Source organism: Burkholderia sp. LK4 (assembly GCF_001043615.1).
Classification (GTDB): domain Bacteria; phylum Pseudomonadota; class Gammaproteobacteria; order Burkholderiales; family Burkholderiaceae; genus Burkholderia; species Burkholderia cepacia.
Genome location: NZ_LDUL01000030.1, coordinates 1 through 57671 on the forward strand (window position 1 = coordinate 1; position 57671 = coordinate 57671).

Sequence of the window (57671 nt, forward strand, 5' to 3'; positions counted from 1 at the left end):
CAACCAGCAGAAGGTCGTGCTCGCCCGCTGGCACGCGGAACCCGCGCGGCTGCTGTTGCTCGACGAACCGTTCCAGGGCATCGACGCCGGTGCGCGCGCCGATATCGTCGACATGTTGCGGCGCCATGCGCACGAACGCGCGACGCTCGTGTTCGTCAGCGATCTCGAGGAAGCGGTCGAAGTCGCCGATCGAGTCGTCCGGTTCGATCGCGCGACGCTCGATCATTCATCCTCCCACCCGTCGGACTGATCCATAACGATGCTGAAATCCGCCACACCTGCCGTTGCACCCGATGCGCCGTCCACCAGGCCGGCGCTGTCCGCGTCGGCCCGCCTGTGCGCCGGCCTCGAACGCACCGGCATCCTGCTCGTGCTCGCCGCGCTGGTGGTCGTCTTTACCGTCAACGAGCCCGCGTTCCTGAACGTGGACAACCTGTTCAGCATCCTGCAGGCGGTGTCGATCGTCGCGCTGCTCGGGATCGGTGTGACGATCACGCTCGCGGCGGGCGGCTTCGACTTGTCGGTGGGCAGCATCGCCGCATCCGCGCAGATGGCGGCGAGCTACGTGCTGGTGGTCTGGCACGGCAGCGCGCTCGCGGCGGTGGCGGCCTGCGTGGCGCTCGGTGTGGCAGCCGGGCTGTTCAACGGTGTGCTGATCACGCGCTTGCGCGTGCCGGATCAGCTTGCGACGCTCGGCACGCTGTTCCTGCTCGCGGGCCTGCAGTTGATTCCGACCGGCGGGCGTTCGCTCGCGACCGGTTCGGTGCTGCCCGACGGCACGGAAGCGAGCGGCATGTTTCCCGACGCGTTTCTCGCGCTCGGGCGCCTGCGCGTGTTCGACGTGGTGCCGTTGCCGGTTCTGATACTGGCGGCGGTGACGGTGCTGGCTTGCGTCGCGATGGAAGCGACACGCTGGGGCCGCGTGATCTATGCGATCGGCGGCAACGAGACGGCCGCGCGGCTGGCCGGTGCGCCGGCGGCGCGCTACCGGGTCGCGGCGTATGTCGTATCGGGCGCAATCGCGGCATTGGGGGGCGTGCTGATCTCTGCCCGCGTCGGGCGCGGCGACGTCAGCGCCGGGCACTCGCTGCTGCTCGACGCGGTGGCCGCCGCGCTGGTCGGGTACGCGGTGTGGGGCGCGAAACGGCCGAACGTGTTCGGCACCGTGGTCGGGGCCGTGTTCGTCGGGGTGCTGCTCAACGGCCTGACGATGCTGAATGCGCCGTATTACCTGCAGGATTTCGTGAAAGGGGCGCTGCTGGTGCTCGCGCTGGCGTTCACGTTCGGCATCGGCCGGCGCGCGGACGCCCGCGCCTGAGCGCGGCGTAGGGGCGGGGGCACGGCGTGCGGCGGCTCACGCGGCGCGCACACGCCGCCCCATGAAACTCAGCGCGAGCACCGCGAGGATCAGCGCGCCGGTGGCGACCTGCTGCCAGTAGAAGTTCCAGCCGATCAGCAACAGCCCGTTGGCGACGAGGCTGATCAGCAGCACGCCGAGCAGGGTGCCGGCGACGCCGGGGCGGCGTGTCGGCGACAGCGTCGTGCCGATGAAGGTCGCGCCGATCGCGTTCAGCAGGAAGCCGTTGCCTGCCTGCGGCACATAGGCCTTGACCGTCGACGACAGCAGCAGGCCGACCACGCCGTAGACGAGCGCGCTCGCGACGAACGTCGCCACGACGGTCGCCGCGACCGGCAGCCCCGAATGGCGGGCGACGCCCGGCTGCGCGCCGAGCGCGGCGCTGTAACGCCCGAACGCCGAATGCGCGAGCACGACATGCACGGCCGCACCGAGCACGACGACGCACCACAGCGGCACCGGCACGCCCGCGAGCGTACCGTGCGCGAGCGCGCCGAACAACGGCGGCAGCGCCACGTTCAGCAGGTAGACGGGCTGGCCGCCGCCGGTGGCGAGCTGCTGGACGGTCTGGCCGATGAACAGCGTGCCGAGCGTCGCGAGAAACGGTGCGATCCCGAGGCCGGCGACCAGCGCGCCGTTGAACGTGCCGACCAGCACCGCCGCACCGAGGCCGCCGAGCAGGGCCGGCAGCACGCCTACCTGGTGCGCGACCAGTTGCACGAACACGAGGCTCGCGACGTCGATCGCGGTGCCCAGCGACAGGTCGACCGCGCCGATCGACAGCGCGAGCGTCATCCCGAGCGCGGCGATCGCAAGCAGCGCGAAGTTGTTCACCAGCACGTCGGCGAGGTTGGCGGGCCGCGTGAACCCCGGTGCGAACACGGCGAAGAAGGCGATCACCGCGAGCAGTGCCGCCACGAGCGAGAACCGCTTCAGGCGGCCGATCCGTTCAGTCATGGGCATGGTGTTCCGTATGGCGGCGCCGAATCAGCGCGGTCGTCGCGACGACGAACAGGATCAGCGCGCCTTCGACGCCGTTGACCCAGTAGCTCGACACGTTGTCGAGCTGGAAGCCGTTGCCGACGATGCCGACGAACAGCGCGGCGAGCAGCGTGCCCGGTATCGTCGGCACGAGCCGCCGCGAGAACACGACGCCGAGCAGCGCGACCGCGACGACGGCCAGCAGGTTCTCGCCGGCGCCGGGCGAGCTGCCGCTCAGCAAGGCACTCGACGCCAGCGCGGCCAGCGCGGCGGAGACGCCGCTCAGCACGTAGCTGGCCGCGACATACGCGTTCACGCGCAGCCCGGCCGCGCGGGCGGCATCGCGATGCGCACCGGTCGCGGCGAGCCGCAGGCCGAAGCGGGTTCGGTGCAGCAGCACGCCAGACAGCAACGCGACGATCAGCAACGCGGGCGCGAGATGCGGTATGCCGAACGGGCCGCTGTCGATCAGAAAGGCGAGCACCGGGCTCGCCGCTGCGACCGACGTGTTCTGCGTCAGCACCAGTTCGAAGCCGGCGCACAGATTCATCGTCGTCAGCGTGGCCAGCAGCGGGACGATACGCAGCGCGATCACCGCGAACGCATTGAGCGCGCCGACCGCCGCGCCGGTGGCCAGCATCAGCGCAAGCGCCGCGCCGTCCGGCGCCCCGTCGCGCAGCGCGACGGCCTGAACGGCTGCGCAGAGACCCATGTTCGCCGCGACCGACAGGTCGAGACCGCCGCGGATCGGATCGGGGCCGCCGCCGATCAGTACGGCCGTCAACCCGAACCCGAGGATGCCGACCACGGCCGACTGCTGCAGCACGTTCGCGAGGTTTGCGACGGTCAGAAAGAGCGGCGAACTCGCGGCAAACACCGCACACACGACGGCGAACGCCAGTGCCGCGCCCCAGCGCAGCCAGAATTGCGCGCCGAACGTGCCCGGCAGCCGCGCGAACGCCGCTCCGGGCGGCGCGCGATCGAGGATACGGTTCATGCGGCCACCTCCTGTCGCGGCGTGTGGCCGCGTGCGCCGGTCGCCCACGCGAGCAGATCGTGGCGTGTGGCGTCGCGGGTCGCGACGTCGCGCACGATCCGGCCGCGTGCCATCACGAGCACACGATCGGTGACGTCCAGCAGCTCGAGCAGGTCGCTCGAGAACAACAGGATCGCCGCGCCGTCGCGTGCGAGGCGATCGAGCAGCCGGTAGATTTCCGCTTTGGCGCCGATATCGACGCCCACCGTCGGCTCGTCGAACAGATACACCGGCGACGTGCGATCTGCGCCACGGCTCAGCCATTTCGCGAGCGCGACTTTCTGCTGGTTGCCGCCGGACAGCTGGCGCACCGGCGCGTCCGGGCCGGGCGCCCGCACGTCGAGCGCGGCGATCAGCCGTTGCACCGCGTCGTCCTCGCGGCGCCGCGCGATCAGACCGAATCGGGTGAAGCGCGCAAGGCTCGCGAGCGTGATGTTCTCGCGCACGGACAGGCTCGGTGCGATGCCGTGCGAGCGGCGGTCTTCCGGTACGAACGCGATGCCGCGACGCACCGCGTCGCGCGGGCTCCGCAGCCGTGTCACGCGGCCGTCGAGCGTGACCGTGCCGCGCACGCCGCGTTCGAGACCGAACAGGCTGCGCACGACCTGTTTTCCGCCGGAACCGAGCAGCCCCGTGACACCGACGATTTCGCCGCGCCGGACCTCGAACGACACGTCGTCGAACCGGCCGGGCGCCGCGAGGCCGGCGACCCGCAGCGCGGACGGGCCGGGCACGCGCACCGGCGCTTGCGATCGTGCGGCGATCCCGGTGCCGATCATCGCCGCGACGAGCGCCTCGGTCGGCGTGGTCCGTGCGTCGACGTGCGCGACGTCGGTGCCGTCGCGCAGCACGGTGACGCGATCGCAGATCGCCGCGATCTCGTTCAGGTAGTGCGACACGTAGAGGATCGTCAGCCCGCGGCGCCGCAGCCGGTCGAGTGTCTGCAGCAGGCGGTCGACCTCGCTGCTGACGAGCGCGGCGGTCGGTTCGTCGAGCACGAGGATGCGCGGGTCGCGCATCAGCGCGCGCGTGATCTGCACGATCTGCCGCTCGGCGACGCTCAACTCGGCAATCAGGCGGTTCGGCGGCAGGTCGAGGCCGAAATGCGCGTGCAGCGCGTCGCTGGCATCGCGTCGCATCCGGCGTGCCGCCAGCAGCCCGAGCGGCCCCGCGCCATAGGCCGGTTCGTTGCCGAACTGCAGCGCCTCGGCGACCGTGAACGTCGCCGGCAGCAGACGCTCCTGGTGAATGAATGCAATGCCTTCCGGCGGCGCGCGATGTGCGAGCGCCTGTGTCGCACCGTCGATCGCGATCGTACCGGCATCGGCCGTGTCGATGCCGGCGAGAATCCGGATCAGCGTCGACTTGCCGGCGCCGTTCTGGCCGATCAGCCCGTGCACGGTGCCGCGCGCGACGTCGAGCGACGCGCCGCGCAGCGCCGGCACGCCGTCGAAATGTTTGACGATCCCGCGCAGCGCCAGCGCGGGCGGGCGCGTGTCGGCGCTCATTTCGGGGCGGCCTGCCCGAGCGTCTGCTGGGCCGAGCCGGCGTTGTCCTTCGTGACGAGCAGCGACGGGACGTACGTATAGGGCGGCAGCGTGCGCTCGCCGGCCAGGTAGCGCGCGACGTTGTCGACCGCGGTCTTGCCGATCAGCGCGGGTTGTTGCGCGACCACGGCCGCCGCGCTCGATTTCGGGTCTTTCACGAGCGCGACGACATCGGGGCTGCCGTCCACCGCGTAGGTCCTGATCTCGCTGCGGCGCGCGGCGTCGACGGCCTGCGTCGCGCCGACTTGCGGCACGTCCCACGCGGCCCAGATCGCGGCGATCTGCCCCTTCGGGTATTTCGCGAGCAACTGGCTGACCTGCGCGTACGCGCTCTGCACGGTGTTCGGAATCACGTCGCGCAACTCGGGCTGCAGGATCTTCACCTTCGGGTAGTACTTGAGCACCGCCTTCAACTGGTCATAGCGGATCGCGCACACCGGCACGCCGTAGAAGCCGTTGAACACGAGAATGTTGCCTTCGCCGTGGATGTCGTTGACGAGCTTCAGCGCGAGTTGTTCGCCGATGAAGAAGTTGTCCGAGGTCGTGACGTTGAGGCTCGACGGCGAGGCCGTGTCGATCGTGAACAGCGGAATGCCGGCCTGCCGGATCTTTTGCAGCCACGGTTCGAGCACGCTCGCCGTGCCGAGTTGCTCGATGATCGCATCGGGCTTCTGCGCGATCAGCGTCTGGATCTGCGCGATCTGGCGGTTGTCGTTGCGGCCGGCGTCGAGTGCGATCGGCGTCCCGCCGAGCCGCTTCACTTCGTCGATCGCACCCTGGTATGCCTTCAGGTCCCAGTAATGATCGGTGCCGATCGCCGTGATGCCGATGCGCTTGCCTTTCAGCGACGGCACGGCGGCGTTACCTGTCGCCGCATCGCCTTGCGCGCGGGCAGGGGAGAGCGCGGCGACGGCGGCGAGCGTCAGCAGGGCGGCGGCAAAGGTACGACGGGTGCGGGCGGGACGGGTCATGGCGTCGATGGGCGCTGAAAAAAGAGGAGGCTGAACTTTGCGACTCTAATGACAACGCGCCCGCACGCTAACCATCGATTCCTGCTACGCATATCACGCGCGCGCTCGAATGCTTGTTCCGGCTGCGGCGCGGTCGGCTTGAACGATTTGCCATCCGAAGGAATATCGATTGTCGAATCGCTCGGTTTGAACCGGTTCGCCGCGCTGATAGATTTTCCGGATACCGACACCAGCCAAGGAAGATCCGCATGCGATTCCCGTTTCGCCGTCCGTCCCGCCCCGTCCGGATGATCCGCGCGCTCGCGCTCCTGTCCGTTGCCGCGTTGACCGTGCCCGTATCGCATGCCGGCCCGCTCAAAGGCGCACCCGCGCCGTTCGACAAGGGCGGCGTGAAGGTCGCGCTCGTCAACTACCTGTCGACCGGCGATTTCTTCCAGGCATACGAGGCCGGCGCGCAGAAGCAGGCGAAGGCGCTCGGTATCGACCTGCGCATCTACGAGGGTCGCCAGGACGCAACCGAGCAGCGCGAGCAGATCCAGCAGGCGATCAGCGTCGGCGTGTCGGCGATCATCGTCAACCACGGGCTCCCCGAATCGCTGAAGGACGTCGTGCAGCGCGCGCTGGACAAGGGCATCAAGGTCGTCGCGTTCGATGTCGACCTCGGTAACCCGAAGGTGCCGCAGATCGAGCAGAGCGATCGCGACCTCGCGAACCTGCTGCTCGACCAGGCGGTGAAGGACAACGGCGATGCGTTCTCGGCCGGCTACGTGTATGTCGCCGGGTTCGCGCCGCTCGACCGGCGCGACGCCGCGTGGCGGGACTTCAAGCGCGTGCATCCGAAGGTGCGCGAGCAGGCGCGCTGGGGCACCGTCGACAATCCGATCGCGCAATCGGTCGCGAACCAGGCCGCGGCCGCCTATCGCGCGCATCCCGACATCCGCGTGGTGTTCGCGCCTTACGACGAATTCGCGCGCGGGGCGAAGCTCGCGGCCGACGAGGCGAAGCTGGCGTCGAAGTTGCGCATCTATAGCGCCGACATTTCGACCGCCGATATCGAGGCGATCCGCGCGCCCGGCAGCGCATGGGTCGCGACGGCCGCCACGAATCCCGCAGTCGTCGGCGCGGTGTCGGTGCGGGCCGCCGCGCTGCTCGTCGCGGGGCAGGATCCGGGCCGGCGGATCGTCGTGAAGCCGACGCTGATCACGCGCGATGATCTCGTGAAGAACGACATCCGCACGATCGCGGAGCTCGGCGCGAAGTTTCCCGCGTTCCGCGCAAGCGAAGCGGCGACGGCCTCGTGGATTCCGGCGACGGATTAACGCGCGGTCGCTTTTGCCTACGGTACGTGACCGTACGTAGCACTGGCGGGCTTCGATGCTCGGGCGCCTTTACGGGCAGACGCGGACCCGCCGTTGCTTTTGCATGGCTGATGCAGGAGATGCTGACGATCTCCGAGAACGAAGCCGGCCGCCCGGACTGCAGATACGCGGGCGAATGAACGCGATCGACGGGGAGGCCGATCACACGCGTCGTCGTGGACGATCATGCAGACGTCAACGATCTGACGGATATCCCGCATCCGATGCGAGCCGAACAGCACGGCAAGTCCAGTGTCGGCGATCAGCCTGCTAATGGCTGCGTCTATCAAAACCTGACTCGCGTGACCGACCCAATGGCTTGAACGACCGGCTAAACCCGACACGAAGCGGACGTTCGCCGAATCGGTGCCACGCTTAACGTGGTTTGCTTGTGCCAATGAACTGCATCTCACTCAACAACGCGGCGCCAATGCTTGAAGTTTGCACTTCCTTGAAGCCCACCGCCTTGATCCCAGAGCGCTCCTCAGCCTGCAGCACAATGACCGCGGTCTTCTTGCCCGTAGTGCTATCAACGTGAAACGCGTACTGCGGAATTTGGATGTTCAGTGGCATACCCACTGATCTTTCGGGGCCCCCAATCAAAAAGGCGGCGCATCCCTTGCTCACGTCTTCCACGCTTGCCGGCCGCTGGCTTACGAAGCACGTATTGGGCAACTCCGGCCAATTGACATCCTCGGCTAGCGAGGAAGCGCTGGTTAGCCCGCAGGCGAGTGCGATCAATGGGACACGCAACCCGTGCAAGGAGGGCACTGGGAAAGCGACGACAAGAGGAGCAAAAACGCGCATGGCATGGACCGGATGTTGACCTGAGCGAGAGCATAGCGCAATGAACTCAAGCCCTCGTTCATCAGCTCGTTGTGGCAAAAACATCGGATGGCTGATCCTGGCCGATCAGGGAAATAGGCACCCCCATCGTCTTCTTCCAACGAAACGAGCCGGTTCCAATCGCATCCATTGGGCTACAGTGAACCTTTCCCGCCACCGTCAACCCTGGCGCCTATCCAATACCGCCGACGAGGCCAACCCATGCAACTTCAAACCGGCAACCTGTTCACCGCCGATGGCCGGCGCGATGAGGACGAAAAAATCGACCTCCTCGTCACGGGCCAGTGTCTGAACGTCGAGCGAATCGTATCGATGGGTCACACGAGCCCGGATGGTTTTTGGTATGACGACGCACGCGCCGAATGGGTCGTGCTGCTGTCGGGGGCAGCGGTGCTCGAATTCGAGGAAGGCCCGACGCGCCATGAAATGCATCCCGGCGACTACGTGCTGATCGAGCCGCATTGCCGCCATCGCGTTGCGTGGACGCACGAAGAAACGCAAACCGTCTGGCTTGCGATCTATTACGAACGTTGAATCAGGAAATAGTGCGAGGGCGGGGCCGAATGCGATCCGGCGCGCAGCATGCCGCCGCGCGCCGAATGAGACAAAGCCTCATCAACCCGGCACGGTTGTTGAATACCGCCGGTATCGATGCCCAAATAGCAGGACGGCGCGCAAAACCGCGCGCCGGTACGCGTCGAGAATCCTATTCCTGGATCAGGAATCGATTGCGATTCTTCGCGTCCTTGATCCATGCGGGCGCGCGACCGCGGCCCGACCAGGTTGCCCCGGTCTTCGGGTCGCGATACTTTGCCTGCACGGGGGCGGCCGCTTGCTTGGCCGGACGGCCGCGACGGTTACCGAAAATGTCCTTCTCGGTAATGCCGAATTCCGCAACCTTGGTGCGGATGTCGTCGACGATCGCCTGGAATTCCGCGGCACGTGCAGCTTCGGCTTTCTCGGCCAAAGCTTCCATCTGGGCTTTCAGTTCCTTGTACGTTGCCATGTATCGCTCTTCAGGTTTGAGTACTCACATGATAGCGGTTTCAACGGAAAATTTTGAGGAAAATTCGCTGACTACGTGTTTTGTCGTCAATATGGCGATGCAGGACTGCTTCGAACACCTGAGAAGTGTGTCGTATTGACGAACACGTAGAGGATTACCCGGGCATCTTTAACGGCACCAGCATGTCAAGTTGACCGATCGCACGGGTTTTCTTCTTCAAGACAGGCAACCGGGATTTAACGACTCTTTACATTTTTATGAAGTATCGGGGAATTCACTGATGAACAGAGACGAGAAGCTGATTCAGATTGCCGCCGAATTCGGCTTCAATCCGGACGAGGAAATCAGGATTGGCGGAAAGTACACCCCCATTCTGGTCGACGGAAATTCGGCCTATATTGCCGGCCAGATTCCACGGATCGGCGAAGTGGTGCATTTCGTTGGCGTAGTGGGGGAATCCGTTTCGCTCGATGAAGGTCGCCGGGCTGCCGGCGTATCGGCACTGCGTGCGCTCTCGCTGATCAGAAAGCGCTGCGGCACGCTTGACGTAATAGCGACGGTGCCGCGCATGACCGTGTATGTGCGAAGTGCACCCGGCTTCACGATGCAAAGCGAAGTTGCCGACGGCGCATCCGATGTTTTGTATGCAGTGCTTGGCGACGCCGGTGTTCATACGCGTACGTCGGTCGGCGTGCTGCAATTGCCCAAAGGCGCATCGGTGGAAGCGGATTTCATTTTCGGGTTGAAGCAGGGCAATGCCGGTATCTGATTCCGACGGGCTGTATCGCTCAGGTAGGTCGTTTCGCGAAACATCCGAATATTCGCGCGTGACATGCGAGTCACTACCGACAAGCGCTTTCAATACCTAAAAAACACCCGCCGATGGACTTCGACAGGTTGACCGATCAAAAGGATTCGACGAAGCGTCAGGCGGCGTTCGATACCGGCGATGTGAATGCGCGCGGCGAGCCGGGCAAGTGGGCCGCGCCGTCGCGCACGCCGCGTCGAAACAATCTCGCACGCTGGCGCGTCACGCAGGCGCAAACGTTTTCGACGTGCACGGCGCACGACGGACGCCACACGCCACGCGTTCCCGTCCGCGATCGTCGTGAACACGAACCGCGGGCCGCGCTCATGCGCGCTGCAAGTCCTCGCCCCTTGCCTGCCCGGCGGCAGTGCGCCGGTTGCACGCCATTCAAGTAGCCAGCCGATCGCGAATTCATCCCCGGCCGGCCGCTGCATGCGCGCCTCCCGAAGCCCCACGATTTCAGGAAATCCCCCGCCAATATCTGCCGGCATCCCCACTTTGGGAGATGCCATTGCCCGACAGCAAGCCTACGATTGACCACAGGGCATCGGGGGCGGATGGCATCAGAACAAGCGGGCAGGCCCGCCATTCCGGGTCGAAATCAACACATGCCCACGCAGTTTATTGACACAGCTTCTGCGTACGATGGCGTTCGACGTGTGCGGTGAGTCGCTTTCATCGCAACACGATGGCGCGTTGATGACGGAAGGCCTGCTGTCGTATTTCGGGGAATTTCAATCAATATGCTGGCACGAGACTATGTGGAACGAGAGCTCTCTCACATCCAGAGAATGGTGGCTCTCCTGGACAGCGAACAGAACGCTGACGATGTGTCGATGTCGGGCGCGGGGCGCGTGCGGCATCCGAGCTACTGGCGCGGGCGAATCGAGGAACTGCTGTCGGCGCCCGATGTGCCGCGCCACATCAGAAAGCTCAGCGAAGCGGTGCTCGCGAAGATCGACGAGATGGAAATGCGCTTCGCGGCGATGAAGTAAGTGCATCGTCGGATACGGCGCCGGCACGTTTCCCGTCGCGTCGTCGACCGGATGGCCGGTCGCTTATCCGGCCGCCATCACGTCAAGCAGGGCCGCACGGAATGCGGCCATCTCCGCAGCGGTGCCGATGGACACGCGCAGATACGCGGGCGGGCCCGATTCGCGAATCAGGACGCCGTGGCGCAGCAGGCCGCTCCAGATCCGGTGCCGGTCGGCAAACTCGCCGAACATCACGAAGTTCGCATCGGAATCGGCCACCGTGAGGCCCAGGCCGCGCAGCCAGCCGACGGTCGAATCGCGCTCGGCCTTGATCGTCTCGACTTGCGACAGCATCTCGTCGCGCGCGACCAGCGCCGCGCAGGCCGCCGCCTGGGTGAAGGCGGACAGGTGGTAGGGCAAGCGAACCAGCTTCAGCGCCTGCACGACCGCGGGCGCGCACGCGCAATACCCGACGCGGCCGCCCGCGAACTTGAATGCCTTGCTCAACGTGCGGGTCACGATGAGCCGCGGATGATCCGGTAGCAGCGTCACCGCGCTGGGTACGCCGTGACGTCGGAACTCCGCATAGGCTTCGTCGACGACGACCACGCCCGGCGCGACGTCGAGGATGGCGCGAATATCGCCGACCGGCAGCGCGGTTCCGGTCGGGTTGTTCGGCGACGTCAGCAGCACCACGTCCGGCTGGTGCGCGCGGATACTGTCGAGCGCCTGATCCACGTCCAGCGCGAAATCCCCGGTGCGCGGCAACGTATGGAGGCGCGTGAAAGTCGTGCGGCAGTATTCGTCATACATGGGATACGCGGGCGTAAAGGCCAGCGCCGATCGCCCCGGGCCGCCGAATGCCTGCAGGATCTGCTGGATCACCTCATTCGAGCCGTTGGCGGCCCAGATGCCCGCTGCGTCGACCGTCACGCCGGTGTCGTGCGTCAGATACGCCGTCAGATGCGATCGCAGCCCGGCAAAGTCGCGATCGGGATAGCGGTTCGCCGCGCGCGCGGCGTCGGCCACCGCGGTCGCGATGCGCTCGACGAGCGCGGGCGACGGCGGGTAGGGATTCTCGTTGACGTTCAGGCAGACCGGCACGTCGAGCTGCGGTGCCCCGTACGCGTGCTGCAACCTGAGGTCCTCGCGCAGCGGCAGATCCGACAAGGCGACTTCTTTCCAGGTCTGTTGCATTGAAAACACTCCGTACGGTATCGATTGATCGGCGCAGCAGGTTTTTAAGGCGGCAAAAAACAAAAAAGGCGCCGCAGGCGCCTTGGTTGTCGTCTTGATCGGGCATTCACCCGATGCAATTGCTAGATGCGAAACGAACCACGGCGCAACAGGGGGCGTCCGTGGTGATGGTGCAGCGAGAGCGTGGTGTTTCGAATCGACATGCGTCGCATCATGGCATACCGCGGTCCGGAAGAAAAGCGCGCCACCCCGTGTGCGCCGGATTCGATTGAGCCGCGACACCGGCAAAACGCCCATTACGTCTGACGATAAACGGTAACAAACGTCGTATTTCGACCAAATGCGAACGAGTGATTCAAACGCTGGCGCCGATTGACTAAGATGCGCAGAAGACGTTCGACAAAAACGCACGGCGCGGGGTGGCCAGATGCAAATGAACGGGTTGATTCCATCGGCATGGATCGATGACGTCTATGCCGCGGCACTGGGCGATCAGCGCTGGGAAACGGTGCTGGACGGGCTGAGATCGTGGGTCGGCGTGCGCATGGTCACGCTGCTGTCGTTCGACGATGCGGCGCGGGTGCCGGCGATCGAGAAGGCGGCGGGTGACGACGCGTCATGGGTCGCCGCGTGTTATCACACGTACAACACCGAGTTCTATCGGTATGACCCGGTCGTGCCGGTCGCCGGCAACTGGCCGGCGGGCCGCTGGTTCGAGGACGTCAGGCACCTGTCCGCGCACCAGCGCGCGCACAGCGAGTTCTATCAGGAGTTCCTTCACCCTTACGGGATCGGCAGCATCTCGGGCCTGTACATCCATCGCGGCGAGGGTTCGGGCGCATTCCTCAGCGTCCAGGGCGGCCTCGAATCGCAGGGGCTGTCCGACGATCAGCGCCGCGCGATCGAAAACATGGGCATGCACATCAGCCGCGCGCTGCAGATCCAGGCGCGGATCGGCGAGCTCGAGGCGCGCGTGGCCGCGGCCGAATCGGCGCTCGATGCGATCCCGGTGCCGGTGTTCCTGCTCGGCGCGCAGCGCGAATTGCGCTATACGAATCGCGCGGCCGATCAGCTGATCGCGGCGGAGCCGGCGTTGCGGGTGGTGAACGGGCGTTTCGCGCCGGAAGGCTGCGTCGACGACGTGCAATGGCGGCACGCGTACGCGCGCGGCGGGCTGTTGTTGCGGCGCGCGACGGGCGAACCGTTGCCGCTGGCGTTGATGCCGGTGCCCGAGCAGTCGCGCCTGATGCGCGAGCGGCCGGGCGTCGCGACGCTGATGACGGCCGCCGACCTGCGTTCGCCGTCGGCCCGCGCGCAGCGGCTGCGCGTGTTCTACGGGCTGTCGTCGGCCGAGGCCGATCTCGCCGTGCTGCTGTGCTGCGACGGGCTGTCGCCGCAGGAGTGCGCGGGGCTGCGCGGCGTGTCGATCGGCACGATCCGCACGCAGATCAAGTCGATCTACGCGAAGACGGCCGTGGCGCGCGCGGCGCAACTGACGTCGCTGGTCATGCAGACATGACGGCAACGGCAGGCGAGCGCGCCTGTCGCTGCACGCTTTCCCCGTCGTTCTTTCCTTCCTGAATCGCGCCGCCGGCGGCGCGTGCGCATGACATTGCGCCGACGTACATGCGTTGAGATCAGTCATCCTACGACAATGAAAAGCGAAGCGGGCGATCGATTTCCACTGCCGGCCTAAGCAATCAGCCGGCCGCTCGCCGCAAATGCGAACCCGCTTCCGGAAAACGTTTCGCATAGTGCCACCTAAACAGAGAATACGATTCCCCGAAATTCGCTGCAAACCCATCGTGGCTGCGGTTCTACGGGTATGCACCAAGTGAGTTAAACGATTAACCGACGTACATTCGCGTCAACACGTCATACGACGTATGACTCTGCGGCCGGTGAGCATGGCGTCGAAGCGTGCGCATGCCGGCCGCTCGCCGCGCGACAACGAGTACAACCATCAAGGAGACTGACGATGAAGCACCGATTCACCCGCTCCCGTACCGCCCTGGCCGTTGCGCTGCTGGCCGGCTTCGCGATGTCCGCCCAGGCGCGCGTGTTCCGCTCGGCGGACGTGCATGGCGACAACTTCCCGACCAACATGGCCGTGAAGTTCATGGGCGACGAACTGTCGAAGCAGACGGGCGGCAAGGATTCGATCAAGGTGTTCGGCAACAGCGCGCTCGGCTCGGAGAAGGACACGGTCGACCAGGTGCGGATCGGCGCGATCGACATGGCGCGCGTAAACGGTGCGTCGTTCAACGAGATCGTGCCGGAATCGCTGATCCCGTCGTTCCCGTTCCTGTTCCGCGACGTCGATCATTTCCGCAAGGCGATGTACGGCCCGGCCGGCCAGAAGATCCTGGACGCGTTCACCGCGAAGGGGATGATCGCGCTGACGTTCTACGAGAGCGGCGCGCGCTCGATCTACGCGAAGCGCCCGGTGCGCTCGCCGGCCGACATGAAGGGGCTGAAGGTGCGCGTGCAACCGTCCGACCTGATGGTCGACGAGATCAAGGCGATGGGCGGCACGCCGACGCCGATGCCGTTCGCCGAGGTGTACACGGGGCTGAAGACGGGCCTCGTCGACGCGGCTGAAAACAACATGCCGTCGTACGAGGAAACCAAGCACTACGAAGTGGCGCCCGACTACTCGGAGACGCAGCACGCGATGACGCCGGAAGTGCTGGTGTTCTCGAAGAAGGTCTGGGACACGCTGTCGCCGCAGGAGCAGGCGGCGATCAGGAAGGCCGCGGCCGATTCGGTGCCGTACTACCAGAAGCTGTGGACCGCGCGCGAGGCGTCGGCGCAGCAGGCGGTGACGAAAGGCGGCGCGAAGGTCCTGCCGGCCGCGCAGATCGATCGCGCGGCGTTCGTGAAGGCGATGCAGCCGCTGTGGACGAAGTACGAGAAAACGCCGCAGATGAAGCAGATCGTCGACGAGATCGAGGCCACCAAGTGACGCGTCGCACTTCCCTGAACGGCGCCGGGGCCGCCGGCGGGGCGGCCGCCGCCCCGGACGGCACGGGGCCGGCGCGGCCGCATGCCGCGCCGCTCCTGCGCTGCGTGAACGACGTGCTGTTCCGCGTGCTGGCGGTGATCGCGTCGGCGTGCCTCGCGGTGCTGACGGTGCTGGTGTTCTACGCGGTCGTGATGCGCTACGTGTTCGAGAACGCGCCGGATTTCGTGGAGCCGATCGCGCTGCTGCTCGTGATCGTGATCGCGATGTTCGGCGCGGCGATGAAGGTGCGCGACGGTGGTCACATCGGCCTCGATTCGCTCGTGCGCCGGCTGCCGCCCAGGTCGCGCACGGTGGTGATCGCGATCCAGCACGTGAGCCTGATCGCGTTCGCGATCATGATCATGGCCGGCTGCGGCAGCATGGCCGCCGAGACGATGGGCGACCGCATTCCGATCATCGGGCTGCCCGAAGGCGTGCGCTACCTGATCGCGATGCCGGCCGCGATCGCCATCATCCTCTTCTCGCTCGAGCACCTGCTCGCGCTTCGTCGTTCTTCGCCGGGGCAATAACGCCATGGAACTCGCGATCCTGTCCGTCAGTTTTCTGATTTTCCTCGTGCTCGGCGTGCCCGTGTCGTTCGCGCTCGGCATCGCCTGCGTGCTGACCTATATGGTCGAAGGCCTGCCGATCGCGACCGCGATGCAGGCGATGATCTCGGGGATGAATGCGTTCTCGTTCCTCGCGGTGCCGTTCTTCATCTTCTCCGGCGAACTGATGCTGCACGGCGGCATCGCGGACCGGATCCTGCGCTTCGCGCAGGCGACCGTCGGCCACTTTCGCGGCGGCCTCGGGATGGCGAACGTCGTCGCCTGCACGCTGTTCGGCGGCGTGTCGGGCTCGCCGACCGCCGATACGTCGGCGATGGGCGGCGTGGTGATTCCGCTGATGAAGCGCGAAGGCTACAGCGCCGCGTACGCGGTCAACGTGACGACGCACGCGTCGCTCGCCGGCGCGCTGATGCCGACGTCGACCAACATGATCATCTACGCGTTCGCCGCGCAGGGCATCACCGGGATGCTGCACGGCCAGCCGGTGAGCGGCGTGTCGATCGGCGACCTGCTGTTTTCCGGGCTGCTGCCGGTGTTGTGGGTGATGGGCTTCGTGCTCGCCGCCGCGTACTGGCAGGCGGTGCGCCACGGCTACCCGCGCCGCGAAGACGGTTCGTCCGCGCTGCCCGCGTTTCCCGGCTGGTATGCGGTGCTGCGCAGCTTCGTCGGCGCGGTGCCCGGGCTGATGGTGATCGCGATCATCCTCGTATGCGTCGCGAAGGGGATCGCGACCGCGACCGAAGCCGCCGCGATCGCCGTCGTGTACTCGCTCGTGCTGACCGCGGTCGTGTACCGCACGCTGACGGCCGAGAAGCTGCGCCGCGCGCTGTCGCATGCGGCGCGCACGACGGGGGTCGTGCTGCTGCTGATCGCGGTGTCGAACATGCTGCGCTTCCAGATGTCGTACCTGGAGATTCCGGATGCGATCGAGGGGCTGCTGAAGCAGTCGACCGCCGCGCCGTGGCTGATGCTGCTGTACATCAACATCATCCAGGTGTTCCTCGGCACGTTCGTCGACATGGCCGCGCACATCCTGATCACGACGCCGCTGTTCCTGCCGATCGCGATGGCGTGCGGTGTCGGGCCGGTGCAGTTCGGGATCATGCTGCTGCTGAACTGCTCGCTCGGCCTCGTGCATCCGCCGATCGGTTCGGTGCAGTTCGTCGGCTGCGCGATCGGCAACGTGTCGATCGGGGAGACGACGAAGATGGCGTGGCCGTATTACCTCGCGATCTTCAGTGCGATCAACATCGTCACTTACATGCCGTTCTTCTCGACCTGGCTGCCCAGCGTGATCAGCGGGCACGCGGTGTTCTGACCGTATGCGTTGCCTGACGCGGCGCCGGACGACCGAGGTTGTCCGGCGCCGCGTACGTTTGCGTGGCGCCATTTTCGCGTATCGGTTATGCCACGATACGGAGCGGCTCATCTGCGGCGAATTTGGGAGTCAGCCCGTGTCGAAACGAGTATCGACTGATTTGCTGTAAGTGCACGTCGACGGAGCGCGGCAGCTTGCCAAATTGACCCTGGGAATTTCGGACATCGATTGATGCATCGCCGTGCTTTATGCCATGTTGTGTGCGGTGATTGATTCCTGATGAAGCATTATCCGTCAATAAAATATCGATTGACGGAAACAGTCCTTAACCATTTTTCGGGTTGGGCGTCTCTAACGCGACTGGCGACGAACTTTGCGTCGTCGGTATGAGCGCCTTGACGGCAGCGGCTTCAATGCCTGCCGGACGAGATTGGGCAATGCCTTGGATAGTCAAATCTCAGAAAAAATCAGGTGACTTGATATTGCCCCGGCTGCATATTCGTCGACGTTTTGATAAAGAAACGGACGGGATGCCGCTTATAAGCATTCATGTATCAGCAGCCCAAGCCATAACAATTGTTGACCATCTTTTGATTTTGGCTGTGCGAGCATCTGTCGAAAATTCCGAGAGAGACCAACCATGCGCCGCAAGATGCGCGATGTCGTGTTTCGGCACGTTCAACGGGGAACGGCCAAACAGAAAATTATCTTCGGTCAAGCTTCGCTGAAAAGCGAGGAGCATGCGCTTTGGGTCAAGGCAACCGCATGGGTCATGTCGGTCGTGATGTACCTCAGCCCCGCGGTACTCCTGATCGATCAAACTGCGCATGCCGCGCCGATCATCGATCCGCGTGCGCCGATCCCGTTTCAGCCGACGGTGACCGCGACTGGCTCGGGCGTTCCTGCTATCAATATCCCCGCGCCGAACTCGAATGGGGTGAGTCTCGGACAGTATCAGTCGTTCAACGTAGGACCCGAAGGCCTCGTGCTGAACAACAGCACGATTCCGGGTACGCCTCTGCTGGGCGGTTCGCTTGGCGCGAACCCGAATCTGAACGGCAGACCTGCGTCGTTGATCATCAACCAGGTCACGTCGAACAATATTGCGGTACTGAACGGGCCGCTCGAGACCTTCGGTGCTGCGGCGCCGGTCGTGATCGCGGCTCCCGGCGGGATATCGACAAACGGGTTGTCGCTGACGAATATTCCCAATCTCACGCTGACCACGGGCACGCCGCAATTCATCACGGGCGTCGGTGGCACACCAACCGATTTCGCGCATGCAGGTGCGGTCGCATACGATGTTCGATCCGGCAATATTTCGATCAACGGACCGGCAGGCGTTAACGGACCGGGAGCAGGGATCGAAGGGACGGTCGGGAATATCGACCTGATCGGACAAACGGTGACGCTGGCGGCACCGATCCGCGCGGATCAGCGCATCAACGTCGTGACGGGCAACCAGCTCGTTACTCCGACCACGACGGGCAATACCGGTACCGCGTACGGTACTGCTGCTAACGGTTTGCCGAGCAACGTCACGGCCATTCAGACACCGAACGGCCTGGCGATCGACGCGAACCAGTTCGGATCGGTCACGGCAGGGCAAGTGTATATCGTCCAAACCGCGGCTGGCCTTGGCGCCAACATGCAAGGCCCGTTGACCGCGACGGCGGGGAACGTCGTCGTGAATTCGAACGGCGATGTCACGGTCGGTCAAACGTTTGCCAGCCAGAGCGTGAGCCTGACGAGCGCGGGCAACACGACGATCAGCGGTACGGGACTCGCGAACCAGAATTACACGGTCAACGCCAACGGCGACATCAACGCGACCGGCTCTGTTTCAGCCGGGCAAAACGTGTCGATGAATGCCGGCGGCAATTTAAACGCTGCGTCAGTCGCTGCAAACGGTTCGGCGAACCTGATCGCCGGACAGTCGATGTCGATCGGCTCGCTGTCCGCGCACGACGTCGCATTACAGGCGACGAATGGCGATCTGACTGTCGGAGGGTTGAGCGCGCCCGGCGCGATCTCGGCCAAGGCCGGACGCGATCTGACGGTGAACGGTGCCGTTCAAGGCGGTAGCAAGGTTGCGCTGACGGGCGGACGCAATGCGAGCGTGAACGGTGCCGTGTCGGGCGTCGACAAGACGTCGATTGCTGCGACCACGGGCACCGCGCAAATCGCGGGCAGCGCGATCAGCAACGCGGCACTCTCGGTGACGGCTGGACAGGACGCGCTCGTAGGCGGCAATGTCTCAGCGCAGGGCCCGTTGACCGTCACCGCTAGCGCCGGCGACGCGACAATCTCCGGCACCGCGGTGACGCCAGGCACGCTGACGGTTCAGTCCGGCGGCACCACGACGCTTGGTGGGCAAACGCAGGCCGCGACCGCAAACGTGTCTGGCGGCAATGTGGCCGTCAACGGCGCGCTGACTACGACCAACGACGCGACGCTTGCGGCGACGAACGGAAACCTGACCGGGACTGGCGCGATCGGCACGACGACGGGTAACGTTGCGCTCTCTGCGAGCCAGAGCATCGCGTATGGCGGTGCGGTGCAAAGCGGTGGCGCGGTCACAGCGACGGCAGGGCAGGATGCGACGCTGTCGAACGTATCGGCGCCGGGCGCGATCGCGATCACGGCCGGTCGCGATGCGAAGGAAACCGGCAGTTTGACTGGTGGCAGCACGGTTTCGATGACGGCCGGCCGCGGCGCCAGCGTGAGCGGTACGGTCGCATCGGTTGGCGATACGACGATCACGGCGCAAGTCGGCTCAGCGACAGTAAGCGGTAGCGCTCGGTCCAATGGTGCATTGACCGTCAGTGCCGGCCAGAACGTCACGATTGGGGGCACCGCGCAGGCACAGGGCCCGGTATCGATTACCGCGCGGGCTGGTTCGCTGACGGGGCAAGGCAACGTCACGTCGTCGCAAGGTGCTGTCAATCTGGCCGCCGGGCAAGCGATTGCGCTGAACGGCGCCGTGCAGAGTGGCAGCACGATCAGTGCGGTGGCGGGTACCGACGCGAGCTTCGGCGGCACCGTTGCGGCGCCGGGCGCCGTTACGATCCTGGCAGGGCAAGATACGACGCTGGCCGGGAGCGTAACGAGCGGCGGGAACTTGAGCGTCACGTCAGGCGGAAGCACCAGCCTCAAGGCGGCGGCCGCATCCGTTGGCGACATGACGCTCGCCGCGAACGGCGGCAGTTTGAGCACGTCAGGGAACGTAGTCTCGACGGGCGCGCTGAATGCGAGCGGCCAGCAGGGCGTGAATCTGGGCGGTACGGTCTATAGCGGCGGCAACGCGCAGATTGGATCGACTGCAGGCAGCGTCGCGGTAGCCGGTACGGTATCGACCCCTGGCACGTTGAACATCAACGCGGGACAGGATGCCTCGGTTGCCGGGACCGTGCAAAGCGGCCAGAACACGACGATTGCGGCCGCGCGTGATGCCAACCTGAACGGTGGCCTCGAGGTCGGCAATTCCGGCAATGCGAATGTGACAGCTGGGCGCGACATCAACGGCACCGGCGCGATCGGCGTCGCGAACGACACGACACTGAAGGCCGGAAACAATATCGGCATCAGCGGTACGGTCCAGACCGGCAACAATCTGACGGCGACGGCGGGTAACAACCTGTCGGTCGGCGCGACGACGGCTGTGGGTACCAGCACGCTGACGGCAACGAACGGCGCCGCGGCGTTGACCGGCGATGCGCTGTCGGGCGGGACGACGACGATCACGGCAGGCACTGATGTCAATACCCAAGGCAGCGTCAAGAGCCTCGGTGATCTGTCGGTCAATGCGAAGTCGGGCAACCTGACGGCGGCCGGCACTGTCTCGACTGCGGGTAATGCCGCGCTGAACGCGGGCCAGAACCTGACGCTTGCCGGCCAGACGACGGTCTCCAAGAGCGCGACGCTCGCAGCGACGAACATCACGACGCAGGGTGTATCGGCTGGCGGGAATCTGACGGCCACCGCGAGCCACGCGCTCGATACGTCAGCAGGGCAACTCAATGCGCAGTTCGACGCGAATGCGCCGGCGCTGTCCGTGGGCGGCAACGCGACGCTTTCGGGTGCGAACGTGACTACCGCGAACGCGGTAGTCGGCGGCGCGACGCAGATCACCGGTACGCAAAGCCTGACGATGGGTGGCACGGCCGCGTTCAAGGGCGACGCGACGTTGGCAGGCGGTACGGTCAATAACGTCGGTACGCAAATGGCGGCCGGCAATCTGAATGTGTCGGGTACGACCGTCACGAATTCGGGTGCACTGTCCTCACTGCAGACCGCGACAATCAATGCCGCGGACCTCGTGAACAGCGGCTCCGTCTATGGGCCCACCACGAACGTCACGGCGAGCGGTAGCGTCACCAACTCGGGTAGCCTTCTGGCGACGAGCGCGCTGAACGTCACGACGGCGAATCTGAGCAACCAAAAGGGTGTGTTGTACGCCGGTGATGTTGCGAATCCGACTGCTGCAACGGGCAATACGACCGTGACGGTGACAGGGGGCAACGGTTCGTTCAACAATTCAGGCGGCACGATTTATGGGCAGAACAACGCGACGCTCAATCTGCCGAATCAGACGTTGGACCCGTCTGCCTCGACCTTCGGTACGGTCGACAGCCGCAATGGCGTCAATCTGTCGGCGCAATCGGTCAATAATTCGGGAGCATGGACGCTGCCGAGTTCGAACGTCACGGTGTCCACCGCGCAGGGCTTCAACAACACCGGCACGATCAATCAAGGCATCGGTGCACTGACGTTGAATGGCGCTGTCGGAAATACTGGCACGATCAATGGCAACGACCTGACGATCAATGGCTCGCTCGCCAATCAGACCGGTGGCACGGTTGCGGCGCTCGATGCGCTGACGCTCAACGGCTCGGGTACGAATAGCGGTACCGTTCACGCAGACAATACGCTGACGATTGCGGGGACGAGCTACGACAATTCGAACGGGGTGACCAGTGCAGGCAATAGCAAGGGCCTGGCCGGTAGTGGCAATGCAACGATCAACCTGAGTGGCGATCTCGGGAACGCTGGCGGCACGCTGACGGCGACGAACGATCTGAAGATCACGGCAAACAACGTCAACAACTCCGCTGCGGCAACGGTCACAACCACCACGACCACCAAGACCGTCGACAATCCAGGGTTGCTGATGGCCACGCCGATCGGCTCGGAACTGGTCTATGCGATTTTTAACGTGGGCAAGGATGGCGGAACGCTGACGCTTGGGCAGGCAAACCTGCCGGCGACGCTCGGCGGGCTCTTGTCGGTCGGTGGCGAGCAGCCGACCAATTCAACGGTATGGTCGATTTCCAGCGCCAGGCCGATCTATCAAGGATGGGGCGATCCGTCGTCACCGGTTGCGTCCTCGGGCACGATCCAGTTTGCACTGGTGCCCACGAGTAACGCGCCCAAAGGGGCCATGTGGGTAGTCGTGCCGCCGTCGACGCCAGTATCAGGTGCAACGACGGTTCAAACCCTCGCCCTGCCGACCGTTACCGAGACCACCACCACAACTGGTGCGTCCGTTACGTCGTCTGTCATCGCGGCCGGCCACGACCTTAGTCTGACCGCGAATGCGCTCAATAACCAGAGCGGTATCGTGAGCGCGGGCCATGATGCCAGCGTGAACGTGCAGCAGCTCCAGAACGGCGGCTCGAGCTTCACGTCGTCAGTCACCGACACGGTCGATGGTGCGTCGCTGAATGCGTTCCTGACGTCGCTGCAGGCGTTGCAGAAATCCGGACCGATCGGCGTGGCCGGCACGGCGAACCCAAGTGGCACCTATCAGTGCGAGGGAGGGTATTGCCTGGTCGGTACGCCAACGCCGCCGGCAACCTATACGATCAGCGCGCCGGGGACGGTGCCGCTGGAGACGACTACCAGGACCGCCACGACACAAGGCGCGGTCGGGCAGATTCTGGCCGGTAACAACCTGGATCTGTCGGGCGGCAATCTGACCAATACCGGCACGCTCGCAGCTGGCAATAACGTCACGATTCAGGCGGCAAGCTTCACGAATCAAGGATCGAATGTCGGGTCGAAGGCCGTGACGGCCGGGTGTGCGTCGGGGGTGTCGAATGCCGGCTGCTCGAATCTGAGAACCACCAACCCGAACTCGGAGGCGTACAGCTACCAGCAGACCAACAGCAACGTGACGGCCGGTCACGACATCGTCATTGCCGCCAACCAGGTCAGCAACACCTACGGCAATCTGGTTGCGAAGAACGATGTCGTCATCGGCGGTGCTGGCGCGACTGCGGCGAACACGACGCAGGCTGCCAGTGTGACGAACACGTCGGCCGCAATCGAGGCAGGTCATAACGTGCAAATCAACGCGGCCAGTGTGACGAACACGATTGCCGCGCCGGTGGCGGTCCATCAGAACTATGGTTCGGCGTCGCCCTATAGCGGGTGTGGCCAGAACTGCGAAGCGTATGTCGAGGTGCAGTCGGCTACGCCGTCCACGATTACGGCGAACAACGACCTGTCGATCGCAGCGGGGATGTTCAGCAACACCGGCAGTCTCGTCACGGCACTGAATACCGCGACGATCAACGCGACCCAAAGTGCATCGAGCGACAACCAGTACCTGCACGCGTACTGGACCGGTAATCCGGTTGGTACCCGAACGTGGGGCTGCCTGGGCATGGCGTCGACTTGCCAGAATCTGTATGGCGGGGCGTTCAATGCTGGCGATGCGCAAGCAGTATCGGGCCTGCCGTCGAACGTCGGATTGCCCGATTTCGGGCCGGGCACGATTCAGGCAGGTAATCTGAGCGTCCATTCGCCGACGCTGAACAATACCGGCAACGTGATCGGCCAAACGGTCACCCTGACGGGCTCGACGCTCGTCAACGGGATTACGAACCCGAACGTCTTTACGCCGCCGCCGGTCGTCTCGGGACAGGTAATTTCGCTGGCTCCGCCAACGCTGCCCGGTTCGATCGCGGATTCGGTGAACAAGGCCGGGTTGGTCACGGATCAGAACGGCCGGCCGACGTCGGTCACCGGGATGACCGGTTTGCCGGCCAATACGCCGATCGGAGCGCAGACGGTCGGTCAACCGGTGGCACCGGTGGTCACGGTCACGACTCGCCCGGTGGGTGCGTCGCCTGGCTCGGCGTTGGCACCCATCGCGGGTACGCCGCAAAGTGTCACCGTCAAGACGATTGCGGGTGCGACGACCACGGTCAGCTACCTGACCAGCAATCCTGCCGCTCAGGTGGTCGATTCGCTGTCGTCGGCCTCACTGATCGCGAACTTGCCCGCGAACTTGCAGCCGGACAGCGTGCCGTTCTATTACGACCCGTACACGGAAAACCAGCTGGTCGAGCAGGCGGCATTGCAGGCAATCGGCAAGAGCAGCTTCTACAGCACGACGAGTGCGACCGACAGCACGAGCCAGGTGTCGATCAACAATCAGGACAAGGCAGCGTTGTATGGCGCGGCGCTTGCGTATGCGGAGAAAAACAATGTCGCGCTCGGCACAAAGCTGAGCGATGCCCAGCTTGCGCAGATCAACGCGCCGATGCTTTGGTATGTCGAACAATCCGTGCCGGAGCCGGGATGCAGCACGACCGGCGGCGCAGCCTGTCCGACGGTGCAGGCGCTGGTGCCTGAGGTGCTGCTGCCGAAGAATTTTGCCGTTTTGAACGCTGACGGTGAAATCACGGGCACTAATGTCGCGCTCAATTTCGCGAACAGCATCCTGAATACCGGCACGGTTACGGCGCAGAACCTGACGGTCACGACGGGTTCGCTGACCAACGAACAGCGCTCGACGGATATCGGGACGATTTATCAGAAGGGTCCGGAAGGCGTGACGTTGCAGACCACGGGCACCGTGGTGCAACAAGGCGGTTTCATGTCGGCCGCCAATTACGACCTGCACGTGCAAAGCCTGAACCAGATCGGCGGAGCACTCCAGAAAGTCGGCGCTGACGGCGCGGTCGACACGGCTGGCACGCAGGCGATGCTGGCGAATCTGAAGAGTCAACTCGGCGGTAACTTCACGCAACAGACCGTCACCGACCATCTCGATACCCAGGTTCTCGACAGCGACTCGTGGTTCGACCAGGTCTTCATGACTGGGGTGATCGTCGGGCTCTCGATCATGGGGGGGATGGCGGCGTCAGCGGCTGCTGGTGCCGCAGCAGGGGCGACAGCAGGTTCGGGTACTGCGTTTGCAGCTGCAGGGACAGGCGTCGGCGCCTTGGGAGCCGGCACGGCTAACGTGGCACTGTCGGCGGCATTCTCCGGGATGATGAATAGCACGATGAGTCAGCTGAACTCGGGCGGCTCATTCAGTGTAGGGAAGATGCTTGAGACGGGAGGTGTAGCTGGACTGACGGCCGGTCTGACGAATGGCATTACCTTCAGTGACGGTGCTGCGGGCTGGTCGTGGGGCTACTCGCAAAACAGCCTGGCAGCGTTGGCCGGCGTACAGTCGGTAGGCAATACGCTGGTGCCGCAGGCTGGTGTAGCAAGCGGTTCATTGCCGACGGCGTTCACGGCGCTTGCTGCTGAGACGGTGCTTCAAGCAACCGTGCAGACTGGCATTCAGGGCGGAAGCTTCCTTACGAATTTGCGTAACAGCGCGATATCGAACGCAGGAGCGGTTGCTGCGTTCGGTATCGGCAATGCGAAAGGTGGATTGCTGAATGATCTGGGGCCGGTGGCGGGCGAGGCAGCATATCTGGCACTTCATGCAGCGTTGGGATGTGCTTCTGGGGCTGCCACAGGGCAAGGGTGTGGTGGCGGTGCGATTGGCGGAGCAGTCAGTGCAGCATTTTCTCCCGACGTCCTGAAGGGGATTGATCCGACGGGGGCGCCGCTCGATCCGGGGCAGCAAGCGGTACTCGCGGCAATCGCGACATGGGCCGGTGGCGGGTTTGCCGGGTTGGCCGGTCAGAACGTAAGCGCCGCAATGACCGCTGCGCAGAACGAGGTGACGAACAACACCGATGGGCATCCGGCCGATGCCGCAAAGGGGGGGGTACTCACAAGTCTTGGCGAAATGGCCCTCACCGTGCTTATGCCATGGCGGAGCCAGACGGGGCAGACCTACATGCAACCGGTCACGTCGACCGCGAAGGGTGTGGGGGACCTTGTTCAGGCAAACTACGGGAATAAATCGCAACCACCGACTGATGCGAATCGGCAAGTCGATTCCAGCGGTGGGCCGGACAACACGCCGACCGCGCCGGCGACAGTAACGCCCGCGCTGGCCGCGTTGTGCGCGGTTACAGGCGGCCTTGGCTGCATGACGTCGCTTCTGCTTGGGGTTACTGCGTCAACTCCGACGGTGCCCAGCAATGTCAGTTTGTCGAGTGGCAACGGTGACAGTGGTTCATCGGCGACGCAAGGTAATGGAGGCGCCGCTGGTAGTAATCGCCAAGGATTGGACTGGTCAATCGTCAGTAAATCAGGCGAAACTAGACCCGATCACGTGGCTGCTCAGCACGGTGATTTGAATCTCCAAAAGCAGGCGCAAGGGGTGTTCTATGGCGACCCAGTATCTACCGTCAACGATGCGTGGAGTATCGCTCAGAAGACCGGAGTCCAACCAGTAGCTAGCGGCGGTGCTGACGTATATGTTGTGCCTCGTCCGAATTCCGGTTATGCGGGCGGGTACTCTGGCCAGAGGCAGAATTTAAACTCGGTGACAATCATCACCGTTCATGGAACAAACCAAGTCATAACCGCGTATCCCGGTAACGGCTTACCCTTACCCAAAGCACCTTGACTATGACATATCTACACTACGCAGTGGTCAAAGAATCGTGTCCGGTTTGCGGCCAAGGACGTGTTTTGGTGGCAGTCGAGAAGGACGGTCACTCACTCTTCGTGGTATGCGAGGATTGTGAGTCAGAATGGAGTACTCCTATCGAATCATGTGATGCATCGCTAGCGACGCGTGATCAGCACACGTTCCTGCGGTACTTAGAGCCTGCCGATCTGATTGGCCATCAATGGCATTCGCAGTTACTGAATGCTTAGCTCCTCGGGACGGAATTGGCATGACGACTCGCTCTAGTCGACTGGAAAGGACGTTGGCCGGCAAGCTCGAGCGGCGTTGTAGCCGTGTGGTTCCCGGGTCTGTCGCTGTGGAGGGAACCGAGTTCGTCTATTTTTCTGATGACGGGAAGCATCCATTCAGAAAGCAGTTTAAGAATTTGACCGAATTCACGAACCCGCCGCATGCGCAACGCGGAGGAGTGAATGAACGAGGGTGCAGGATCAAAGTGCCAGATGGCCAACAATTCCATGCCATTGGCTACCATGGTGATGTTGAGGGGTGGCGCTTGGACATAGAAGCAGGCGCGCGAGCGCTAAATATCCTTCTCGCTCGGATCGAGGGCAACCAATTCATCGTATCCGATGGTCGAACGTTTGAATTGATTCAATGCGAAATTGAATTCACGTGATTCGGGTGAGGGAGGTGTGACTCCGGCCCTCTTCGTAGTATCGATGAACTGCATTGCGAGTACATTTTTACAATAGAAATTCTGCGCGGACTTAGAAGTAAAGCAAATGAAAAACCTACCGGGGTCGAAGCGGATGATGTATCGAAAGCCGCTCAAACATAGCTTAGTCCTGACGTGGCTCGGCGTGTCCTGCTCAGCTTTCGCGACACGCATCGTTGCCGATGGTGGCACTGCGACGTCCATTTCGACAGGTACGGCGGGGCGACAGACCGTCAACATCGCGCCTGCCATCGGTGGTGTTTCGAACAACAGTTGCTCGTCCTTCAATGTCACAAAGACTGGCGCGGACCTCAACAACATCGGCATCAACGCACGCACGATTGTCAACCAGGTCACGAGCACAAACCCGTCGCTGATCCAGGGCAACATCAACGTGCTCGGCTCGCGCGCGAACGCCATCTTGGAGAATCCGAACGGCGTGACAGTTGATGGCGGAAGCCTCACGAATATCGGCCACGTCGTGCTGTCGACGGGCCAGGTTAGCTTCACAGATGTGACGCTAGCGCCAGGCACGGTGCAGCGCAAAGTCGTGCTGAACACCGACCGCGGCCCGATCACGATCGGGAGTGGGGTATTGTTTGTAATGAAAGAGAATCAACTGAATTTTTTTAATTATGATGTGAATGATATCGGCGTGCATATTGAATGAGGGCAGGTGTGGAAAATATTGTTGCCATATTAAAAATATCTATCGATGCTCAGAATCCGAAGGTCGCGGGCGTTCGCACCGGGTATTCTCCGCACCATAAGTTCGTCAATATTGATTGGCTTGCAAGTGGAAGGCATGTCTACGGCGACAGAGATCTCCATTACCCTGGAGAAACTCTAAAGGCGAAGATAAAGTTCGCCAGTTGGGAGTGTATGCGTGACAACATTAGAGTCGGCGATCAGTTTGATATTTTGGAAAACGATCGACTAATCGGTCATGGAGTTGTCGACACGATATTGTGAGTTCATTCGCTCGCCACATTTGCGACAACATCTTGCGGATCTACAGGGACTGTGGGTAAATCGCGATCAGTGGCCGCACTTCTATTTTAGGTTGATTAAAATAAGCTACGCATTGGCAGCTATCATGGCTTGCGGCTGCGGGTAATTTGTTGTCACTGATAACGCAATGCCACGTGGAGTGTTGTTTCGTGTAAAGCGGAATGCCCATTCCAAAATGGATATTAACTATGACGTACATGCACTACGCAGTTGTCAACGAATCCTGTCCAGTTTGCGGTCAGGGGCGTATTCTGGTGGCAGTCGGCAAGGATTGTCACTTATTATTTGTTGTTTGCGAAGATTGCGAGTCAGCATGGAATGCCCCCCAGCCAATCATTCGATGCGTCACTGGCAACACGTAATGAACACGCATTTTTGAGGTATTTGGAGCCTGCTGAACTAATTGACCATCAGTGGTATTTTGAATTGTTAAATATTTGGCAAATATTGTTATTTTCATGGTGTTAAGAAATAAATACTTCGCTGCCGATATATTTTGTTCGACTTGTCTGGGAATGCAATGAAGCTAGATGTCGAGGGTAAGCCAACTATTGAGAATGCCAAAGGGTTTCAGGTGATTCGAGCCCTCAAGTCACTCAAAAGCTACGGTCCGTCGTCGTATGCTTCCTTGACTGACGATGCTGGAAATTATGTCCAAATTGTGGGCGGTGGGGCATCGTGCATGATTGAGCACTATAAAGTTGACAGCGCCAAGCGAACTCGTGCCTTTCATGACAATCCGAGCCCGATTCGCCCGGATGGAACCATTCTTTCATTTCGAGCTGGAAATATTCCGATGCGATCGGATGAGTGGTTTATGGTTAATCAGGCGATCGAGATATTTGCGGCATTTATTAATGGGATGGAATTTCCAGTTTTCGCTCATTGGCGAGACTCGCCTGGCTTCTAAGTGTTGTGCGCCGATATATGCGTAAAATTGAGGGAATTGTGCGGCGGTATTTATTGTGATCTTCGTGTATATATTCGAACATTTGGGATCTTCAATTATGAAGAGGTTGTGGCTGCGACATCTTGTCGATTTTCGAGGCGGAGATTGCATGGCTACTCGCTCGAACCGACAGGGATCGGTTCGTTGTATCCAATGTTCGAGCGTTTGAGTTGACTCAATGCGAAGTTGAATTCACTTGATTTGGGGTAGATAGGGAAATTGCTGCGGTCGCGGCCCTCTTCGTAGTGCAGATGACTGCTTTCTGGATGCTTCCTTACAGCTAGAACTCTGCACGTATTTGGAAGTGAAAAAATGAAAAACTTTCCGGGGTCGAGACGGATGATCTATCGAAAACCGCTCCAACATGGCTTAGTCCTGACGTGGCTTAGCGTTTCCTGCTCGGCTTTCGCGACAGGCATCGTTGCGGATGGTGGCACCGCAACGTCTATTTCGACAGGTGCGGCCGGGCGACAAACCGTCAACATCGCGCCTGCCATCGGCGGTGTTTCGAACAACAGTTACTCGTCCTTCAACGTCTCGAGAGCCGGCGCAGACCTCAACAACGTCGGCATCAACGCGCGCACGATCGTCAATCAGGTCACGAGCACAAACCCGTCGCTGATCCAGGGCAACATCAACGTCCTCGGCCCACGCGCCAACGTGATCCTGGCGAATCCGAACGGAGTGACGGTCGACGGCGGAAGCTTTACGAATACCGGCCACGTCGTGCTGTCGACCGGTCAGGTGAGTTTCACCGACGTGACGCTTGCGCCCGGCACGATGCAGCGCAACGTCGTGCTGAACACGGACCGCGGAACGATCACGATCGGTGCAGGCGGCCTGACGGGCGACCTGATCGGCCTCGATCTTGTCGCCAAGCAACTGGCTGTGAACGGGCCGGTGACGAACACCTACGACAACAAGACCGGTGTGCCGAGTTTCATTCGCGGCACTGTCGGCAGCAGTACCACGAGCTGGAACGGGGGCATGTCGCCAACCGATAACGGTCACGACTGGCTGATCGGTACCACTTCCCCCGGAGCGGCAAGCAACGCGCTCGCGGTCGACATCACGGCCGCCGGCGGTCTGACGGCCGGACGTGTTGAACTGGTCATCACCGACCAGGGCGCGGGCGTCCGAAGTCTTGGGAAGCTCTACGCGAACGCGGGCGATGCCGTGGTCACTTCGACTGGTGACGTCACGATCGCCGACAACCAGTTCTTCGGCGCACATGACGCATCGATCTCGACGACCGGCGCGGTTACGCTACAGGGAGCGCAACTGAATGCCGGAAACAACGCGACGGTTCATGCCGGCTCGATCTCGCTTTCGGACGATGTGGTCGGCCCGTCGACGCTCAGTGCAACCAACGCTGTCAATCTGACGAGCGGCGGCGACATTACGAATGTCGGCAGCGTGATTCAGGCGGGTACGACGACAAATGGCACACCTTCCGGCGGCGACCTGACGCTGAACGCGGCCGGCGATATTCGCAACGGATCGAGCGCGAGCAATCAAGGCATCATTTTCTCGGCCAATGGCAAGACATCGCTGACTGCGGGCGGCAACATCATCAACGATAACGCACGCATCGCATCGAACGGCGGCATGAGCCTGACGGCGGCCGGCGACGTGCAGAACGTCATCGACCACTCGGGCGGTACGAATGGCGGCCAGCCAGCGGCGTACACGGATCGAGGCGGCAGCTTCCCGTTCTTCACACATTCGACGACCGGGGTCAACGTCGACTACGGGATCGTCAATCGTCCTGACCAGATTGCCTACCTCGCGACAACCAGTGGACCGTTGACGATCACCGGACGGAACGTGACGAATTCGGGCGGTGTTATTCAAGCGACTGCCGGTGATATCACCATTGCGGCACAGAACGCGTTCACGAATGCGGCGGTGTTCTCGGGGAAGGCGAACTATTCGCGCAGCTGCTGGATCTTCTGTCACGCCAACGCATCGAGCAACGTCACGCCTTACGGTGGCACGATCCAGGCCAGCAGCGATTCGCAGTCCGGCGTGAGTGGCAACATCTCGATCAAGAGCGGCACCGTCGCGCGCAACATCGGCGGCAATGTCTTTGCGACAGGTGACATCGAGGTCGACGCACCGATTACCTATGCGCAGGGCGTGACCGGATACTCGGCGATCAATCAGGATCGCGGCTTCAAGGCCTTCTTCGGCAGCACGTGGGCGCAGTTGATCGCGATGGATGTCGGAGGTGGGTTCGCCGCGAACGGACAGGTGTTCCTGACCGGCGACGGCGTGATCGACGGCGGGTCGTTCAGCGGCGGAAAGGGTGTGACGGCTGCTGGCGGCATTACTACCGTGCGTGCGCCGTCGAGAACACCGGTTTCGATCGATCAGCATCTGGGCCTGACGACGTGGTGGTGGCGGTAAGCGAATGAACTATCGACCGAAAACCCACCTCGGAATGATCGTCGCTGCCGTTCTGGCAACCGCGGTCGTCTTCGCCGCATCGATGAACAGTGCCGAGGGCATTGCGACGTCGGCTCACGGGCTTCTGCGCGCACAACAACGATGAAATCACCGGTCTTCCCTCGATACAAGCTGCCACTGCTGGTCGCGAGCCTCGCAGCATGGTACATGCCGGCGCATGCGCAAACGGTACCTCCCGCGATCCGACCCGTGCAGGACCCCGCGCAACTGATCATCGAACAGCAGCGCGAACTGGCACGCCAGCGTCAGCTCGAACAACCGCCGCCTTCGGTGACGATCCCGCCGCTGTCCGATACGACGCTCGACGTTCCGCCCGGTACGCCGGTCGACGCGATCGTCGAAAGTGGTCCGACATTTCGGGTCGGGCAGATTCTGCTGCAGTCGGCCGACGGCAAGCCGTTCGACTCGCCCGGACGCGTGTCGCGCGCGCGACTCGATGCCGTCGTCGCCGAGTTTTCGAATCACGAGCTCGGCACGCACCGCATCAATGTCCTGTTGAAGCGTCTGACTGATACGTTTGTCGCGGCGGGCTATGTGACGACCCGCGCACTGCTGGGCCCGCAGAATTTATCGTCCGGCACTCTTCGGGTCACGATCCAAGTCGGCCACATCTCGGGTTTTGTGGTGAACGGGCAGCCGATACGTCGCCTCAACCCTGGTGAAGCGTCGGCAGGCGGCGGCTGGCTCACCGACGTCGGTTATGCAAATGCGTTCCCTGTGTCGTCCGGTGACCCGCTTCGTCTGTCGGATATCGATCAAGGTGTCGCGCAGATCAATCGTCTGCGCCGCAACCAGGCTGCGGTGCAGATCCTGCCGGGCCAGAATGCCGGTGACTCGATTGTCGCCATCGCCAACAAGCCCGGCGACCGGCTGTATTTCAATCTCGGTATCGACAACTACGGCAGTTCCGCAACCGGTGTGACGCGCTATCGGGCCGGTGTCGAAGCGGACAACCTGCTTGGTTTGCAGGAATCGTTTAGCGTCAACTTCCTCGACAGTCAGGATAGCAACGCACTGGTCGGATCGTTCGCCGTACCGTTCGGGCGCAATACCTTCAGCTACACGATCGCGGATTCCGAATACCAGCAACTGATCGGCTCGACGGCGCTTCTCTATGGCCGCACGCTCTCGCACATTTTCGGATGGAACTACCTGGTCGGCAGGACCGTGAGCGACATCACCAGTATCGACACGACGCTCTCGTGGCGTCGCACCGATCGAACGATCAACGGCGCGGACCTCGATCCGCAGCGCGTCGCCGTACTCCGGGTCGGCGGCAACTGGCTGCACAAGTTTGTAATGAACGACGCGCAAGGGAATTTCACGGTCAACGGCGGGCTGTCCCAGGGTCTACCGTGGTTCGGTGCAAACCACGACGAGCACGGTATCGCGCGCGACGCCGCGCATAGTCAGTTCACCAAGCTCGATGCGACGGCGACGGTTACGTTGCCGCTGCCGAAGTTGAACGGTGCGGTACTGGTGTACCGGGGCGTGTTGGGCGGCCAGTACACGAATACGGCGCTGTACGGCTCGGAGCAGCTCTATCTCGGGGGCATGGATACGATCCGGGGCTTCCGATCGGGTGAGATCGCGGGGGACCGTGGCCTCTATGCGCGTAACGAGCTCGCATGGGTGAACGTTCCGATGTGGAGGGAAGGCCGTATCGAGCCGTACGCTTTCCTCGATGCCGGCAAGACGAGCCTGATCGGTGCGTCGGGTTTCCCGACGCTCGCCGGCATCGGGGCCGGCCTGCGTGCCCAATGGCAGTGGCACAAGCAGTCGCTTTCGGGTGAGGTGCTGGTCGGGCGCGCGCTGACGCAACCGGCGGCGCTGGGCAACAAGGCGACGCTGGTACTCGGCACCTTGAACTGGTTTTACTAGAGCGAATTTAGTCGTGTCCTACTACCCCTCAGTGTCGGACACTTTGCGCAGCGGCTGAGGTCGCCGGCGTTTTCACACAAGCAGGAGCATCAAGCATGCAGACGACGTTCAACCGAATTCTGATCGCGACGACGATTGCCTGGCAATTGGCGCTGCCTGTCCAGGCGCAAACACAAACCTCGGCGTTGCCCGCGGGTGCGGTCGCAACGGTGAACGGTACACCGATCACCAAGGCAGAGGTCGACGCCGTGTTGCAGGCGTCGCGCCAGCCCGATACGCCGCAGTTTCGTCAAGCGATCAAGAACCAATTGATCGCGCGCGTGCTGATCCAGCAAGCAGCGGACAAAGCAAACTACGGCAGCAAGCCGGAAGTGCAGGCAGCCATGCAGCTTGCGAAATCGACAGCCGAGACGCAACTTTTCGTGCGCGATAACGTGAAGCCTGAGCCGATCACGGATGCACAAGTGAAGGCGCGATACGATGAAATCGTCGCATCGCTCGGCAAGGACGAGGTCAAGCCGCGCATCATCGTGACGAAAGATGCCGCGACCGCTGTGACGGTATTGGCCGGCCTGAAAGCGGGGCAGTCGTTCGACGCGCTGGCACGACAGTACAGCCAGGCGCCCACCGCTGCGGCCGGCGGTGAGCTGCCGTGGGTGAGCTTCAAGATGCCAGTGACGGACGGGAATACGCAAGGATTGCCGCTCGCCGTTGCACAGGCGATCACGCAGTTGCCCGCAGGCGGCGTAACCTCGCAGTCGATCGCAATTGGCAACGACGTAAATGGTCCGCGAGCGATCGTCAAGGTCGACGCGAAGCGACCGACGCAGGTGCCGTCGTTTGATGCGGCGAAGGCGACGATTCAGCAGCAGCTGCAAGCGTTGGCGCTCGAGAAGGCGACGGCGAATTTCGTCGGTGGATTGATGAAGAACGCAGCCATTCAACAGTAAACGCAACCGCGCGTATTTCGCAAACGCACATCGATTACCGACCGCGTTGCGCGGCTGAGTTGCTGCCTGTGCCCATGTCCGTTTCGGTTTGCTCGACAATACCCGGCCTGAGTGACTGCTCCGAGCGGACAACGCACGCGTTTGACGATGCTCGCGTTGATCGGTGGACACGATTTCGGAGGCTTCCTTGCAAGCCCAACGGATCGAATGTCGACATTGAGCCATTTATTGTGGCGGTCGCGTGCGCCGTGGTCGCATCTTTTCGCAGACAGCGTCGCTTACCTATCGATCGATGTGTTGGGCGCGCTTCGCGTGGTCCGATTACGCATCCGGGTCGGTCGCGTCTGCCGACCGTTCGTCGCGCCACTCCGCTAGCTCGCGCCACAGCGCCGGACGTGCATGATCGTGCGGCGGCAGCTTGATGACATAAGCGACGCCACGGACGTTGACCACCGCCCCCGAGTCGGGCAAGGCAGTTGGAATACCCGGGACCGACGAATCTTCGTCGGGCTCGTTGACGAGGCCCGGGCAGGGCGGATGTGGCGACATCATACGAATTCTCCTTGGCGCCGCGAATCGGCGCATCAATAACGCACCCGCCCGATCAACCCCAACGGATCGACGGCGTGCTGGACGGCGGCGGCGAGTTCCCGATGCGCGGCCGGCACGTGCTTGCGGTAATACGCGACGTTGACCGGCCCGACCCCATGCTCCGCGCTGAAGCAGCCGCCGGCCCGCACGACGCGCTCGTACAGCGCGCCGCGCAGCGCCACCTGCTGCAGCGGCCCGTAGCGTTCCGCACCGGCGTGGGGGATCGACACGACGAGATGGCAGCCGCCGTCGCCGAAATGACCGAATGCGTGGCAGCGCAGCGACGGATGCGCCGCCGCGATCCATTGCTCGGCATCGGCGACGAATGCGGCCAGCGCGCCGCGCGGAAACGACACGTCGAACGACAGCGGAATGCCGTGCTGCGCAACCGCAACCGGCAGTGCATCGCGGATCCGCCAGAACCGTTCGGCCGGCGCGCAAGCCGCGTCGAGTACCACGCGTTCGCCCGCCAGCGTGTCGAGCGTCGCAATCGCGCGTTCCTCGAGCAGCCCGTCGAGCCCCGGCATGCCGGTCGCGATCTCGACGAGCGCGTAGCATGCGGCGGCATCCGCTTCAAACGGAATGCGCAGCGCCGGAAACGCGGCGGCGACGCAACCGACGGCCGCGACCGACATGAATTCGAACGCCGACAGCATCTCGCCGAACGCGCGCTCGAACGCGAGCAGCCCGGCGAGCGCCGCGTCGTACGACGCAAACGCGACGAACGCGGCACACGAGGACCGTTCGAGTGGTGCGAGCGCGAACGACACGGCCGTCACGAGCCCGTGGGCGCCGTTCGCGCCGATGAAGCATTGCGTGACGTCGAAGCCCGCGTTGCGTTTGCGCAGCGGCGCGAGCGTGTCGATCACGGTGCCCGCCGCGTCGGCGAGCACGACTTCGACGCCGAGCACGTTGCGGCGCACGTCGCCGTACTTGATCAGCCGGCTGCCGCCCGCGTTGGCGCCGACGAGGCCGCCGGCCGCCGGATCGCTGCCGAGGTCGATCGGCAGGCAGAGGCCGGCGTCGGCCGCCGCGCGGTTGATGTCGGACAGCCGCGCGCCGGCCTCGACCGTGATGCTGCGATTCGCCGCGTCGAACGCGCGAACGGCGCGCATCCGGTCGAACGACACCACGCATTGCGTGCCGCTGCGATCGGGCACGGCGGCGCCGACGAGCCCGGTCCGCGCCCCCTGCGCGACGAGCGCGACGCGGTGCGCGACGGCGACCCGCGCGAGCGCGCTCGTGTCGGCGGTCGACGCCGGCCGCGCGACACCGAGCGCGAGGCCGCCGTGTCGCGTCACGTCCATCGCGTACGGCTCGCAGGCTTCGGCCGACGCACCGTCGAGCCAGCCGTCGCCGAGCGTCGCGGCGAGCGCGTGCCGTTGCGCGGCACGGTCGGGCAGCGCGCTCATCGTCAGCCGGCCCGCACGAGCTGCTTGCGCAGGCGGCCGCGCACGACGACCAGCGCGATCAGCGGCACGACGCCGCCCCACAGCGGGCTGTTGCGCATCGCGATCGACACCGCGAGCGCGACGACGGTGACGGCGAGCAGCACGATCGACAGCGAACGGGCGCGCGCATGGTCGACGAAGGTGCCGTCGACGAACCCGCCGTCCGACCACGCGGTATGCACGATGCCGACGACCAGCACGCAGACGAGCATCGCGGCCGGCCCGAGTTCTTCTCCCCACAAACGGCTACCTGTCGGCGACACGAGCGCCAGCACCGCGCCGATCACGAGGAACAGGTCGACGCCGATCGCGATGCTGTTGCGGTCCGCGCGGCGGATCAGCCATGCGCCGTGCACGAGCGCGAGCACGCCGCCGATCAGGAACGCGTGCGTCCAGCGCACGTCCGGCTGTCCGGGCCCGAGCCGGCCGTAGAACAGGAACACGATCGCCGGCAGGAAGTTGCTCACGTGCAGCAGGTAGTCGGTGATGGGATTGCTCGATTTCATCGGGAGATTCTCCTTCGTCGAAACGTCGAAACGATGGGCGACGCGTCATGCGTCATGCGTCGTGCCAGCGGAACAGCCGCGCGGCGGCGAACAGGAACAGCGCCGTGCTCGCGGTCATGCCGAGCAGTTGCGGCGCGAGCTGCGCGTACGGGGCGCCGTCGACCAGCGCGCCGCGCAGCGCGACGGCGAACTGGTTGGTCGGCAGGAATGCGAGTACCGCCTTGAGCCAGGCCGGTGCGTCGTGCATCGGGATCGTCAGGTCGCTGAAGAACAGCAGCGGGTAGTAGGTGACGTTGCACGCGAGTTCGGCGGCCGCGAGCGACCGCGTGCGGCTCGCGAGCAGCACGCCGATGCTGAGCACCATCGCCGCGCCGAGCAGCACGATCGGCAATGCACGCAGCCCGTCCGGCGTCGCGATCGGCAGCGCGATGCCGAACGCGACGCGTGCGACCGTCAGCAGCACGAGCGCCGACAGCGCCATCATCACCATCCGCGCGACGATCAGCGCGGCGAGGAACACGCCGCGCGAGACCGGGAAGCACACGTACAGCTTGAAGGTATTGCGTTCGCGCAGCGACGCGATCGCGGTGGTCGTCGAGTTCAGGCCGATCGCCATGAACGCCATCACGAGAATGCCGGTCGCGAAGAACGCGCCATAGTCGAACGGGCGGCGTGCCGGTGCCGCGTTCTCGAAGCGCGCCTGCGCGGCCGGCAACCCGAGCCGCTGCGCGGCGCAGCGGGCGAGCGCGATCTCGACGACGCGCGACGCGGCCTTGACCGCGAGCGAGCCGTTGAAGTCGTAGCGGATCGTCGCCGGCGTGCGCTCGTCGGCGCCGAGCACGACGGTCACGCGATCGGCCGCCGCGCCGCGCCCGCCGAAGGTCGCCTTCACCGTGTCGCTGTGCGTGAGGCTGGCGACGATCTGCGCTTCGCATGCGCGGCTGTACGGCGTCGCGCCGCCGGGCACGTCGAACGCGATGTCGGCGGTGCCGAGCGACCCCGATCCGCCGAACGCGAACAGCATCACGCTCAGCAGGAACACCGGGAACACGAGCGTCCAGAACAGCGACGAGCGGCTGCGCAGATAACCGAGCAGCTCGTTGCGCACGAGAATCAGGAACACCTTAGTCATGAACGGGGCCCTCGGTACAGAGGCGCAGCAGGTCGCCCGGCGTGCTCGGCGCAAGCGCGAGATGCTGGATGCCCTGTTCGCCGACGATGCGGTGCACGTTCGGATGCAGCGTCGCATCGCCGAACACCTCGACGACGTGCGCGGCCGACACGCGCACGCCGGTCACGCCCGGCAGCGCCGCGAGCCGCTTGCGCAGCGCGCGCGCGTCGGCTTCGTCGCGGCAATGCAGGACCGCGCGCGCTTCGCCGACGAGCTGGGCGCGCAGCGCATCCTTGTCGCCCTGGTAGCGCACGCCGCCGTCGCGCACCCAGACGAGATCGTCGACGACGGCAAGCTCCTCCTCGGCGTGGCAGATCATCGCGACGCTCGTGCCGCGCGCGCGGTGACGCAGCAGGTCGATCACGACGCCCGCATAACGACGGTCGAGGCCGGTGAACGGTTCGTCGAGCACGGCCAGTTCGGGGCGGTGCGCGAGCGCCACGTAGAGATCCACGCGCTGGCGCTGCCCCTTCGACAGCGCGCGGCACGGCTTGTCGAGCAGTTCGGCGATGCCGAGCGCCTCGGTGACCGCGGCGTCCGCATGCACGTACATCGCGCGGTGCAGCGCGACGATCTCCGACACGCGGAGATGGTCGGGATACTCGACCTTCTGCAGCTGCGCGCCGAGCCGTCGCAGCGACGGCGTGTCGCGCATGAAGCGCGCGGCCGGCACGTCGAGCACGCGCACGTCGGTGCCGCCGCGCCGGAAGCCGAGCAGCGTTTCGAGCAGCGTGGTCTTGCCGGAGCCGTTCGGCCCGACGATCGCCGTGACCGCGCCGAGCCGGAACCGCACGTGCCGCGCGGAGAAACGGAAATCGCCGGCCGCGACGTCGATCGCGCGCGCGCCGAGCGCCGCACCCGGCGCGTGCGCATCGGGCAGCGGCTGCGAGGCCGTGCGCAGCGGCCGGTCGAACGCGGTGTGCGGGCCGAACAGCGCGCGCACGGAGGCGAGGAACGAATCGCTCATCGTCGGCTTCCTGTCAGTCGAACAGCATGACCTGCGTGTCGCGCGCGCCCCGGTACGGGTTGCGGCCGTGCGCAACCAGCATGTTGTCGACGACGAGCACGTCGCCGGCCTGCCACGGGAAGGCGAGCTCCTCTTCGTCGAACGCATCGTAGATCGCGACGAGATCGTCGAACGGCATCGGCGAGCCGTCGCCGTAGCGGATCTCGTACGGGAACGCGGCGCGCGCGCCGTACATGCGCTGCAGGTAGCGGTAGCTGAGCTCGCCCATCGAGCGCGGGTTCGGGTGCTGCGCGCTGGCCTGGTTGAACCAGACGGTTTCGCCGGTGCGCGGATGCGCGCGCAGCGCGCTGCCGACGTGCGACACGGTCACGCTGCCGTCGTCGAGCCAGCGGCAGCCGACGCCGCGTTCCGCGCACAGCCGCTCGACCTCGTCGCGGTCGCGCGTGCCGAACGCGTCGTGCCACGGCCGGTGGTATTCGGCGAACGGCAGGTTCGGGTTGGCGGCGAGGCCGTCCGCGCGATCGCCGGGCGCCGCGAAGTTGCGCAGGTACATCACGCCGCGCGCGGCGAACCGTTCGCGCAGCGCGGCCGGCACGCGCGCCGTCACGCGCCGCATGTCGCAGATCGGCGTTTCGCCGCCCGCATCGGCCGGCTGCCGGCAATAGAACGCGACGAGGCGCGGGAACGCGGGCATGTAGGCCATCTCCTGATGCAGGCCGATCTTGAACGGCGGCGGCATGCGGGTCGATTCGTACACCTGGCCGTCGATCTGCTTGCGCGGCGCGGCGCCCGCCGTGTAACCGTTCGCGTGCGCCGGATACAGCGCGCCGAGGCGGCCGAACGCGGCGGTGTCGGGCACCGCGAAACCGCGCCACAGCAGCGCGCCGCACGCGTCGAGCAGCGTGTCGATCGTGTCGAGCCGCGAGCGGTACCACGCGACGAACATTTCCGGCGAGGTCGCGAGCTCGGCGCTGCGCGGCGTCACGCACAGCGGCAGCGTTGCGCCGGGCGCGACCGCCGCGCAGTGCACGTCGTCGGCGCCGAGCCGCACGGCGGCGTGCGCGGCGAGAAAGGCGAGGTCGGTCATCGCTCAGGCCAGCGCCGGTTTCTTCAGCAGGATCTCGAAGCCGAGCGCGCCGAGCCCGGCGCTCGGGCTGTAGATCGACGCGACGTCCGCGAGGCCGGCTTCGGCGACGAGCGCATGCGCTTCGTCGAGCGTGATCTTTTCCTCGACGTGGGTCGGCGGATAGTCGGCGGCGGCGCGCATCTCGGTGAAGCGGTCGAGCAGGTGCTGCGGCGCGTCGCGGCGCATGTCGTGCACGAGCGCGATGCCGCCCGGCTCCAGCACGCGATACATCTCGGTCAGGCTGAGCGCCTTGTCGGGCAGGTGGTGCAGCGTCGCGCGGCCGACGGCCATCGTCAGCGTGCCGTCGTCGAACGGCAGCGCGAGCGCGTCGCCGACGCGCATCTCGATCGTGTCGTCGAGATCGAGTTCGCGGATGCGCGGGCGGCCTTCGTCGAGCATCGCCGGATCGAGGTCGATGCCGACGTAGCGCCAGCCGCGCATCGCCGGGTCGGTGGCGAGCCGCACCGGCACGACGCCGGTGGCCGTGCCGATGTCGGCGATCACGCCGGGCGTCATCCCGCGCGCGAGCTGGCGGATGCGGCTGATGAACAGCAGGTCCCACGGTTCGAGCGTTTCGGTGGCGAAGCGATCGTAGTCGTTCGCCGGGCGCAGGTTCTTGAGCAGCATGACGTTCCTTTTGCTGAATGGTGCCGATGGATGAAGGTTCACAACCAGCCGACCGGCACGGCGGCCAGCAGCCGTCGCGCGGTCGCGCTGTTGACGCCGAAGGCCGGGCGTCGCCGGCGCTCGACCGCATGCGCGGCCATCGCCGCGATGCGCGCGCCGAGCCCGACACCGACGCCCCACGACGGCGCGGCGACACCGAGTTCGAGCAGCGTCGCGGCCGTCAGGAAATCGATGTTCGGCCGCAACGCGCGGCGGGCGTCGGCCTGCGCGCAGCACGCGTCGAAAAGCGTCACGTATGCACCGTCGAAGCCGTGCGCGGCGAACAGGCCGCGCATGTGCGGCGGACGCGGATCGGCGACGAACAGCGGATGGCCGAAGCCGTACAGCGTGTGTTTCGCGTCGAGCGCCGCATCGATCGCCGCGCGGCCGGCGGCGTCGAGCGCGGCGGGCGGTGCGTCGATGCCGCCCGGGACCGAGCGTGCGAGCGCGGCGAGCCAGTGCATCGCTTCGAGTGCCGCGCCGACGTGCGACGGGCCGCTCGCGAGGAAACCGGACGCGATCGCCTGCGTGAGCGTGACGCCGGTGCCGATCGCGACGCGCGGTGCGAGCACGGTCGGCGTGATGTAGCCGAAGCCGGCGTGCCACGCGACGAGCAGCATGTCCATTGCCGCTTGAGCCTGCGCATCGTGGCGCGTCGCGCCGGTCAGCACGAGCATGCGTTGCGCTTGCGTCGCGGCGGTATCGAGCGAAGCGCCGCCGTCGGTGCCGGCCGCAAACGGACGGCCTTCGATCGCCGCATGCAGCAGGAACGGCGCGGCGGCCGCGCACAGCAGCATCGTGTCGAGATCGGCGTCGTCCGGCGCGTTGCCGGGCATGCGTGCCGTCACGTCGTCGAAGCCGCGCAACAGGCCGGACGCGGCCGCGAACACCGGCGCGACACACGCCGCGCCGAGATCCGCGGCGACGGACTGCGCGGCCGAGCCGGGCGCCAGCGCCGCAGCGAACGCCGCGAGCCGCGTGCGGATCGCCGCCTCGTGCTTGCCATGAGCCGCGTTGCCGGGCGCGACGTCGAACCACAGGTGCGCGAGCGCGCCTTCGAACGTCGTTGCGCCGATCAGCGCGTTCAGGTCGAGATCGCGCACGCGCAGCGCCTCGGGCTCGAGCGTCGCGCCGTCGATGTCGGTGCCGCGATGGCGCGTTGCGGGGCGGCCGAGCAGGTTGCGCGGGGCGTCGCCGGTCGAGGCGGCCGAAGCGTTCGCGCCGGAATCGAGTGTCGTGTCCATGTCATTCCGCCTGCACGAGTTCTTCGCTGCTGACGCTGATCGCCGCGTGCGCCATCGCGGCGATCACGGCCGCGTGCTGGTCGACCACGGGCAGCACGTTCGCGAAGTAGTAGCGCGCGCTTTTCAGCTTGCCGCGATAGAACGCGAGTTCGGCCGGCGTGTCGGCCGTGTCCGGCGCGTCGAGCCGGCGCGCGGCGATCGTCGCCGATTCGAGCAGCACCCACGCCGACGTGACGACGCCGAACATCTCGAGAAAACGCGTGTAGAACTGGCTGCTGCGGTGCGTGTGGCCGTCCTGCACGTCGCGCGCGATGTCGTCGAGCGCGGCGGCGATCCGGTCGGCGCCCGTGCGCAGCGCGTCGAACAGCGGGCGCAGCTCCGCATGCGTGCCCGTGTGATGCTGGCGCGCGAGGAACACGTCGAGCTCGTCGCGGTAGTACTGGATCAGCCGCGAATGGCGGCCGAAGCCGAGCTTGTCGCGCACGAGGTCCTGCGCCTGGATGTAGTTCGTGCCTTCCCAGATCGACAGGATCTTCACGTCGCGCGCGTTCTGCTCGACGGGGCTCGCGTCGGTGTAGCCGAGCCCGCCGTGCACCTGGATCGCGGTTTCGCAGATCCGCCACGCCTGGTCGGAGATGAACGCCTTGCAGACCGGCGTCAGCAGCAGTTGGAGCTTGCGATGGCGCTCGATCTCGGCCGGATCGGCGTCGGGTGTCGCTTCGAGCATCGCCGCGCGCGTCGCGGTCGCGGCGAGCTTGCCGAGCAGGCCGCGGCAGCCGTCGACGCGGCTTTTCATGTCGACCAGCATGCGCTGCACGTCCGCGTGCTCGACGATCGCAACGCGCGCGGCATTCGTGTTCGACGCGCGCTCGATCGGCCGGCCCTGCAGCCGGCGGCCCGCATACTCGACCGCGTGCAGGTACGCGCTCGACGCGACGCCGACGCCGAACATCCCGGTACTCATCCGCGCCTGGTTCATCAGCGGCATCAGCTGCAGCAGGCCGACGTTGCGCCGGCCGCCGAGCAGCCAGCCGCGGGTCGTGCCGTTCGCGCCGAACACGAGGTGCGTGTTCGCGCAGCCCTTGAGCCCCATCTTGCGCGGCAGGCCGATGCAGTCGACGTGGTTCGGCTGCAATTCGCCGGTTTCCTCGTCCGGCCAGAAGCGCGGCACGACGAGGCACGACAGCGAGAAGGAATCGGGCGACGCCGTGTCGATGCGGCCGAGCACGAAATACAGCGTGTTCTCGGTCAGCTCGTGCATGCCGGCAGAGATGTAGACCTTCTCGCCGTCGATCGCGTAGATGTCGCGTTCGAGCGGCGTCGCGCGCAGCGCGACCGCGGTGAGGTCGGTGCCGGCCTGCGGCTCGGTCGCGCAGAAGCACGCATCCCAGCGGTACGCCTCGAGCGGCGCGATCAGCGCCTTCTGGTGCGGCGTGCCGTGCATCTGCAGCAGCTTGATCGCGGGGCGCGTGAAGCCGCCGTACGTCATGAACGACGGGTTCGCGCCCATGAACATCTCGTAGATCATCTGCGTGACGATCGGCGGTAGCCCGTGCGCGGTGCCGAACAGCGTGTTCGACCATTCGTCGCGAAACCGCGCCCACAACGCGTGGAAATGCGACGGAATGCGCACCTGGCCGTCGTCGAGCAGCGTGCAGCCTTCGATGTCGGCCTGCTGGTAGCTGCGGCCGAGGTCGAGCGCGAAGTCGCGCGCGCGTTCGAGCAGCGCGTCGATCGATGCGCGGTCGTGGGTGCCGTACAGGCCGTGTTCCGCCAGGAACTGCTTGTCGGCTTCGAACAGTTCCCACAGAAAGAAGCGCAATTCGCGCAGGCTGACCTTGTAGGCGCTCATCATGCGTCTCCTTCGATATCGAGTGCGGCATCGAGGCCGCCGGCGAGGTCGACGACGGCCGCCGCCGCCGCGCCATGCAGTGCCGCATCCCACACGAGCACCGTGCGGCGCTCGCCTTCGTCGAGCGCACCGGCGAGCCGGATCAGCGCAGCCGCCGATTCGGCCGACGACAGGTGGCCCGAGCCGTCGTGCTGAATCCGCGCGCCGACCGGGATCGACGCGGCGTCGGCCACGCGCGCCGCGAAGCCGGGATCGAAGCCGGGAGGCACGCACCAGTCGATCTGATCGGCGCGCAGCCCGGCCATGTCCAGCGCGCGGCGGATCGCGCGCGCGGCGACCGGCGCGAGCGTGTCGCGCAGCGCGCCCGGCGCGTCGGCCCACGGATCGGCGATCGACGGCCCGAACTCGAGCGCGACGGACCGCACGCCGCCCCAGTCGGCCGGCTCGGGCGCCGGGCCCGCGCGCGACACGAGCAGCGCGGCGGCCGCGTCGCCATAGCCGACCAGGTCGCCGAACTGGCGGAAGAACGGATATAGCCACTTGTCGCTGAGGATCACGAGCGCCTGGTCGCCTTCGTCGAGCAGCCCGTCGAGCAGCATCAGCGCCGAATACCAGCCGAGCGTGCCGTTCTGGCCGAGCGCGAACGGCGTCACCCGTTGCAGGCCGAGTTCGTACTGCATGCGGCCGACGACCGAGTCGCCGATGCCTTCGTTGAGCGCGCAGCTCGCGACGATCACGTGGGTCGTGCGGGCCAGTTGCCCGGAGCCGAGCTGGTCGCGCAGGTCGAGCGCGGCATCGGCGGCGAGATCGGCGAGGCTGCGCCCGGGCGGCGCGACCCGCAGCGCGGGCCGGCCGCCCGGCGCGAGGCGCGTGCCTTCCTCGGGCGTCAGCGCGCCCATCCCGCGCGGCCGCGCGAAGCGCGCCTGCGGCAGCAGCAGGTGCCGGTAGCCGGGATGGCGCTCCTGTGCCTGGATCGCGCTGAACACGACGGCGGGCGGCAGCACCACGACGCCGCCGGACAGGGCGAGCGTGCCGGGCGCGGCGACGCGGCGCGCGCCGAGGCAGGTTTCTTCGAGCGTCGACAGGGTCATGCGGCGGTCTCCTCGTTCGTGCGCGCGAACGCGTCGCGATACTGGTTTTTCAGCGCGGGGCGGTCGATCTTGCCGTTCGGGTTGCGCGGCAGCGCGGGCAGCGGTTCGACGACGAGCGGGCTCATGTAGGTCGGCAACGCGTCGCGGCATGCGCGTGCGATGTCGGCGCGGCACGCGTCGGCGTCGAGCGTCGACACGACGCACGCGGCGATCGCCTCGCCGAGCGATGCGTGCGGCACGCCGAACACCGCAGCCTCGCGGATGTGGGGCAGCGCGAACAGCACGTCCTCGACTTCGGTCGGGCTCACGCGGTAGCCGGAGGTCTTGATCATGTCGTCGCCGCGCGCGACGAAATACAGGTAGCCGTCGGCGTCGCGCCGCACGATGTCGCCGGACCACACCGCGACGTCGGGGCGCGGGATCTCGCCGTGCCGGCGCGGCAGCGGGCGAAAGCGCTGCGCGGTCAGCTCGGGCCGGTTCCAGTAGCCGAGCGTGACGAACGCGCCGCGATGCACGAGTTCGCCGGGCTCGTCGGCCGCGCATTCGCTGCCGTCCGCACGCAGCACGAGGATCTCGGCGTTCGGCACGGCCTTCCCGATCGACGTCGGGCGCAACGCCGCGTCGGCCGGCGGCAGGTACGTCGAACGGAACGCTTCGGTCAATCCGTACATCAGGTACGGCGCGGCATGCGTGAACAGCGCCTGCAGGCGGTGCAGCAGCGGCGTCGCGAGATGGCCGCCGGTGTTCGCGAAGCGGCGGATTCGCGTGCGCGCCGTTTCGCTCCAGCCGGCCGACGCGAGCTGCATCCACAGCGGCGGCACGCCGGTGATCGACGTGACGCCGAACGCGTCGCAATGGCGCGGCACTTCGGCCGGCTGCAGGAAGTCGAGCGGCGTGTAGCACGCGCCGGACGCCAGCGCGGTCGTGAGCTGGCTCAGGCCCGCGTCGAAGCTGAGCGGCAGCACGCCGAGCACGACGTCGTCGTCGGCCAGCCCCTGGTACGCGGCGACGCTGAACGCGCCCGACACCAGGTTGCGGTGCGATACGACCACGCCTTTGGGCTTGCCGGTCGAGCCGGATGTGTAGAGCAGCGCGGCGGGATCGTCGTCGACCGGGCGGCCGGCAGCCGAAGGTGCCGGAGCGCCGGCGTCGGACGCGGCGATCGCATCGGCCAGCTCCTCGATCAGCATCGCGCGGGTGCCGACGAGCGCGGCGAGCGCCGGCAGGCGCTTCAATCGCTGCGCGCCGGTCATGAACAGCGCCGCGCCGCTGTCGGCGACGATGTGTTCGATCTGCGCTTCCTTCAACTGCGGATTGACCGGCACGAAGATCGCGCCGAGTGCGTTGGCCGCGAGCATCGCGACCACGGTTTCGATGCGTTTCGGCGCGTAGATCGCGACGCGCTCGCCGGGCCGCACGCCGCGCGACGCGAGCGCGGCGGCCGCGCGGCGGACCGCGCGCGCGAGCTGTTCGTAGCTCATCGTGCCGCCGCCGTCGGCATACGCGGGATGATGCGGCCAGCGCGCGGCGCCGTGGTCGAGCAGGTCGGCGATGCTGATCAGGGCGTTCATGATCGGCTCCTCTCTCTGGTGGGTCTAGGCGGGCCGCACGTACACGTGCGCGGCTTCGTGGGACAGGAAATGCGCCATCGAGTACGTCCGGTGATAGGCGCCGCAGCGCGCGAACACGGCGATGTCGCCGACCTGCGGCGGCGCGCCCGTATCGTCGCGGCCGATCACGTCCGCGCGGCTGCACGTGCTGCCGGCGTAGATCGTCGGCACGCCGCGCGCGGGCGGTGCAGGCGTGCGGCGCACGAGCGACGGCGCGGCCAGCCGGCGCATCACCGATTCGGTCTGCGCGAGCAGGAACGCATGCGACAGCCCGCCGTCGCAGACGGCGATCGTGCGGTCCGGCCATGTCTTGACCGCGACGACGCGCGTCGCGAACACGCCCGCGTCGGCGAAGATCGCGCGGCCGGATTCGTGCGCGAGCGAATACCGGCCGGCCAGCGGGGCGAGCGCGGCCGCATAGCGCTCGAATGCGGCATCGCCCGGGTGATCGTCGGCGAAGCCGCCGCCGAGGCTCAGCGAGCCGAGCGGTGCGCCGTTGGCCGGCGCGAGATCGCGGGCGAGCGCCGCGAGCCGCTCGGGCAGCACGAGCGTGTCGGGCTGCGTCGCGTCCTGGCGGATGAACGAATGCGGGCCGGAGAACACGTGCAGCCCGGCAACGGGCAAGCCGGAGGCGGCGAGCGTGCGCACCGCGTCGTGCGCCTCGTTCGGCGTCATCCCGAAGTGGTCGTGCCACAGCGCCCGCGCGTCGTCGCCGGCCAGCGCGCCGGCGTTCACGCGCAGCAGTACCGGGCCCGGCGTGCCGCCGCCGGCCGCGGTTTCGCGCGCCAGCGGCACGAAGCGCGCGACCGCGTCCGGGTTGTCGAGCACGAAATGGCAGCGCGACGCGAGCCCGGCACGCATGAACATCTCGTCCATCGACGGGTTGTTCAGGTAGCGCGGCGTCCTGATCCGGCCGATCACCGCGTCGAGTTCGCCGCGGCTCGCGAGTTCGACGCCGTCCTCGTACGCATGGGCACAGCGCGCGAGCATGTCCTGGTTCGGGTTCGCCTTCAGCGACACGATCAGCCGCGTGCCGAGCCGCGCCTTCAGCGACCGGTAGCGCGCGATCGCGACTTCCGGCTCGTACACGTAGCACGGCGTGCGCAGGTCGGCGATCCACGCGTGGTCGCCGGCGGGGGGAAGCTGGCGCTCAGGCGTCATGGCGGCCCACCGGATGGAGCGTGGCGGCCGCATACGCGCCGCAGTTCGACTGCATCACGCCGAGCACGCGCTGCCCGCGCGCGACCGCGTCGAGCCCGACGTCGGCCAGGTTGATCGGGAAATCCGAGCAGCACGCATGGCCGCGCGCATGGATGTTCTCCGCATACAGCCGCTCGGCCGGCACGCGCATCGCGCGGCACAGCGCGTTCCAGCCCGGCAGGTCGGCGTTGTGCGGCAGCACGAGCTCGTATGCGTCGAGCGCATGCGGTTCGAGCGCGACCGCCGCGTCGATCGCCTTGCGCGTGTACGGCCACTCCATCATGATCAGGTCGGCCTCGTTCGCGGCGACGGTGTCCGAGCCGCGATGCCATTTCGCGTGCGTCTCGATCGCGATGCCGCCGAGCCGGTTCTTCGTGCTGTTGCGCGCGATCAGCATCGCGGCCGCGCCGTCGCACTGCACGCCCGTCATCTGCCGCATCCGGTAATCCTCGCCGTACACGCGGTCGGACGACACGACGAGCGCCGCGTCGAGTTGCGGATAACGGCGCATCAGCGCGCGAACGGTCTCGATGCCGGCCGCGACCGACACGCAGTTCAGCTGCGCGACCGAGCCGAGCCACAGCGGCTCGATGCCGAGCTGCGCGGCGAGCTCGTGCGGCAGGCTGCGCGGCGCGGGCGGCACGCTGAACTGCTGCGTGTGCACGTGGACGATCGCGCCGATGTCGGACGGATGCACGCGCGCGGTGTCGAGCAGGCGGCCCGCCGCCGCGATCGCGAGATCGGTCTCGCTCGTGTCGAGCGCCATGTGGAAGTAGCGGCTGCCCGACTGCGCGATCGCCGCGGCCCGTTGCGCCGGGTAGTCGCGCTCGGCGGCCCATGCCTCGATGTCGACGGGCAGGCCCGGCAGCTCGTAGGCCACCGCGTCGATGCCGATCCAGAAATCGCGTGACGCCTGGGAGGAGTTCGTCATGGTTCAGTTGAGCGGCATCGCCGCGTAGTCGAGAACATCGAGTTTTTCGAAGGTCGCCTGCACGGTCGGCGTGAGCAGGCCCATCTCGCGGATCGTCGGCACCAGGCGCCGGAAGATCGAGCGGCGGATCGAGCTGGAGACCGGCGACTCGCGCACCATCGCGCTGCATTCGCGCTTCGACAGGCCCATCGGCTCCCAGATGTCGTCCGCGCACAGGTGCTCGTACAGCACGGCCGCGCCTTCGCAGACGAATTCCTCGCGCTCGCGCAGCTCGGTCGAACTCATCTCCGCATACACGCGGCACAGCGTGATCCGGCCGACCGCGAAGTGACGCGCCTCGTCGCGCTGGATCCGCAGGAACAGATCCTTGATGAACGGATCGGTGCTGTAAGCGACGACACTCTGGAAGATCGACAGCGCGATGCCCTCGACGAGCACCTGCATCCCGAGGTTCGTCATGTCGAGCGCGCTGCTCGTGATCGTGTCGTGCAGCAGGCCCTTCAGCGAGCGGCTCATCGGGTAGCTGACGTCGAGTTTCTCGTTGACGAGCTTCGCGTATGCCTCGACGTGGCGCGCTTCGTCCATCATCTGCGCGGCGGCGCACAGGCGCGCGCTCAGCCCATCCTCGGCCGACGCGAGCTTCGATGCGCAGATCAGCGCGGCCTGCTCGCCGTGCAGGATCTGCGACAGCAGCCAGCCCTGCGCGTGATGGCGCACCTCGCGCTTGTCGGCGTCGGACAGCTTGCTCCACAGCTCGGTGCCGTAGATCAGCAGCGTCGGGTCGGGCATGCCGAGCGGATTCGCCGGGTCGAGGTCGTGGCTCCAGTCGACGTCGGTCGCGACGTCCCACTGCGCGGCCTTCGCCTTTTCGTAGAGCCGGTTCAGCGCCTCTTCGCGCAGCGCGTAGTCGTTCGACATCAGGGCGTCGACGGGCATCGACCAGCGGATGTCGGCCGTGTCCTGCATAACGGTGAGCGTGTCAGTCATTTAGGGTCTCCCCGGCCGCGCGGCGGCGCCGGAATGATGGGCGGAATCGGTAAGCGTCGCGGCGGCGGCGCGCGGTGTCGGCGGATGCGGCACGAGGCGGATCGCATACGACGGCCACGGGCCGCGCAGCTGCGCGTCGAGTGCATCGGCGAGCCGCGCGGGCCAGATCGCGCAGCACACGCGGTTGTCGCCGGAGAACTCGGCATCGCGCAGGATCCGGTCGCCGATCCACACGACGGGCGCGCCCCGCGCGGCGTCGCGCAGGGCCTCGTCGTAAAGGTGCACGCCGAGCAGCACGTGCGGCGCGAGCAGTTCGGCCGGCAGCGCGCCGAAGTACGGCGCGCAGACTTCGATGAACACGCGTGCGTCGGGATGCACCGCGTCGCGGATGCGCGTGGACACTTCCGCAAGGAATGCGAAATACTGGACGTGGTCGAGCAGCACGCGGCGCTCGCTGCCGGATGCGTCGCCGGCATCGCCGGCGTCGTACGGTTCGCCGGCCGCTTCCGCGAGCGCGGCGCGCGCATAGTCGGCCGGCGTGTCGAGCGGCATCCGGTACGCGCTCGCGGCGACCGCGACCGGCTGCCGCGCATCGCGCTCGATCCGGTAGGTGAAATGAACGGGCCGCACCATGTCATGCCTCGCTGTCGAGAGAGAACGTCGCGTCCGGCGCGAATGCGACGTCGGCGACCGCGTAATAGCCGTTCAGCGCGAGCGAGCAGACGGCCGCGCGGTGCGGCGTGTCGCCGTCGCGATGCGCGAGCAGCACCGACAGCCACGGATCGCTGCCGAACGCATGGCCGAACAGCCCGTGGCCGTCGGGCAGCAACGGCGTCTTGCCGACCGACGCGAGCAGCGCGCGGCGCGACGTCGCCGGAAAGAACGGCAGCGCCGCGTGCACGCCGGGGCGGGCCGCGCAGAAGGTGCGGATGTCGCGGCCGAGCCGCACGACCGCGCTGGCCGGCGGCGCGGCGTCCGCGAGCACCGACGGTGCGGCCGGCGACGCTTCGCGGCCGACGTCGATGAGCAGCGTGCACACGCCGAAGCCCGAACGCCCCCACGCGGGGTTGCCGTGCCAGTACGTATAGCCGTGCACGTCGACGTCGACGATCTGCAGCAGCAGCGTGCGCGGCCCGGTTTCGGCCGCGGTGGCGAGCGCGCGGCGCAGCACGTAGCCCCAGCCCGCGCATTCGTACGAGCAGGTCATCCAGTCGGGCGTGTAGTCGTTCGCGCCGGCGAGCGCCTGCGCGAACACGCGATGCTGCGGCGAATCGTTCATCAGCAGCATCGACAGGATCGTCGAGCTGACCACGTAGTCGTCCGCGCCGACCGCGCCGCACAGCCGCTCGCGTTCGGCGCACGCGAGCGCGCCGATCGCGCGGGCCGTGTCGTCGAGCGGCACGGCCGCGCCGTCGCGTGACGGCGCGACGCGCCGGTACGCGAGCGCCTGCACGGTCAGCGCGGTCGCCGGGGCCGCCGGGGCCACCGGGAGCGGCTCGGCGGCGGCGGCCGCCACGGTCGGAAGGGGCGCGAGCATCGTCGTGTCAGGCGGCGTGCTGCTGGCGGCGCAGTTGCGCGTCGAGCTGCTGCAGCGTCGTGTACTGCGTGATGTTCAGCGCTTCCGGGTCGATCGAACCGTAGAGCTGTTCGCAGAACACGATCAGCTCGACGATGTTCAGCGAATCGATGCCGAGTTCGCCGATGCCGGCGTCGGTGTCGACGGTCTCGACATTGAGGATCTTCGCGACTTCGCGGGACAGGATGTCGAGCGCGTCGGCCGGAACGTTCTGGGTCGTCATGAGAGGAGCTCCTGGTAATGAAGTGGGTTGATCGGGATCGATCGGCCTGTCGCGTGGGTCAACTGCCGGCTTCGCAGCGCAGGCTCTTGCGAAGCTCGTGATAACAACGGTACGAACTGCCTTCCATCTTCGAAAACGCCAGCAGGTCGCGCTGGTCGTCGAACGTCGCGACCCGGCCGTCGCGCACGAGCGCCGTCAGGAACTCGTTCGACAGCAGCTTGATCGCGAGCACGCGCTGCACCTTGCCGAAGCTGTAGTGCGCGTCGTCGGTCTGGCTGCGTGCGGCGTCCGCGATGAAGCGGTGGACGGCGCGCGCGTCGGCGTCGAGCTCGACGCGGCCGGTTTGCGCGAGCCATTCGACGTGCGCCATCAGCGCGCGGACGAAGTAGGGGCGCACGACGGTCAGGTACTTGTTGAACACGGTCGGGCCGCCGATCCGCAGGCGATCCTCGGCGCTCACGCGCACCTGGCCGCCGACGTTCGCGAGCTGCAGGTTGCCCGCCAGGAACGGCGCGCCGCAGGTCGTGCGCTCGAGCTTGCGGTATTCGTCGGGCCACACGAGGTACGCGGCCGGGAACATCACGCCCGGCAACCGCGCGGCGACGACCGCCATGCAGTCGCGATGCGCTTCGATGCCCCACACCTTGTCGACGGTGAGCGCAAGGCCGTTATCGTCGCTGCGCACGACCGTGCGCCAGGCGGCGAGGGTCGGGCCGCCGCCGTCGCTCATCAGGAACGCGAAGTTGTGGCCGCTGTCGATGCAGTCGCATGCGCGACGGTTCTGGTCGTCGGAGAAGAACAGCCCGAACATGATGCGGATGAACGCACGCATGAACGGCTTGAACAGGTGGTGAAATCCTTCGCGTTCGATCTGGCCGAGCAGCGCTTCGGTGAGCGGCGCCTCGTCGTGCCGCAGCGGCGTCGATGCGGATGAATCGGGCAGCACGTCCGGCGTGGCGGCGCGCAGCGCGATCACCATCTCGCTGTCGAGCAGCCGCACGGCGGCCGCCTCGACGAGCCGGGCGGCCGCGCGCGGCGGCGTGCCGATGGTGCCGATCGAGTCGAGGTGGCGCAGCACCGGATACGCGGCCTGGTCGGCCACGCGCAGCAGCAGCGGTGCGGGCAGGTCGACGGACGAAGCGGGGGCGGAAAGCGTGGACATGGGGCGGGGTTCCTGTCAGAAGCGCACGCGCACGGCGGCGTCGATACGGGTGCCGAGACCGACCATCCGGTACTCGGAATTGCTGTCGGAGAACGCACGGGTGAGCGCGACATCGACGCTCACGCGCTTGTTCACGTCGGCGACGACCTGGGCGATCGCGAGCAGGCCCTTGTCCTGCGGCGAATAGACGCCGCGCAGCGAATACTCGACGCGGCCGATCTTCTTGCCGAGCCGCGCGAACAGGTAGTCGCGCAGGTTGCCGTCCGCGCTCACGAAATCGGCGGTGCCGCCGAGGCCGGCCAGCGCGGCGCCGGGCGCGACGGGCAGCAGCGCGTTGTTCGCGCGCACCGCGCCGACCATCCGGCGCCACTGGTTCGCGTCGTAACGCGCCTCGTCGTGCGACCACTCGACGATCAGCGACAGGTTGCCGGGCAATGCGCTCTGCATGCCGACCGCGCTGCGCCACATGACCTGGCGGTCGTTGCGGCGATCGACGGCGTCGTAGGCGGCCGGCGAATCGAGCGGCGTGCCGTTCGCGATGAAGGCCGGCAGCGGCCGTGTCGTGCCGCGTTCGAGCCATGCGCTCGCATAGACGGTGTTCGAGCGTGCGACGTCGAACGACAGCGTCGCGCCCGCGCCGCCGCGGCCCGCATGACGTCCGGCGAGCAGTGCGGCCGAGCCGCCCGACCAGTTGTACGCGCCGCGCACGAGCTGCGTCGCGCCCTGCACGTCGCGGTTGTCGACGTCGTTGCGCAGCGTGCGGTTCTCGCCGGCGATGAACTGCAGCGTGGCCTGTTCGCCGGCCCATTTCGCTTCGACGAGCGGCGTGCCTTCGACGTCGCCGTAGCGGTCGTAGATGTCGGCCGTCGCGGCGCGCTTCTGGAAGAAGCCGAGCGGGAAGAACGCCTGCGATGTGTCGAGCGGGTCGATCCGCTTGCCGGCGGTGAGCGTGATGCCGTTGTCGAATGCATAGCGCACGCCGGCCTCGTTGAAGCGGGTGGCCTGCGCGCCGAGCGAATGGTTGCTCGTGACGGCGCGCGCGTTCAGGAACAGGTTCTCGCCGTCGATGCGCGCGAGCAGGCCCGCTTCCTGCTGGTTGCGCGGCTGGTCGCCGATCAGGCTGCCGAGCAGCGCATGGCCGTCCATGCTGTCGACCGAGCGTGCGTAGGCGATGCCGTTCAGCGTGCTCAACTGTTCCATCAGCGATTCTCCGTGCGCGAGCGTGCAGCCGAGCGCGAGCGGAACGGCGAGTACGACGCCGAGCCGGAGGCGACTGGACGGGGGACGAGGGCGGTCACGACGGGCGTCGGCATGGGCGTCGTGGTCACTGGCCATCGGCAAGCGTGTCGGGGTTGAACCAGCCCGACGGAATCTTGCGCGGCTGGCCGTCGAGGATGTCGACGACGCTCGCGCGCTGCTTCTCGATCTCGTTGCGATAGGTGATCTTGCGGATCACCTTGCGCCCGTTCGCATCGACCGGCGCGGAGAAATCGGCGCTGCGGAACAGCAGGCCGCTCGCGAGGAAGAACTGCGCGCGCACCGGCACGTCGGTGTCGGGCGTGACCCACAGCTTGATCGTCGGGTAGACGTTGTCGGGATCGGTCGCGGTCAGGTCGAGCTCGGTGGCCGGCTTGCCGGCGATCGTCGTCGCGCCGGGCGCGGCCGACGCGCGATAGCTGTCCGCCCAGTGCGTGCGGGTGATGTCGCTGATCACGACCTCGCCCTGCAGCCGCTGCATCCCGTTGATGCGTACCGCGCTGCGCGTGTTCGGCACGTAGAACCAGTGGCCGCGCGTCGTCGCGAGATACTTCTGGCCGTCGTTCTCGCCGCTGCGCGTCAGCGCGAGCGTGTCGCCGTTGCCGCGCGTGTAGACGAGATAGCGCGTCGCGTCGCCGGATTGTCCGCCGACCTCGTTCGTGATCTGGATGTTGGTCTGCGTATCGGCGGCCGTGCTGCGGTACGCGTCGGCACGGGCGAGCATGGTCTGGGCCGCCGGTGCGTCGGCTGCGTGGGCGAGCGGCGCGCACGCGACGAGGGCGGCGACCATCAGGCGAATGCGGTTCATGGGGCGAGTCCTTCGAGGATGTTGCGTTTGGCGAGCCCGAGCGTCGCGAGCAGCGCGGCGGCCACGCCGAGCACGACGAACGCGCCTTCGACGGCGGCCACGGCGGCCGGCGAAACCGTGAATTCGAGCAGGATCGGCTTCACGCGGCCAGGTGGCGCGGGCAGGTGGATCTGCGCGTGGTTGAGCGCGACCATCGTCAGCAGCGCCGCCGCGATGCCGGCGGCCGCGCCAAGCAGGCCGAGGAACGCGGTCTCCTGGATCAGCACGCCGCGCACCGTCGCGGCCGGCACGCCGAGCGCGCGCAGCGTCGAGATCTCGCGGCGGCGCTCGACGATGCTCATCAGGATCCAGTTGCTCATCGACAGCAGGATCGTCACGCACAGGATCGCGCCGAACACCGAGAACTGGTTCTTGTACAGCGCGACGACCTGGTGATAGAGCGACACGAGCTGGTCCCAGGTCTTCACGTCGAGCGCGGGCAGCGCGGCGCGCAGCGTCGCGGCGGCGGCCGGCGTGCGCGCCGTGTCCGACAGGAACACCGCGATGCGCGACGCGCGGTCGGTGCGCAGCAGCGCCTGCGCGGCCGCGAACGTCACGTTGACGATCCGTTCGTCGACGTCCTTGTTGCCCGTGCTCATCACGCCGACGATCTGCGCGTCGGTCGCGTTGATGCCGCCGTGCGCGGTCGAGGCCATCAACTGCACGACCGAGCCGACGTGCACGCCGAGCTTGCGCGCGAGTTCGGCGCCGACGACGACTTCGGTGCCGGCATTCGCGGGCGACAGGTAGCGGCCCGACAGCACCGTGTGATAGTCGAAGAAGCCGGGCGGCTCGCGGTTCGGCTCGATGCCTTCGCCGACGAAGCCGTAGCTGAGATCGCCGTTCGAGATCAGCCCGTCGAAGTCGATGCCGCGCGCGGTGGTGGCGACGCCGTGCAGCGCGGCGACGGCGCGCGCGGCGGTTGCCTGCTCGTCGGCGGTCAGCCCGTACTGCAGCGGCCGTTCGCCGATCAGGTCGAGATAACCGTGGTGCAGCACCTGCACGTGGCCGACGCCGCTGTCGATCGAGCCTTCGCGCACCGCGTCGAAGGTCGCGATCACGTAGCCGAGCGCGAGGCTCGACGCGAACGCGGCGACGCCGATCATCGCCATCGTCAGCACGGTGCGGCGCTTGTTGCGCCAGAGGTTACGCCACGCAAACGTCGACCAGTTCACGATTCACTCCCGGTACGCCGTCGCGCATCTCGATGCGGCGCGGCAGGTGCGCGCACAGACGATCGTCGTGCGACGCAATCAGAAAGGCGGTGCCCAGCGTGCGGTTGGTGTCGAGGATCAACTCGGCCACCGCGCGCGCGTTGGTGCTGTCGAGGCTGGCGGTCGGCTCGTCCGCGATCACGATCGCCGGCTCCTTGGCGAGCGCGCGCGCCAGCGCGACCCGTTGCTGCTCGCCGCCGGACAGCTCGCCGGGGCGGTGGCGTTCGCGGGCGGCGAGCCCCACCGCGTCGAGCATCGCGCGGGCCCGCTCGCGGCGCGTGCGCGGCGTGCCCCACGCGAAGCAGCCGAGCTCGACGTTCTCGAGCGCCGACATCACCGGAATCAGGTTGAACTGCTGGAACACGAAGCCGATGCGCTCGCGGCGGATCCGTTCGAGCGTGTCCGGCGCGTCGTCGATCCGACGGCCTTCGAGCCAGCGTTCGCCGTTGCTCGGCACGTCGAGAAAGCCGGCCAGGTTGAGCAGCGTGCTCTTGCCGCTGCCCGACGGGCCGACGAGCGCGACGACGTCGCGCCGGCCGATCGAGATCGTCGCGTCGCGCACCGCGACGACGCGGCCCGCGCCCTCGTACACGCGCGTGACGTCGCGCAGCTCGAGCACCGGCGTGAGCGGGGCGGCCGTCATGCGTACGCTCCCTGGCCGGCTTCGACCGTCGCCGCGTGGATGACCGGCAGCGCGCCGTTCGCATAGAGGTCGCGGCATTTCAGGCGCTGCAGCTTGCCGCTCGTGGTGCGCGGCAACGAGCCGGGCTCGACGAAGCACAGATCCTGCGCGGCGAAGCCGATGCGCGATGCGAGCAGCTGCTGGCACTCGGCACGCGTCTGCGGCGTCGCGTCGGCGGGCCGCGCCTCGATCGCGACGACCAGCCGCTCGGTGCCCGTCTCGGGGTCGGGCAGCCCGAACGCGATGCACGTGCTCTTGCGCAGCGTGCGATGCGATGCCAGCGCTTCCTCGATGTCGTGCGGGAAGTAGTTGCTGCCGCGGATGATGATGACTTCCTTCTTGCGCCCGAGGATATGGAGCTGGCCGTCCGCGACGTAGCCGATGTCGCCGGTGCGGAACCAGCCGTCGGCCGTCAGCGGCGCGGCGATCGAGCCGTCGTCGGGATTCAGGTAGCCGAGCATCACCGACGTGCCGCGAATCGCGACTTCGCCGACGGCGCGGTTCGCGAGCGCGTGGTCGCCGTCGTCGAGGATGCGGAAGGCCATGCCGTCGATCGGCGTGCCCATCGCGAGCACGGTTTCGGTCTCGGTGTCGGCAC

General features: G+C 66.0%; 49 protein-coding genes and 1 pseudogene (1 of these 50 running past the window's edge). 19 read left to right on the plus strand and 31 right to left on the minus strand.

Annotated features, from left to right (window positions below):
* Both VK92_RS42490 and VK92_RS15915 read left to right on the plus strand, forming a co-directional pair.
* A pseudogene (locus VK92_RS42490) lies at positions 1 to 250 on the plus strand (hypothetical protein); the annotation flags it as partial.
* 9 nt (positions 251 to 259) lie between these two features.
* Positions 260 to 1318, plus strand: coding sequence for an ABC transporter permease (locus VK92_RS15915; RefSeq protein ID WP_122982892.1), 1059 nt, complete (start codon positions 260 to 262; stop codon positions 1316 to 1318).
* A 36-nt stretch (positions 1319 to 1354) separates the two neighbouring features.
* On the opposite strand, the gene VK92_RS15920 is transcribed toward VK92_RS15915, so the two are convergent.
* From VK92_RS15920 to VK92_RS15935, 4 genes are read right to left on the minus strand one after another with little or no spacing between them, the layout of a single operon-like run.
* A complete protein-coding gene (locus VK92_RS15920) occupies positions 1355 to 2314 on the minus strand; it encodes an ABC transporter permease (RefSeq protein ID WP_048027582.1) in 960 nt (319 codons plus the stop codon).
* Positions 2307 to 3335, minus strand: a complete 1029-nt coding sequence (locus VK92_RS15925) for an ABC transporter permease (RefSeq protein ID WP_048027770.1) — start codon at positions 3333 to 3335, stop codon at positions 2307 to 2309. Before VK92_RS15925 ends, VK92_RS15920 begins: the two co-directional genes overlap by 8 nt.
* On the minus strand, positions 3332 to 4882 hold the full coding sequence (locus tag VK92_RS15930) for a sugar ABC transporter ATP-binding protein (protein ID WP_048027579.1): 1551 nt from the start codon (positions 4880 to 4882) through the stop codon (positions 3332 to 3334). Before VK92_RS15930 ends, VK92_RS15925 begins: the two co-directional genes overlap by 4 nt.
* Entirely contained in the window at positions 4879 to 5892 is a 1014-nt protein-coding gene (locus VK92_RS15935; RefSeq protein WP_048027577.1) for a sugar ABC transporter substrate-binding protein, read from the minus strand. Before VK92_RS15935 ends, VK92_RS15930 begins: the two co-directional genes overlap by 4 nt.
* A 248-nt stretch (positions 5893 to 6140) precedes the next feature.
* Here VK92_RS15935 and VK92_RS15940 point away from each other — a divergent pair, with 248 nt between their 5' ends.
* Both VK92_RS15940 and VK92_RS41830 read left to right on the plus strand, forming a co-directional pair.
* Complete coding sequence (locus VK92_RS15940; protein ID WP_048027575.1) at positions 6141 to 7211, plus strand: substrate-binding domain-containing protein; 1071 nt, start codon at positions 6141 to 6143, stop codon at positions 7209 to 7211.
* 215 nt (positions 7212 to 7426) lie between these two features.
* Positions 7427 to 7573 carry a hypothetical protein gene (locus VK92_RS41830; RefSeq protein ID WP_156190768.1) on the plus strand — a complete coding sequence of 49 codons (147 nt, stop codon included), beginning with the start codon at positions 7427 to 7429 and terminating at the stop codon, positions 7571 to 7573.
* A 52-nt stretch (positions 7574 to 7625) separates the two neighbouring features.
* Here the strand turns inward: VK92_RS41830 and VK92_RS15945 are convergent, their stop codons facing one another.
* A complete protein-coding gene (locus VK92_RS15945; RefSeq protein ID WP_230944195.1) occupies positions 7626 to 8141 on the minus strand; it encodes a hypothetical protein in 516 nt (171 codons plus the stop codon).
* Positions 8142 to 8297: 156 nt separating this feature from the next.
* On the opposite strand from VK92_RS15945, the gene VK92_RS15950 reads away from it, so the two are divergent.
* On the plus strand, positions 8298 to 8630 hold the full coding sequence (locus VK92_RS15950; protein ID WP_048027573.1) for a cupin domain-containing protein: 333 nt from the start codon (positions 8298 to 8300) through the stop codon (positions 8628 to 8630).
* A 172-nt stretch (positions 8631 to 8802) separates the two neighbouring features.
* Here VK92_RS15950 and VK92_RS15955 read toward each other — a convergent pair whose 3' ends face one another.
* Positions 8803 to 9102, minus strand: coding sequence for an H-NS histone family protein (locus tag VK92_RS15955; protein ID WP_021160271.1), 300 nt, complete (start codon positions 9100 to 9102; stop codon positions 8803 to 8805).
* 280 nt (positions 9103 to 9382) lie between these two features.
* Between VK92_RS15955 and VK92_RS15960 the strand changes: the two genes are divergently transcribed.
* The gene (locus VK92_RS15960; protein WP_021160272.1) at positions 9383 to 9871 is read left to right on the plus strand and encodes a RidA family protein; all 489 of its coding nucleotides are present in this window, start codon (positions 9383 to 9385) and stop codon (positions 9869 to 9871) included.
* An 89-nt stretch (positions 9872 to 9960) separates the two neighbouring features.
* On the opposite strand, the gene VK92_RS41835 is transcribed toward VK92_RS15960, so the two are convergent.
* Positions 9961 to 10422 carry a hypothetical protein gene (locus VK92_RS41835; RefSeq protein WP_131723229.1) on the minus strand — a complete coding sequence of 154 codons (462 nt, stop codon included), beginning with the start codon at positions 10420 to 10422 and terminating at the stop codon, positions 9961 to 9963.
* Positions 10423 to 10653: 231 nt separating this feature from the next.
* Between VK92_RS41835 and VK92_RS15970 the strand changes: the two genes are divergently transcribed.
* A complete protein-coding gene (locus VK92_RS15970; protein WP_042975551.1) occupies positions 10654 to 10905 on the plus strand; it encodes a hypothetical protein in 252 nt (83 codons plus the stop codon).
* A gap of 63 nt (positions 10906 to 10968) precedes the next feature.
* Here the strand turns inward: VK92_RS15970 and VK92_RS15975 are convergent, their stop codons facing one another.
* Positions 10969 to 12378 carry a histidinol-phosphate transaminase gene (locus VK92_RS15975; protein WP_231616454.1) on the minus strand — a complete coding sequence of 470 codons (1410 nt, stop codon included), beginning with the start codon at positions 12376 to 12378 and terminating at the stop codon, positions 10969 to 10971.
* A gap of 130 nt (positions 12379 to 12508) precedes the next feature.
* Here VK92_RS15975 and VK92_RS15980 point away from each other — a divergent pair, with 130 nt between their 5' ends.
* From VK92_RS15980 to VK92_RS16025, 12 genes are all read left to right on the plus strand, one after another.
* A complete protein-coding gene (locus VK92_RS15980; RefSeq protein WP_048027557.1) occupies positions 12509 to 13600 on the plus strand; it encodes a helix-turn-helix transcriptional regulator in 1092 nt (363 codons plus the stop codon).
* A gap of 459 nt (positions 13601 to 14059) precedes the next feature.
* Entirely contained in the window at positions 14060 to 15046 is a 987-nt protein-coding gene (locus tag VK92_RS15985) for a TRAP transporter substrate-binding protein (protein ID WP_048027553.1), read from the plus strand.
* Complete coding sequence (locus VK92_RS15990) at positions 15043 to 15615, plus strand: TRAP transporter small permease (RefSeq protein ID WP_048027551.1); 573 nt, start codon at positions 15043 to 15045, stop codon at positions 15613 to 15615. The genes VK92_RS15985 and VK92_RS15990 overlap by 4 nt, the downstream gene beginning before the upstream one ends.
* Positions 15616 to 15619: 4 nt before the next feature.
* The gene (locus VK92_RS15995; RefSeq protein ID WP_048027547.1) at positions 15620 to 16972 is read left to right on the plus strand and encodes a TRAP transporter large permease; all 1353 of its coding nucleotides are present in this window, start codon (positions 15620 to 15622) and stop codon (positions 16970 to 16972) included.
* A gap of 640 nt (positions 16973 to 17612) precedes the next feature.
* A complete protein-coding gene (locus VK92_RS16000; RefSeq protein ID WP_053077834.1) occupies positions 17613 to 26738 on the plus strand; it encodes a two-partner secretion domain-containing protein in 9126 nt (3041 codons plus the stop codon).
* A gap of 307 nt (positions 26739 to 27045) precedes the next feature.
* Entirely contained in the window at positions 27046 to 27420 is a 375-nt protein-coding gene (locus VK92_RS40110) for a hypothetical protein (protein ID WP_231616455.1), read from the plus strand.
* Between the two features lie 136 nt (positions 27421 to 27556).
* The gene (locus VK92_RS40115; protein WP_122982895.1) at positions 27557 to 28129 is read left to right on the plus strand and encodes a filamentous hemagglutinin N-terminal domain-containing protein; all 573 of its coding nucleotides are present in this window, start codon (positions 27557 to 27559) and stop codon (positions 28127 to 28129) included.
* Between the two features lie 861 nt (positions 28130 to 28990).
* On the plus strand, positions 28991 to 29380 hold the full coding sequence (locus tag VK92_RS40120; RefSeq protein WP_082163765.1) for a hypothetical protein: 390 nt from the start codon (positions 28991 to 28993) through the stop codon (positions 29378 to 29380).
* Positions 29381 to 29731: 351 nt separating this feature from the next.
* Positions 29732 to 31828: a two-partner secretion domain-containing protein gene (locus VK92_RS16015; RefSeq protein WP_231616456.1), complete on the plus strand. Its 2097-nt coding sequence runs from the start codon at positions 29732 to 29734 to the stop codon at positions 31826 to 31828.
* A 4-nt stretch (positions 31829 to 31832) separates the two neighbouring features.
* Complete coding sequence (locus tag VK92_RS41840; RefSeq protein WP_156190769.1) at positions 31833 to 31973, plus strand: hypothetical protein; 141 nt, start codon at positions 31833 to 31835, stop codon at positions 31971 to 31973.
* A 62-nt stretch (positions 31974 to 32035) separates the two neighbouring features.
* Positions 32036 to 33769, plus strand: a complete 1734-nt coding sequence (locus VK92_RS16020; protein WP_048027539.1) for a ShlB/FhaC/HecB family hemolysin secretion/activation protein — start codon at positions 32036 to 32038, stop codon at positions 33767 to 33769.
* Positions 33770 to 33864: 95 nt separating this feature from the next.
* Positions 33865 to 34719: a peptidylprolyl isomerase gene (locus VK92_RS16025; RefSeq protein WP_048027538.1), complete on the plus strand. Its 855-nt coding sequence runs from the start codon at positions 33865 to 33867 to the stop codon at positions 34717 to 34719.
* A gap of 321 nt (positions 34720 to 35040) precedes the next feature.
* Here VK92_RS16025 and VK92_RS16030 read toward each other — a convergent pair whose 3' ends face one another.
* The 23 genes in view from VK92_RS16030 to VK92_RS16140 are tightly spaced (at most 58 nt apart) and all read right to left on the minus strand, a layout consistent with a single transcriptional unit that may run on beyond the window.
* Positions 35041 to 35271, minus strand: a complete 231-nt coding sequence (locus VK92_RS16030; RefSeq protein WP_122982891.1) for a hypothetical protein — start codon at positions 35269 to 35271, stop codon at positions 35041 to 35043.
* 32 nt (positions 35272 to 35303) lie between these two features.
* Positions 35304 to 36722 (minus strand): FAD-binding oxidoreductase, encoded by a 1419-nt coding sequence (locus tag VK92_RS16035; RefSeq protein ID WP_048027533.1) that lies wholly within the window; start codon positions 36720 to 36722, stop codon positions 35304 to 35306.
* Positions 36723 to 36724: 2 nt separating this feature from the next.
* Positions 36725 to 37267: a hypothetical protein gene (locus tag VK92_RS16040; RefSeq protein WP_048027531.1), complete on the minus strand. Its 543-nt coding sequence runs from the start codon at positions 37265 to 37267 to the stop codon at positions 36725 to 36727.
* 52 nt (positions 37268 to 37319) lie between these two features.
* The gene (locus tag VK92_RS16045; RefSeq protein ID WP_027792024.1) at positions 37320 to 38399 is read right to left on the minus strand and encodes an ABC transporter permease; all 1080 of its coding nucleotides are present in this window, start codon (positions 38397 to 38399) and stop codon (positions 37320 to 37322) included.
* On the minus strand, positions 38392 to 39405 hold the full coding sequence (locus VK92_RS16050) for an ATP-binding cassette domain-containing protein (protein ID WP_048027530.1): 1014 nt from the start codon (positions 39403 to 39405) through the stop codon (positions 38392 to 38394). The genes VK92_RS16045 and VK92_RS16050 overlap by 8 nt, the downstream gene beginning before the upstream one ends.
* 13 nt (positions 39406 to 39418) lie before the next feature.
* Positions 39419 to 40492 (minus strand): TauD/TfdA family dioxygenase, encoded by a 1074-nt coding sequence (locus tag VK92_RS16055; protein WP_048027529.1) that lies wholly within the window; start codon positions 40490 to 40492, stop codon positions 39419 to 39421.
* A gap of 3 nt (positions 40493 to 40495) precedes the next feature.
* Entirely contained in the window at positions 40496 to 41158 is a 663-nt protein-coding gene (locus tag VK92_RS16060) for a class I SAM-dependent methyltransferase (RefSeq protein WP_021160286.1), read from the minus strand.
* A 38-nt stretch (positions 41159 to 41196) separates the two neighbouring features.
* A complete protein-coding gene (locus VK92_RS16065) occupies positions 41197 to 42441 on the minus strand; it encodes a citrate/2-methylcitrate synthase (protein ID WP_048027526.1) in 1245 nt (414 codons plus the stop codon).
* A gap of 1 nt (position 42442) precedes the next feature.
* Positions 42443 to 44293, minus strand: coding sequence for an acyl-CoA dehydrogenase (locus VK92_RS16070; RefSeq protein ID WP_048027525.1), 1851 nt, complete (start codon positions 44291 to 44293; stop codon positions 42443 to 42445).
* Positions 44293 to 45384 (minus strand): hypothetical protein, encoded by a 1092-nt coding sequence (locus VK92_RS16075; protein ID WP_048027520.1) that lies wholly within the window; start codon positions 45382 to 45384, stop codon positions 44293 to 44295. Before VK92_RS16075 ends, VK92_RS16070 begins: the two co-directional genes overlap by 1 nt.
* Positions 45381 to 46955 (minus strand): acyl-CoA ligase (AMP-forming), exosortase A system-associated, encoded by a 1575-nt coding sequence (locus VK92_RS16080; protein ID WP_048027516.1) that lies wholly within the window; start codon positions 46953 to 46955, stop codon positions 45381 to 45383. The genes VK92_RS16075 and VK92_RS16080 overlap by 4 nt, the downstream gene beginning before the upstream one ends.
* Positions 46956 to 46979: 24 nt before the next feature.
* Complete coding sequence (locus VK92_RS16085) at positions 46980 to 48155, minus strand: PLP-dependent decarboxylase (RefSeq protein ID WP_048027515.1); 1176 nt, start codon at positions 48153 to 48155, stop codon at positions 46980 to 46982.
* Positions 48145 to 49125 (minus strand): ketoacyl-ACP synthase III family protein, encoded by a 981-nt coding sequence (locus VK92_RS16090; protein WP_048027510.1) that lies wholly within the window; start codon positions 49123 to 49125, stop codon positions 48145 to 48147. Before VK92_RS16090 ends, VK92_RS16085 begins: the two co-directional genes overlap by 11 nt.
* Before the next feature lie 3 nt (positions 49126 to 49128).
* Entirely contained in the window at positions 49129 to 50112 is a 984-nt protein-coding gene (locus VK92_RS16095; RefSeq protein WP_021164011.1) for a ferritin-like domain-containing protein, read from the minus strand.
* Positions 50113 to 50745 (minus strand): hypothetical protein, encoded by a 633-nt coding sequence (locus VK92_RS16100; protein ID WP_048027503.1) that lies wholly within the window; start codon positions 50743 to 50745, stop codon positions 50113 to 50115.
* Between the two features lies 1 nt (position 50746).
* Positions 50747 to 51649, minus strand: a complete 903-nt coding sequence (locus VK92_RS16105) for a hypothetical protein (protein ID WP_048027501.1) — start codon at positions 51647 to 51649, stop codon at positions 50747 to 50749.
* A 7-nt stretch (positions 51650 to 51656) separates the two neighbouring features.
* Positions 51657 to 51911 carry an acyl carrier protein gene (locus VK92_RS16110; protein ID WP_011350104.1) on the minus strand — a complete coding sequence of 85 codons (255 nt, stop codon included), beginning with the start codon at positions 51909 to 51911 and terminating at the stop codon, positions 51657 to 51659.
* Positions 51912 to 51969: 58 nt separating this feature from the next.
* Entirely contained in the window at positions 51970 to 53073 is a 1104-nt protein-coding gene (locus VK92_RS16115; protein WP_048027497.1) for a hypothetical protein, read from the minus strand.
* A gap of 15 nt (positions 53074 to 53088) precedes the next feature.
* Positions 53089 to 54408 (minus strand): hypothetical protein, encoded by a 1320-nt coding sequence (locus VK92_RS16120; RefSeq protein WP_048027495.1) that lies wholly within the window; start codon positions 54406 to 54408, stop codon positions 53089 to 53091.
* Complete coding sequence (locus tag VK92_RS16125) at positions 54398 to 55138, minus strand: outer membrane lipoprotein-sorting protein (protein ID WP_021161211.1); 741 nt, start codon at positions 55136 to 55138, stop codon at positions 54398 to 54400. Before VK92_RS16125 ends, VK92_RS16120 begins: the two co-directional genes overlap by 11 nt.
* Positions 55135 to 56352, minus strand: a complete 1218-nt coding sequence (locus VK92_RS16130) for an ABC transporter permease (protein WP_048027494.1) — start codon at positions 56350 to 56352, stop codon at positions 55135 to 55137. The genes VK92_RS16125 and VK92_RS16130 overlap by 4 nt, the downstream gene beginning before the upstream one ends.
* Positions 56324 to 57034 (minus strand): ABC transporter ATP-binding protein, encoded by a 711-nt coding sequence (locus VK92_RS16135; protein ID WP_048027492.1) that lies wholly within the window; start codon positions 57032 to 57034, stop codon positions 56324 to 56326. Before VK92_RS16135 ends, VK92_RS16130 begins: the two co-directional genes overlap by 29 nt.
* Positions 57031 to 57671, minus strand: the final stretch of a protein-coding gene (locus VK92_RS16140; protein WP_053077833.1) for a fatty acyl-AMP ligase. 1120 nt of this gene lie beyond the right edge of the window; 641 of the gene's 1761 nt are visible here — the last part of the coding sequence; its start codon lies beyond the right edge, outside the window; the stop codon is at positions 57031 to 57033. Before VK92_RS16140 ends, VK92_RS16135 begins: the two co-directional genes overlap by 4 nt.

Coding starts and splice junctions, on each gene's coding strand:
- VK92_RS15985 (WP_048027553.1), top strand. CDS start 14,060: ATGAAGCACCGATTCACCCGCTCCCGTACCGCCCTGGCCGTTGCGCTG.
- VK92_RS41835 (WP_131723229.1), bottom strand. CDS start 10,422: ATGGCATCTCCCAAAGTGGGGATGCCGGCAGATATTGGCGGGGGATTT.
- VK92_RS15950 (WP_048027573.1), top strand. CDS start 8,298: ATGCAACTTCAAACCGGCAACCTGTTCACCGCCGATGGCCGGCGCGAT.
- VK92_RS15980 (WP_048027557.1), top strand. CDS start 12,509: ATGCAAATGAACGGGTTGATTCCATCGGCATGGATCGATGACGTCTAT.
- VK92_RS16100 (WP_048027503.1), bottom strand. CDS start 50,745: ATGGTGCGGCCCGTTCATTTCACCTACCGGATCGAGCGCGATGCGCGG.
- VK92_RS40120 (WP_082163765.1), top strand. CDS start 28,991: ATGAAGCTAGATGTCGAGGGTAAGCCAACTATTGAGAATGCCAAAGGG.
- VK92_RS16025 (WP_048027538.1), top strand. CDS start 33,865: ATGCAGACGACGTTCAACCGAATTCTGATCGCGACGACGATTGCCTGG.
- VK92_RS16110 (WP_011350104.1), bottom strand. CDS start 51,911: ATGACGACCCAGAACGTTCCGGCCGACGCGCTCGACATCCTGTCCCGC.
- VK92_RS15970 (WP_042975551.1), top strand. CDS start 10,654: ATGCTGGCACGAGACTATGTGGAACGAGAGCTCTCTCACATCCAGAGA.
- VK92_RS15960 (WP_021160272.1), top strand. CDS start 9,383: ATGAACAGAGACGAGAAGCTGATTCAGATTGCCGCCGAATTCGGCTTC.
- VK92_RS15940 (WP_048027575.1), top strand. CDS start 6,141: ATGCGATTCCCGTTTCGCCGTCCGTCCCGCCCCGTCCGGATGATCCGC.
- VK92_RS16125 (WP_021161211.1), bottom strand. CDS start 55,138: ATGAACCGCATTCGCCTGATGGTCGCCGCCCTCGTCGCGTGCGCGCCG.
- VK92_RS40115 (WP_122982895.1), top strand. CDS start 27,557: ATGTATCGAAAGCCGCTCAAACATAGCTTAGTCCTGACGTGGCTCGGC.
- VK92_RS16045 (WP_027792024.1), bottom strand. CDS start 38,399: ATGACTAAGGTGTTCCTGATTCTCGTGCGCAACGAGCTGCTCGGTTAT.
- VK92_RS16080 (WP_048027516.1), bottom strand. CDS start 46,955: ATGAACGCCCTGATCAGCATCGCCGACCTGCTCGACCACGGCGCCGCG.
- VK92_RS41840 (WP_156190769.1), top strand. CDS start 31,833: ATGAACTATCGACCGAAAACCCACCTCGGAATGATCGTCGCTGCCGTT.
- VK92_RS16135 (WP_048027492.1), bottom strand. CDS start 57,034: ATGACGGCCGCCCCGCTCACGCCGGTGCTCGAGCTGCGCGACGTCACG.
- VK92_RS16015 (WP_231616456.1), top strand. CDS start 29,732: ATGAAAAACTTTCCGGGGTCGAGACGGATGATCTATCGAAAACCGCTC.
- VK92_RS16035 (WP_048027533.1), bottom strand. CDS start 36,722: ATGAGCGCGCTGCCCGACCGTGCCGCGCAACGGCACGCGCTCGCCGCG.
- VK92_RS16115 (WP_048027497.1), bottom strand. CDS start 53,073: ATGTCCACGCTTTCCGCCCCCGCTTCGTCCGTCGACCTGCCCGCACCG.
- VK92_RS16060 (WP_021160286.1), bottom strand. CDS start 41,158: ATGCTGCTCAAGAACCTGCGCCCGGCGAACGACTACGATCGCTTCGCC.
- VK92_RS16120 (WP_048027495.1), bottom strand. CDS start 54,408: ATGGCCAGTGACCACGACGCCCATGCCGACGCCCGTCGTGACCGCCCT.
- VK92_RS16055 (WP_048027529.1), bottom strand. CDS start 40,492: ATGACCGACCTCGCCTTTCTCGCCGCGCACGCCGCCGTGCGGCTCGGC.
- VK92_RS15935 (WP_048027577.1), bottom strand. CDS start 5,892: ATGACCCGTCCCGCCCGCACCCGTCGTACCTTTGCCGCCGCCCTGCTG.
- VK92_RS16075 (WP_048027520.1), bottom strand. CDS start 45,384: ATGACCCTGTCGACGCTCGAAGAAACCTGCCTCGGCGCGCGCCGCGTC.
- VK92_RS15920 (WP_048027582.1), bottom strand. CDS start 2,314: ATGACTGAACGGATCGGCCGCCTGAAGCGGTTCTCGCTCGTGGCGGCA.
- VK92_RS16070 (WP_048027525.1), bottom strand. CDS start 44,293: ATGAGCGCCTACAAGGTCAGCCTGCGCGAATTGCGCTTCTTTCTGTGG.
- VK92_RS16020 (WP_048027539.1), top strand. CDS start 32,036: ATGCCGGCGCATGCGCAAACGGTACCTCCCGCGATCCGACCCGTGCAG.
- VK92_RS15975 (WP_231616454.1), bottom strand. CDS start 12,378: ATGGGCGTTTTGCCGGTGTCGCGGCTCAATCGAATCCGGCGCACACGG.
- VK92_RS16105 (WP_048027501.1), bottom strand. CDS start 51,649: ATGCTCGCGCCCCTTCCGACCGTGGCGGCCGCCGCCGCCGAGCCGCTC.
- VK92_RS16095 (WP_021164011.1), bottom strand. CDS start 50,112: ATGACTGACACGCTCACCGTTATGCAGGACACGGCCGACATCCGCTGG.
- VK92_RS15930 (WP_048027579.1), bottom strand. CDS start 4,882: ATGAGCGCCGACACGCGCCCGCCCGCGCTGGCGCTGCGCGGGATCGTC.
- VK92_RS16000 (WP_053077834.1), top strand. CDS start 17,613: ATGCGCCGCAAGATGCGCGATGTCGTGTTTCGGCACGTTCAACGGGGA.
- VK92_RS15995 (WP_048027547.1), top strand. CDS start 15,620: ATGGAACTCGCGATCCTGTCCGTCAGTTTTCTGATTTTCCTCGTGCTC.
- VK92_RS16030 (WP_122982891.1), bottom strand. CDS start 35,271: ATGATGTCGCCACATCCGCCCTGCCCGGGCCTCGTCAACGAGCCCGAC.
- VK92_RS16090 (WP_048027510.1), bottom strand. CDS start 49,125: ATGACGAACTCCTCCCAGGCGTCACGCGATTTCTGGATCGGCATCGAC.
- VK92_RS16040 (WP_048027531.1), bottom strand. CDS start 37,267: ATGAAATCGAGCAATCCCATCACCGACTACCTGCTGCACGTGAGCAAC.
- VK92_RS15925 (WP_048027770.1), bottom strand. CDS start 3,335: ATGAACCGTATCCTCGATCGCGCGCCGCCCGGAGCGGCGTTCGCGCGG.
- VK92_RS15915 (WP_122982892.1), top strand. CDS start 260: ATGCTGAAATCCGCCACACCTGCCGTTGCACCCGATGCGCCGTCCACC.
- VK92_RS16085 (WP_048027515.1), bottom strand. CDS start 48,155: ATGACGCCTGAGCGCCAGCTTCCCCCCGCCGGCGACCACGCGTGGATC.
- VK92_RS16065 (WP_048027526.1), bottom strand. CDS start 42,441: ATGGACACGACACTCGATTCCGGCGCGAACGCTTCGGCCGCCTCGACC.
- VK92_RS15945 (WP_230944195.1), bottom strand. CDS start 8,141: ATGTTTTTGCCACAACGAGCTGATGAACGAGGGCTTGAGTTCATTGCG.
- VK92_RS16050 (WP_048027530.1), bottom strand. CDS start 39,405: ATGAGCGATTCGTTCCTCGCCTCCGTGCGCGCGCTGTTCGGCCCGCAC.
- VK92_RS15955 (WP_021160271.1), bottom strand. CDS start 9,102: ATGGCAACGTACAAGGAACTGAAAGCCCAGATGGAAGCTTTGGCCGAG.